This is a genomic window from Leucobacter exalbidus, from assembly GCF_017834145.1.
Taxonomy (GTDB): Bacteria; Actinomycetota; Actinomycetes; order Actinomycetales; family Microbacteriaceae; genus Leucobacter; species Leucobacter exalbidus.
Map to the genome: position 1 here is coordinate 170,736 of NZ_JAFIDA010000001.1, position 57,671 is coordinate 228,406.

Annotated in this window: 48 protein-coding genes and 4 rRNA genes (2 of these 52 cut by a window edge); 36 read left to right on the plus strand and 16 right to left on the minus strand. The window is 63.0% G+C overall.

From position 1 onward, the window contains the following. The 10 genes from leuC to rrf (JOF28_RS00875) all read left to right on the plus strand — a co-directional run. Positions 1-979, plus strand: the 3' portion of a protein-coding gene (leuC, locus tag JOF28_RS00830; protein ID WP_209704037.1) for a 3-isopropylmalate dehydratase large subunit. It extends 539 nt beyond the left edge of the window; 979 of the gene's 1,518 nt are visible here — the last part of the coding sequence; the start codon falls outside the window, past its left edge; the stop codon is at positions 977-979. Between the two features lie 4 nt (positions 980-983). Next, on the plus strand, positions 984-1,586 hold the full coding sequence (gene leuD / locus JOF28_RS00835; RefSeq protein WP_209704038.1) for a 3-isopropylmalate dehydratase small subunit: 603 nt from the start codon (positions 984-986) through the stop codon (positions 1,584-1,586). A 53-nt stretch (positions 1,587-1,639) separates the two neighbouring features. Then, on the plus strand, positions 1,640-2,968 hold the full coding sequence (murA, locus tag JOF28_RS00840; RefSeq protein WP_209706655.1) for a UDP-N-acetylglucosamine 1-carboxyvinyltransferase: 1,329 nt from the start codon (positions 1,640-1,642) through the stop codon (positions 2,966-2,968). A 62-nt stretch (positions 2,969-3,030) separates the two neighbouring features. Then, positions 3,031-3,804, plus strand: a complete 774-nt coding sequence (locus JOF28_RS00845; protein ID WP_209704039.1) for a lysophospholipid acyltransferase family protein — start codon at positions 3,031-3,033, stop codon at positions 3,802-3,804. Further along, a complete protein-coding gene (locus JOF28_RS00850) occupies positions 3,801-4,922 on the plus strand; it encodes an NAD(P)H-dependent glycerol-3-phosphate dehydrogenase (protein ID WP_245189816.1) in 1,122 nt (373 codons plus the stop codon). Before JOF28_RS00845 ends, JOF28_RS00850 begins: the two co-directional genes overlap by 4 nt. Then, entirely contained in the window at positions 4,919-6,049 is a 1,131-nt protein-coding gene (locus JOF28_RS00855) for a D-alanine--D-alanine ligase family protein (protein WP_209704040.1), read from the plus strand. Before JOF28_RS00850 ends, JOF28_RS00855 begins: the two co-directional genes overlap by 4 nt. A 516-nt stretch (positions 6,050-6,565) precedes the next feature. Then, positions 6,566-8,092: ribosomal RNA gene (locus JOF28_RS00860) — 16S ribosomal RNA — on the plus strand. A 418-nt stretch (positions 8,093-8,510) separates the two neighbouring features. After that, a 23S ribosomal RNA gene (locus JOF28_RS00865) occupies positions 8,511-11,621 on the plus strand. A gap of 139 nt (positions 11,622-11,760) precedes the next feature. Beyond that, a 5S ribosomal RNA gene (gene rrf / locus JOF28_RS00870) occupies positions 11,761-11,877 on the plus strand. Between the two features lie 351 nt (positions 11,878-12,228). Further along, positions 12,229-12,345: ribosomal RNA gene (rrf, locus tag JOF28_RS00875) — 5S ribosomal RNA — on the plus strand. Together the 16S, 23S and 5S rRNA genes form the textbook arrangement of a ribosomal RNA operon. A 148-nt stretch (positions 12,346-12,493) precedes the next feature. On the opposite strand, the gene JOF28_RS00880 is transcribed toward rrf (JOF28_RS00875), so the two are convergent. Next, complete coding sequence (locus JOF28_RS00880; RefSeq protein ID WP_209704041.1) at positions 12,494-12,979, minus strand: DUF3515 family protein; 486 nt, start codon at positions 12,977-12,979, stop codon at positions 12,494-12,496. A 59-nt stretch (positions 12,980-13,038) separates the two neighbouring features. On the opposite strand from JOF28_RS00880, the gene thiL reads away from it, so the two are divergent. Next, positions 13,039-14,073 carry a thiamine-phosphate kinase gene (gene thiL, locus JOF28_RS00885; RefSeq protein WP_209704042.1) on the plus strand — a complete coding sequence of 345 codons (1,035 nt, stop codon included), beginning with the start codon at positions 13,039-13,041 and terminating at the stop codon, positions 14,071-14,073. Here thiL and JOF28_RS00890 read toward each other — a convergent pair. Continuing rightward, positions 14,057-15,631 carry a PucR family transcriptional regulator gene (locus JOF28_RS00890; RefSeq protein WP_209704043.1) on the minus strand — a complete coding sequence of 525 codons (1,575 nt, stop codon included), beginning with the start codon at positions 15,629-15,631 and terminating at the stop codon, positions 14,057-14,059. The genes thiL and JOF28_RS00890 overlap by 17 nt on opposite strands. 173 nt (positions 15,632-15,804) lie before the next feature. Between JOF28_RS00890 and gabT the strand changes: the two genes are divergently transcribed. Together gabT and JOF28_RS00900 are read left to right on the plus strand one after the other, a co-directional pair. Next, entirely contained in the window at positions 15,805-17,142 is a 1,338-nt protein-coding gene (gene gabT / locus JOF28_RS00895; protein ID WP_209704044.1) for a 4-aminobutyrate--2-oxoglutarate transaminase, read from the plus strand. 215 nt (positions 17,143-17,357) lie between these two features. Next, on the plus strand, positions 17,358-18,827 hold the full coding sequence (locus JOF28_RS00900; RefSeq protein ID WP_209704045.1) for an NAD-dependent succinate-semialdehyde dehydrogenase: 1,470 nt from the start codon (positions 17,358-17,360) through the stop codon (positions 18,825-18,827). Positions 18,828-18,915: 88 nt separating this feature from the next. Here the strand turns inward: JOF28_RS00900 and JOF28_RS00905 are convergent, their stop codons facing one another. Together JOF28_RS00905 and JOF28_RS00910 are read right to left on the minus strand one after the other, a co-directional pair. Then, a complete protein-coding gene (locus tag JOF28_RS00905; protein WP_209704046.1) occupies positions 18,916-20,259 on the minus strand; it encodes a HipA domain-containing protein in 1,344 nt (447 codons plus the stop codon). After that, positions 20,252-20,533, minus strand: a complete 282-nt coding sequence (locus JOF28_RS00910) for a helix-turn-helix domain-containing protein (RefSeq protein WP_209704047.1) — start codon at positions 20,531-20,533, stop codon at positions 20,252-20,254. Before JOF28_RS00910 ends, JOF28_RS00905 begins: the two co-directional genes overlap by 8 nt. A 246-nt stretch (positions 20,534-20,779) precedes the next feature. Between JOF28_RS00910 and JOF28_RS00915 the strand changes: the two genes are divergently transcribed. Next, complete coding sequence (locus JOF28_RS00915; protein ID WP_209704048.1) at positions 20,780-23,614, plus strand: variant leucine-rich repeat-containing protein; 2,835 nt, start codon at positions 20,780-20,782, stop codon at positions 23,612-23,614. Positions 23,615-23,636: 22 nt separating this feature from the next. On the opposite strand, the gene rsmD is transcribed toward JOF28_RS00915, so the two are convergent. Continuing rightward, positions 23,637-24,227 (minus strand): 16S rRNA (guanine(966)-N(2))-methyltransferase RsmD, encoded by a 591-nt coding sequence (rsmD, locus tag JOF28_RS00920; RefSeq protein ID WP_209704049.1) that lies wholly within the window; start codon positions 24,225-24,227, stop codon positions 23,637-23,639. A gap of 75 nt (positions 24,228-24,302) precedes the next feature. On the opposite strand from rsmD, the gene JOF28_RS00925 reads away from it, so the two are divergent. From JOF28_RS00925 to mutM, 10 genes are all read left to right on the plus strand, one after another. Beyond that, positions 24,303-26,513 (plus strand): ATP-dependent DNA helicase RecG, encoded by a 2,211-nt coding sequence (locus JOF28_RS00925; protein WP_209704050.1) that lies wholly within the window; start codon positions 24,303-24,305, stop codon positions 26,511-26,513. A gap of 188 nt (positions 26,514-26,701) precedes the next feature. Then, positions 26,702-27,622, plus strand: a complete 921-nt coding sequence (locus tag JOF28_RS00930; protein ID WP_209704051.1) for an ABC transporter ATP-binding protein — start codon at positions 26,702-26,704, stop codon at positions 27,620-27,622. Positions 27,623-27,681: 59 nt separating this feature from the next. Beyond that, a complete protein-coding gene (locus JOF28_RS00935) occupies positions 27,682-28,578 on the plus strand; it encodes an ABC transporter permease (RefSeq protein WP_209704052.1) in 897 nt (298 codons plus the stop codon). Between the two features lie 65 nt (positions 28,579-28,643). Beyond that, complete coding sequence (locus JOF28_RS00940; protein WP_209704053.1) at positions 28,644-29,978, plus strand: sensor histidine kinase; 1,335 nt, start codon at positions 28,644-28,646, stop codon at positions 29,976-29,978. Between the two features lie 82 nt (positions 29,979-30,060). Beyond that, a complete protein-coding gene (locus tag JOF28_RS00945) occupies positions 30,061-30,750 on the plus strand; it encodes a response regulator (protein WP_209704054.1) in 690 nt (229 codons plus the stop codon). 57 nt (positions 30,751-30,807) lie between these two features. Further along, positions 30,808-31,302 carry a pantetheine-phosphate adenylyltransferase gene (coaD, locus tag JOF28_RS00950; RefSeq protein WP_209704055.1) on the plus strand — a complete coding sequence of 165 codons (495 nt, stop codon included), beginning with the start codon at positions 30,808-30,810 and terminating at the stop codon, positions 31,300-31,302. After that, entirely contained in the window at positions 31,302-31,871 is a 570-nt protein-coding gene (locus JOF28_RS00955) for a YceD family protein (protein ID WP_209704056.1), read from the plus strand. Before coaD ends, JOF28_RS00955 begins: the two co-directional genes overlap by 1 nt. Before the next feature lie 13 nt (positions 31,872-31,884). After that, positions 31,885-32,088, plus strand: coding sequence for a 50S ribosomal protein L32 (gene rpmF / locus JOF28_RS00960; RefSeq protein ID WP_209704057.1), 204 nt, complete (start codon positions 31,885-31,887; stop codon positions 32,086-32,088). Between the two features lie 10 nt (positions 32,089-32,098). Further along, on the plus strand, positions 32,099-32,845 hold the full coding sequence (rnc, locus tag JOF28_RS00965; protein ID WP_209704058.1) for a ribonuclease III: 747 nt from the start codon (positions 32,099-32,101) through the stop codon (positions 32,843-32,845). 11 nt (positions 32,846-32,856) lie between these two features. Further along, a complete protein-coding gene (gene mutM, locus JOF28_RS00970; protein ID WP_209704059.1) occupies positions 32,857-33,810 on the plus strand; it encodes a bifunctional DNA-formamidopyrimidine glycosylase/DNA-(apurinic or apyrimidinic site) lyase in 954 nt (317 codons plus the stop codon). Positions 33,811-33,859: 49 nt separating this feature from the next. Here the strand turns inward: mutM and JOF28_RS00975 are convergent, their stop codons facing one another. Further along, positions 33,860-34,831, minus strand: coding sequence for an ankyrin repeat domain-containing protein (locus tag JOF28_RS00975; RefSeq protein WP_342452039.1), 972 nt, complete (start codon positions 34,829-34,831; stop codon positions 33,860-33,862). 19 nt (positions 34,832-34,850) lie between these two features. After that, positions 34,851-35,648: a hypothetical protein gene (locus JOF28_RS00980; protein ID WP_209704061.1), complete on the minus strand. Its 798-nt coding sequence runs from the start codon at positions 35,646-35,648 to the stop codon at positions 34,851-34,853. Between the two features lie 620 nt (positions 35,649-36,268). On the opposite strand from JOF28_RS00980, the gene JOF28_RS00985 reads away from it, so the two are divergent. Both JOF28_RS00985 and JOF28_RS00990 read left to right on the plus strand, forming a co-directional pair. Further along, on the plus strand, positions 36,269-38,158 hold the full coding sequence (locus JOF28_RS00985; protein WP_209704062.1) for a heavy metal translocating P-type ATPase: 1,890 nt from the start codon (positions 36,269-36,271) through the stop codon (positions 38,156-38,158). Positions 38,159-38,343: 185 nt separating this feature from the next. Beyond that, the gene (locus JOF28_RS00990) at positions 38,344-39,426 is read left to right on the plus strand and encodes an alkene reductase (RefSeq protein WP_209704063.1); all 1,083 of its coding nucleotides are present in this window, start codon (positions 38,344-38,346) and stop codon (positions 39,424-39,426) included. Positions 39,427-39,507: 81 nt separating this feature from the next. Here JOF28_RS00990 and JOF28_RS00995 read toward each other — a convergent pair whose 3' ends face one another. Further along, positions 39,508-40,056 carry a hypothetical protein gene (locus JOF28_RS00995; protein WP_209704064.1) on the minus strand — a complete coding sequence of 183 codons (549 nt, stop codon included), beginning with the start codon at positions 40,054-40,056 and terminating at the stop codon, positions 39,508-39,510. Then, on the minus strand, positions 40,056-40,892 hold the full coding sequence (locus JOF28_RS01000) for a helix-turn-helix transcriptional regulator (protein WP_245189817.1): 837 nt from the start codon (positions 40,890-40,892) through the stop codon (positions 40,056-40,058). Before JOF28_RS01000 ends, JOF28_RS00995 begins: the two co-directional genes overlap by 1 nt. Before the next feature lie 109 nt (positions 40,893-41,001). On the opposite strand from JOF28_RS01000, the gene JOF28_RS01005 reads away from it, so the two are divergent. The 5 genes from JOF28_RS01005 to JOF28_RS01025 all read left to right on the plus strand — a co-directional run bounded on the left by JOF28_RS01005 (position 41,002) and on the right by JOF28_RS01025 (position 48,221). Beyond that, on the plus strand, positions 41,002-42,978 hold the full coding sequence (locus JOF28_RS01005; protein ID WP_209704065.1) for an AMP-binding protein: 1,977 nt from the start codon (positions 41,002-41,004) through the stop codon (positions 42,976-42,978). Positions 42,979-43,060: 82 nt separating this feature from the next. After that, on the plus strand, positions 43,061-43,438 hold the full coding sequence (locus JOF28_RS01010) for a DUF485 domain-containing protein (protein WP_209704066.1): 378 nt from the start codon (positions 43,061-43,063) through the stop codon (positions 43,436-43,438). Further along, positions 43,435-45,054 (plus strand): solute symporter family protein, encoded by a 1,620-nt coding sequence (locus tag JOF28_RS01015; RefSeq protein ID WP_209704067.1) that lies wholly within the window; start codon positions 43,435-43,437, stop codon positions 45,052-45,054. The genes JOF28_RS01010 and JOF28_RS01015 overlap by 4 nt, the downstream gene beginning before the upstream one ends. Before the next feature lie 232 nt (positions 45,055-45,286). After that, a complete protein-coding gene (locus JOF28_RS01020) occupies positions 45,287-46,882 on the plus strand; it encodes an isocitrate lyase (protein WP_209704068.1) in 1,596 nt (531 codons plus the stop codon). Positions 46,883-47,126: 244 nt separating this feature from the next. Continuing rightward, complete coding sequence (locus JOF28_RS01025; protein WP_209704069.1) at positions 47,127-48,221, plus strand: linear amide C-N hydrolase; 1,095 nt, start codon at positions 47,127-47,129, stop codon at positions 48,219-48,221. A 138-nt stretch (positions 48,222-48,359) separates the two neighbouring features. Here the strand turns inward: JOF28_RS01025 and JOF28_RS01030 are convergent, their stop codons facing one another. Further along, entirely contained in the window at positions 48,360-48,806 is a 447-nt protein-coding gene (locus JOF28_RS01030; protein WP_209704070.1) for a MarR family winged helix-turn-helix transcriptional regulator, read from the minus strand. Between the two features lie 53 nt (positions 48,807-48,859). Here JOF28_RS01030 and JOF28_RS01035 point away from each other — a divergent pair, with 53 nt between their 5' ends. Then, positions 48,860-49,135: a hypothetical protein gene (locus JOF28_RS01035; RefSeq protein ID WP_209704071.1), complete on the plus strand. Its 276-nt coding sequence runs from the start codon at positions 48,860-48,862 to the stop codon at positions 49,133-49,135. A 78-nt stretch (positions 49,136-49,213) separates the two neighbouring features. Here the strand turns inward: JOF28_RS01035 and JOF28_RS01040 are convergent, their stop codons facing one another. From JOF28_RS01040 to JOF28_RS01055, 4 genes are all read right to left on the minus strand, one after another. Then, positions 49,214-49,891, minus strand: a complete 678-nt coding sequence (locus JOF28_RS01040) for a DUF305 domain-containing protein (RefSeq protein ID WP_209704072.1) — start codon at positions 49,889-49,891, stop codon at positions 49,214-49,216. Next, a complete protein-coding gene (locus JOF28_RS01045) occupies positions 49,881-50,555 on the minus strand; it encodes a thioredoxin-like domain-containing protein (protein ID WP_209704073.1) in 675 nt (224 codons plus the stop codon). Before JOF28_RS01045 ends, JOF28_RS01040 begins: the two co-directional genes overlap by 11 nt. Positions 50,556-50,715: 160 nt before the next feature. After that, complete coding sequence (locus tag JOF28_RS01050) at positions 50,716-51,186, minus strand: MarR family winged helix-turn-helix transcriptional regulator (protein WP_245189820.1); 471 nt, start codon at positions 51,184-51,186, stop codon at positions 50,716-50,718. 37 nt (positions 51,187-51,223) lie between these two features. After that, entirely contained in the window at positions 51,224-51,706 is a 483-nt protein-coding gene (locus JOF28_RS01055; protein WP_209704074.1) for a GNAT family acetyltransferase, read from the minus strand. Between the two features lie 111 nt (positions 51,707-51,817). Here JOF28_RS01055 and JOF28_RS01060 point away from each other — a divergent pair, with 111 nt between their 5' ends. Beyond that, the gene (locus tag JOF28_RS01060; RefSeq protein WP_209704075.1) at positions 51,818-52,306 is read left to right on the plus strand and encodes an aminoacyl-tRNA deacylase; all 489 of its coding nucleotides are present in this window, start codon (positions 51,818-51,820) and stop codon (positions 52,304-52,306) included. Positions 52,307-52,355: 49 nt separating this feature from the next. Here JOF28_RS01060 and aqpZ read toward each other — a convergent pair whose 3' ends face one another. Both aqpZ and JOF28_RS01070 read right to left on the minus strand, forming a co-directional pair. Beyond that, a complete protein-coding gene (aqpZ, locus tag JOF28_RS01065) occupies positions 52,356-53,123 on the minus strand; it encodes an aquaporin Z (protein WP_280909304.1) in 768 nt (255 codons plus the stop codon). Positions 53,124-53,321: 198 nt separating this feature from the next. Continuing rightward, a complete protein-coding gene (locus JOF28_RS01070; RefSeq protein ID WP_209704076.1) occupies positions 53,322-54,323 on the minus strand; it encodes an FUSC family protein in 1,002 nt (333 codons plus the stop codon). Positions 54,324-54,545: 222 nt separating this feature from the next. On the opposite strand from JOF28_RS01070, the gene JOF28_RS01075 reads away from it, so the two are divergent. The 3 genes from JOF28_RS01075 to JOF28_RS01085 all read left to right on the plus strand — a co-directional run. Then, positions 54,546-55,508, plus strand: a complete 963-nt coding sequence (locus tag JOF28_RS01075; RefSeq protein ID WP_209704077.1) for an alpha/beta hydrolase — start codon at positions 54,546-54,548, stop codon at positions 55,506-55,508. A gap of 104 nt (positions 55,509-55,612) precedes the next feature. Next, the gene (locus JOF28_RS01080) at positions 55,613-56,263 is read left to right on the plus strand and encodes an SDR family oxidoreductase (RefSeq protein ID WP_209704078.1); all 651 of its coding nucleotides are present in this window, start codon (positions 55,613-55,615) and stop codon (positions 56,261-56,263) included. Positions 56,264-56,331: 68 nt separating this feature from the next. Then, positions 56,332-57,671 carry the 5' portion of a long-chain-fatty-acid--CoA ligase gene (locus tag JOF28_RS01085; RefSeq protein ID WP_209704079.1) on the plus strand. It continues 379 nt past the right edge of the window, so only the first 1,340 of its 1,719 coding nucleotides appear in the window; the start codon lies at positions 56,332-56,334; its stop codon lies beyond the right edge, outside the window.

The following is a 57,671-nucleotide window of genomic DNA, read 5'->3' on the forward strand; positions in this document are numbered from 1 at the left end:
GGCGATCAACGTCGAGGGCGAACTGCGCCCCGGCGTCACCGCGAAGGACATCATCCTCGCCGTGATCGCCAAGATCGGCACCGGCGGCGGGCAGGGCTACGTGCTCGAGTACCGCGGCTCGGCCATCCGTGCGCTGTCCATGGACGGCCGCATGACGATGTGCAACATGTCGATCGAGGCTGGCGCCCGCGCCGGCATGGTCGCCCCCGACGAGACGACGTTTGAATACGTTAAGGGCCGCCCCCACGCACCGCAGGGTGCCGACTGGGATGAGGCTGTTGCGTACTGGCGCACGCTTCCCTCAGACGAGGGCGCCGTCTTTGACAAGGAAATCTTCATCGATGCGGCCGAGCTCGAGCCGTTCGTGACCTGGGGCACGAACCCGGGCCAGGGCGTACTGCTGAGTGAGAATGTGCCCGATCCGGCGCAGATTGCCGATGCCAACGAGCGCGCCGCAGCTGAGCGTGCGCTCGAATACATGGATCTCGCCGCGGGCACCCCGATGAAGGAGATTCCGGTTGACGCGGTCTTCATGGGCTCATGTACCAACAGCCGCCTCGACGACCTGCGCACCTTCGCCGACATCATCAAGGGCAAGCAGAAAGCTGACGGCGTGCGCCTGATGGTCGTGCCCGGTTCGGCGCGCGTGCGCCTCGAGGCCGAAGCCGAGGGGATCGACAAGATCGTTGAGGCATTCGGCGGCGAGTGGCGCTTCGCCGGCTGCTCAATGTGCCTCGGCATGAACCCTGATCAGCTCGAGCCGGGGGAGCGTTGCGCGTCAACGTCGAACCGTAACTTCGAGGGTCGCCAGGGCAAGGGCGGGCGCACGCACCTCGTGTCGCCGCTCGTGGCAGCGGCCACCGCGATTCGCGGCACGCTGTCAAGTCCGTGGGATCTCAGCGATGATGCCGCCAAGGGCATCACCCACGATGCCATTTCAGACAGCACCGCAGCATCCTCCGAGAAGATTGGGGCGTAACGCCATGGAGAAATTCACCACGCGCACCGGCGTCGCGCTGCCGCTGAAGCGGTCGAACGTCGACACCGACCAGATCATCCCCGCCGTCTTTTTGAAGCGCGTCACCAAGACCGGCTTCGATGACGCCCTGTTCTACCACTGGCGCCAGGATGAGAACTTCATTCTCAACCAGCCCCAGTTTGCTGGCGCCGAGATTCTCGTCGCCGGCGCCGATTTTGGCACCGGATCCTCACGCGAGCACGCCGTCTGGGCGCTGCGCGATTACGGCTTCAACGTCGTCATCTCGCCCCGCTTCGCCGACATCTTTCGCGGTAACGCCGGCAAGCAGGGCTTGCTGGCGGCAGAGGTGACCGAGGCCGATGTTGAAAAGCTGTGGGCCGTGATCGATGCCGATCCCGGGACAAAACTTACCGTGAGTCTTGAAGACTGCACGGTGACGGCCGGAGATCTCACCGTGCCGTTCCAGGTTGACGAGTACACCCGCTGGCGTTTGCTAGAGGGACTCGACGACATTTCTCTGACGCTTCGGGACGAGGGTGTAATCTCAGAATTTGAGAAGCGCCGTCCGTCTTGGATGCCGACGACAACCCCGGTGGAGGCCGCGTGACTGAGAACGAATCCGAAGGCCTGAAGCTCGACGCTCAGAAAGCGGGCGCGCGCGTGGGACTCACCTCTGATGAAATCATCATCAACGGTGGGCACCCTTTGAAGGGCCGTATTGAGGTGCGTGGCGCAAAGAACCTTGCCCCCAAGGCAATGGTTGCTGCGCTCCTCGGCAAAACCACGAGCGTGCTGCGCAACGTGCCCAATGTCTCTGACATTCGGGTGGTTGCTGGCCTGCTCGCGCTGCACGGCGTGCAGATCACTCGGGGCACCGACCCCGGTGAGTGGCGCCTTGACCCCTCAAACGTTGAGCAGGCGCACCACGCAGACATCGATGCCCACGCGGGTTCCTCGCGTATCCCCATCTTGTTCTGTGGCCCGCTGCTGCACCGTTTGGGCGAAGCATTCATCCCTGATTTGGGCGGGTGCCGCATCGGCGACCGCCCGATCGACTTCCACCTCGAGGCGCTGCGCAAGTTTGGCGCAGTCGTTGAGAAGCTGCCCAGCGGCATCAGCCTGACGGCCCCCAATGGCCTGCACGGCGCCAACATTGAGCTGCCGTACCCGTCGGTCGGCGCGACCGAGCAGGTGCTGCTCACCAGTGTGCTCGCAAAGGGTCAGACTGAGCTGCGTAACGCGGCCATCGAGCCTGAGATCATTGACCTCATCTGCATTCTGCAGAAGATGGGCGCGATCATCACGGTTGAGCCCAACCGCGTCATCTTCATTGAGGGCGTCGAAGAGCTGCGCGGGTACGACCACCGTGCATTGTTCGACCGCAACGAGGCCGCAAGCTGGGCTTCGGCAGCGCTTGCGACCCGCGGCGACGTGTTCGTCGGCGGCGCTCAGCAGGAAGAGATGATGACCTTCCTGAACGTCTTCCGCAAGGTTGGCGGCGACTTCGAGGTGCACGACGACGGCATTCGTTTCTGGCACCCGGGCGGCGATTTGAAGCCCGTGACCATCGAAACCGATGTGCACCCCGGCTTCATGACCGACTGGCAGCAGCCGCTCGTCGTCGCGCTCACGCAGGCCGTGGGCGAGTCAACGATTCACGAAACCGTGTACGAGAACCGTTTCGGTTTCACCGATGCCCTCAACCAGATGGGCGCGAACATTCACGTCTACAAGGATGGGCTGCAAGATGACGCGCGCCGCGTGAAGCGTCGCGAGTTCGAGCAGGCCGCCGTGATCTCTGGTTCGACGGCCCTTACGGGCGCCGAAATCAAGGTGCCTGATCTGCGCGGTGGCTTCAGCTACCTCATCGCAGGCCTCACCGCCGAGGGTCAGACGAAAGTCACCAACCTCGGCATCATCTCTCGTGGATACGAGAACTTCATTGAGAAATTGCGCCAGCTGGGCGCAGATTTCGTCTACGAAGGTTAGCCGCGACGCGCGCACCGGGGTTGCATGCCTCCCCGGTGCGCGCGATTCGGGATAATTGAACTATGACTGACACGGTGAAGCTGCGCAGCAAGCCCTCGGCAGAGAAGCGTAAGCCCTCAACTTTCTGGGTGCTCGCGGGCGTCACGCTGCCGATATGGTCGCTGATGGCGAAGTATCGGTTCACGCCGAACTCGCGTCTGCCCGAGAAGGGCCCGTTCATTCTGGCCCCCAACCACTACAGCGAGATCGATCCGATCGCGATGGGCGCCGCTGTGTGGCACCTGGGGCGTCTGCCCCGCTTCATGGCGAAGGCCAGCCTGTTTCGCGTGCCCGTGCTGGGCAAGCTGATGCACGCCTCGGGTCAGATTCCCGTGGAGCGCGAGGGTGCTTCGCGTGCGATTGGGCAGGGCGGCGCGCTGGGCGCTGCCGGCCAGCTCATCGAGAACAACTCGGGCGTCATCGTGTACCCCGAGGGTACGCTCACCCGTGACCCTGATCTGTGGCCGATGCGCGGCAAAAGCGGCGCGGTACGCCTCGCGCTCGAATCGGGCATCCCCCTGATTCCCGCGGCGCACTGGGGCACGCAGAAGCTGATGCCGCGCTACGGCAAAAAGATTCACCCGTTTCCCCGCAAGATGATCGAGATCGCCATCGGCGAGCCCCTCGATCTGAGCAAATACTTGGCCAAACCGATCGACCAGCGAGCCGTCAACGCGGCCACCGCCGATCTGATGGCCGCCATTACCGAGCTTCTGGCGGGCCTGCGCGGCGAAACACCGCCCACTGACCGCTGGGATCCGAACAAGCATCAGCAGAGCGAGACGGGGCGATTTTGACCACGAAACCGAATCCAGTGGTGGCCGAGCGGGCCGCGCGTAACCGCGGCCGCAAGGTGGCAGTGATCGGTTCGGGGAGCTGGGGCACCACCTTTGCGAAGGTGCTCAGCGACGCCGGCTGCGAGGTGACCATGTGGGCCAGGCGCCCCGAGATCGCCAACGAAATTCAGGTCGCCAAGCGCAACAGCCAGTACCTGCCCGGCATCAACCTGCCGAAGTCGCTCAACGCGACGAGCGACATGGCCGAGGCGCTTGCGGGCGCGAGCCTCGTGTTCCTCGCGGTGCCGAGCCAGACGCTGCGCCAAAACCTGCTCGACCTCGAACCCCACCTGGGCGAGCGCAGCGTGCTCGTGAGCCTGGTGAAGGGCGTCGAGAAGACCACGACAATGCGTATGTCGCAGGTCATCAGCGACACGCTTGATCTTGATCCGGATCGCATCGCCGTCGTATCGGGCCCGAATATTGCGCTCGAGATCGCGAAAGAGCAGCCCACGGGCGCCGTCGCCTCGTGCTCAAGCCTCGCAGTCGCGCAGGAGATCGCGACCGCGGCCTCGGCCCCGTACTTTCGCACCTACGTCAACACCGACGTGGTGGGCACCGAGCTGGGCGGCGTGCTCAAGAACCTCATCGCGCTCGCCATCGGCATCGTCGACGGTGTTGGCTACGGCGAGAACACTAAGGCCGCCATCATCACGCGCGGCCTCGCCGAAATGACCGAGTTTGCGATCGCATCGGGCGGCGAAACCGCCACGATGTCGGGCCTCGCCGGTCTCGGCGACCTCATCGCAACCTGCCAGTCGCCGCTGTCACGCAATAACACCGCGGGCCGGCTCATCGGCCAGGGCTACTCACAAGAGGAGACCCGCGAGCAGATGCAGCAGGTCGCCGAGGGCATCACCTCGGTCGCCCCGGTGCTCGAACTCGCTCGCGAACGCGGCATCGTGATGCCGATCGTCGAGCAGGTGCAGATGGTGCTCGAGGGCACCATGGCGCCGAAGAATCTTGGCCCGCACCTCGCCACTGAGGACAGCGTGCCGCAACCCGAGCTCAGCATCGCGGGGCAGGCGCCCAGCCGCTGGCGACGGTTGGTCAACCGGATGAAGGGATCCCAGCAGTGAATGACTCGACCCTTACGCAGGCGGGCACGAAGCGCACCGTAGTGCTGTTGTTCGGCGGCCGTTCGAGCGAGCACGGCATCAGCTGCGTCACCGCCGCCGGTGTGCTGCGCGCCATTGACCGCGAACAGTTCAACGTGATTTTGGTGGGGCTCACCAAGCGCGGCGCGACCGTGCTGATGAGCGAAGCCGACCTGAGCGGTTACGAACTCAAGGCCGGCGACCTGCCCGAGGTGACCGATAACGGCACCCGCGTGCTGTGGCCCGCCTCGCTCGATACCCGCGAGATCTCGGCGATCTCTGCCGAAGGAACGCTCACCACGCTCGGCCACGTCGACGCGGTGCTGCCGATGCTGCACGGCCCCTACGGCGAAGACGGCACGGTGCAGGGCATGCTCGACCTCGTCGATCTGCCGTACGTCGGCAGCGGAGTGCTCGGCTCGGCGCTGTGCATGGATAAGCACGCCGTGAAGACCGTGCTCGCCGCCGCGGGCATTCCGGTCGCCCCCTGGCGCACCATCACGAGCGACGAACTCGCGCAGAACCCCGGCCTCGCTGACTCACTCGACGAGGGCCTCAGCTACCCGCTGTTCGTGAAGCCTGCGCGCGCCGGATCCTCAGTGGGCGTCAGCAAAGTGAACGAACCCTCGCAGATTGCTCAGGCACTCGAGGTCGCGTTCGCCGAAGACCGCACCGTGCTCATCGAATCGGGAGTCACCGGCCGCGAGGTCGAGATCGCCGTACTCGAGGGCCGTGGGGGAGCGCGCCCCCGCACCAGCTCAGTGATCGGTGAGATCGTGTTCACCGGTCGCGAGTTCTACGACTTCGAGGCCAAGTACCTGGGCGCTGCGGGTATTGAGCTTGAACTGCCGGCGAAGGTCACCGACGCCGAGTACGCCTCGATTCGCGACGCCGCCGTGCGCTCGTTTGAAGTGGCACAGTGCGCCGGCCTGTCTCGCATCGACTTCTTCCTCACCGAAGATGGCCCCGTGCTCAACGAGATCAACACACTGCCCGGCTTCACCCCGGTATCGATGTACCCCAGGCTTTGGGAAGAGTCAGGCCTCGGCTACACCGAACTGATCACCGAGCTCATTGAGCTCGCGATCGAAAAGCGTCCCGCGTACTAATCAGTTCTTGGTTTATGCCGCGTTACTTCAGCTCCCATCGCCCTCTCGGGCGGTGGGAGCTGTTTGCGTTCGGAGGCTGCGACGAGTGTTTCAGTCGTGAACCGGCGTGAAAGTGGGTGTATTGCAGGTAAACAGTGGCGACACGCCACGTAACTAGCCATAGTTGCCTTCACCCTGGCATCTGCGTATTGTTATCTCTTGTCGCTGCAACGCTGCCGGGCCGGAACAACAGTCCGGCTCATTAGCTTGCGCAAATACTTACTTGAAGTTGTGGTAAGTTAGACAGGTTGCTCTTCGGAAGGCCTTTGGCTGGTACGGGGAGTGTCTGGTCCTTGAGAACTCAATAGTGTGCACTTAAATTGTCAAATGCCAATTTATTTAAACCCTTCCCGATCTTCGGATTGGTGGGGTTGTTTTGGACAAATTATATGAACGTCAGTAATGATGTTCGTTTTTGTCAGGTTGAACTCGTTCTGCTGGGAAGCTTTTTCCGTTTTCTGGTGGGGCATGTAATTTTTTACGGAGAGTTTGATCCTGGCTCAGGACGAACGCTGGCGGCGTGCTTAACACATGCAAGTCGAACGCTGAAGCCCTAGCTTGCTGGGGTGGATGAGTGGCGAACGGGTGAGTAACACGTGAGTAACCTGCCCATCACTCTGGGATAAGCACTGGAAACGGTGTCTAATACTGGATATGCACAGCGGCCGCATGGTCAGTTGTGGGAAAGATTTATCGGTGATGGATGGACTCGCGGCCTATCAGCTTGTTGGTGAGGTAATGGCTCACCAAGGCGACGACGGGTAGCCGGCCTGAGAGGGTGATCGGCCACACTGGGACTGAGACACGGCCCAGACTCCTACGGGAGGCAGCAGTGGGGAATATTGCACAATGGGCGCAAGCCTGATGCAGCAACGCCGCGTGAGGGATGAAGGCCTTCGGGTTGTAAACCTCTTTTAGTAGGGAAGAAGCGAAAGTGACGGTACCTGCAGAAAAAGCACCGGCTAACTACGTGCCAGCAGCCGCGGTAATACGTAGGGTGCAAGCGTTGTCCGGAATTATTGGGCGTAAAGAGCTCGTAGGCGGCTTGTCGCGTCTGCTGTGAAAACCCGAGGCTCAACCTCGGGCTTGCAGTGGGTACGGGCAGGCTAGAGTGCGGTAGGGGAGATTGGAATTCCTGGTGTAGCGGTGGAATGCGCAGATATCAGGAGGAACACCGATGGCGAAGGCAGATCTCTGGGCCGCTACTGACGCTGAGGAGCGAAAGCATGGGGAGCGAACAGGATTAGATACCCTGGTAGTCCATGCCGTAAACGTTGGGAACTAGATGTAGGGCCTGTTCCACGGGTTCTGTGTCGTAGCTAACGCATTAAGTTCCCCGCCTGGGGAGTACGGCCGCAAGGCTAAAACTCAAAGGAATTGACGGGGGCCCGCACAAGCGGCGGAGCATGCGGATTAATTCGATGCAACGCGAAGAACCTTACCAAGGCTTGACATGTAGAAGAACGGGCGAGAGATCGTCAACTCTTTGGACACTTCTATACAGGTGGTGCATGGTTGTCGTCAGCTCGTGTCGTGAGATGTTCGGTTAAGTCCGGCAACGAGCGCAACCCTCGTCCTATGTTGCCAGCACGTAATGGTGGGAACTCATGGGATACTGCCGTGGTCAACACGGAGGAAGGTGGGGATGACGTCAAATCATCATGCCCCTTATGTCTTGGGCTTCACGCATGCTACAATGGCCGGTACAATGGGCTGCGATACCGCGAGGTGGAGCGAATCCCAAAAAGCCGGTCTCAGTTCGGATTGGGGTCTGCAACTCGACCCCATGAAGTCGGAGTCGCTAGTAATCGCAGATCAGCAACGCTGCGGTGAATACGTTCCCGGGCCTTGTACACACCGCCCGTCAAGTCATGAAAGTCGGTAACACCCGAAGCCGGTGGCCTAACCCCTTGTGGGAGGGAGCTGTCGAAGGTGGGACTGGTGATTAGGACTAAGTCGTAACAAGGTAGCCGTACCGGAAGGTGCGGCTGGATCACCTCCTTTCTAAGGAGCACTCAACAACATTGTTGTTGCAGAATGTTCAGAACATCACCGTTCGTGTGGTGCTGAACGCTCATGGGTGGAACATTTGATAAGACAAGTTGCTAGATCGTCGCAGTAAGTACATCGAGTCCGTTTACGGGTTTGGTTGGAACAGTGGGGCGTGATGGTGGGTTGTTACTAGGTGCATACTATTGGGTCCTGAAGGCCCAGCCGGCCACACTCCTTTTGGGGGTGTGGGTGTTTGGTTTCTTCGGGCCCGCCTTTGTCGCACTTGTTGGTGGCGTGGGTGGGATCGACCGTACGTTGAGAACTACACAGTGGACGCGAGCATCTAACAACAACCTACGGGTTGTTGTTGATACTAAATTTTTTTCATTGGTCGCATTATTTATAATGTGATTTTCTGATACTTATGTGATTTCAAATCTTTAAGAGCAAACGGTGGATGCCTTGGCATCTGGAGCCGAAGAAGGACGTAGTAATCTGCGATAAGCCTCGGGGAGCCGATAAACGGGCTGTGATTCGAGGATTTCCGAATGGGGAAACCCCGCCAGGGCACTTGTGTACCTGGTGACTCCCGCCTGAATATATAGGGCGGGTAGAGGGAACGGGGGGAAGTGAAACATCTCAGTACCCCCAGGAAGAGAAAACAACAGTGATTCCGGTAGTAGTGGCGAGCGAACCCGGATGAGGCTAAACCGGTCATGTGTGATACCCGGCAGGGGTTGCATGGTCGGGGTTGTGGGACTTGTTGGATGGGTCTGCCGGCCTGTCAACGTGAGAGTGAAGCTATAGGAGAACGACTTGGAATGGTCGACCGGAGTGGGTGAGAGTCCCGTATCCGAAATGGTTTTACCGCGTGATGAGTATCCCAAGTAGCACGGGGCCCGAGAAATCCCGTGTGAATCTGTCAGGACCACCTGATAAGCCTAAATACTTCCAGATGACCGATAGCGGACTAGTACCGTGAGGGAAAGGTGAAAAGTACCCCGGGAGGGGAGTGAAATAGTACCTGAAACCGTTTGCTTACAATCCGTCGGAGCTAGCTTGTTCTAGTGACGGCGTGCCTTTTGAAGAATGAGCCTGCGAGTTAGCGATATGTGGCGAGGTTAACCCGTGTGGGGTAGCCGTAGCGAAAGCGAGTCTGAATAGGGCGATTCAGTCGCATGTCCTAGACCCGAAGCGAAGTGATCTATCCATGGCCAGGTTGAAGCGCGTGTAAGAGCGCGTGGAGGACCGAACCCACTTAGGTTGAAAACTGAGGGGATGAGCTGTGGATAGGGGTGAAAGGCCAATCAAACTTCGTGATAGCTGGTTCTCTCCGAAATGCATTTAGGTGCAGCGTTGCGTGTTTCTTGCCGGAGGTAGAGCTACTGGATGGCCGATGGGCCCGAAAAGGTTACTGACGTCAGCTAAACTCCGAATGCCGGTAAGTGAGAGCGCAGCAGTGAGACTGTGGGGGATAAGCTTCATAGTCGAGAGGGAAACAACCCAGATCACCATCTAAGGTCCCAAAGCGCGTGCTAAGTGGAAAAGGATGTGGAGTTGCTGTGACAACCAGGAGGTTGGCTTAGAAGCAGCCACCCTTGAAAGAGTGCGTAATAGCTCACTGGTCAAGTGATTCCGCGCCGACAATGTAACGGGGCTCAAGCACGCCACCGAAGTTGTGGCATTTAACGTATAGACAAGCCTTTTGTGGTTCAGTCCGTTGGATGGGTAGGAGAGCGTCGTGTGGCCATTGAAGCGGCGGTGTGAACCAGCCGTGGAGGCTACACGAGTGAGAATGCAGGCATGAGTAGCGAAAGACGGGTGAGAAACCCGTCCTCCGGAAGACCAAGGGTTCCAGGGTCAAGCTAATCTTCCCTGGGTAAGTCGGGACCTAAGGCGAGGCCGACAGGCGTAGTCGATGGACAACGGGTTGATATTCCCGTACCGGCGGTAAACCGTCAAAGGCCTAACGAGTAGTGCTAAGCAAACCTAAGCTTGCATGGATCCTTCGGGTGATGTGTGGGTGGTGGCTGCGAACCCAAAGCTCGGGTGGTGAGCGTGAGGTGTGACGCAGGAAGGTAGCCTGTGCCGGGCGATGGTTGTCCCGGTGTAAGTATGTAGCCTGTTCCTTATTAATAGTTTGGGACATGAAGGGTGAGATACGATGCGGACCCTTTGGGGGAAGCAGGTGATCCTATGCTGCCTAGAAAAGCATCGACGTGAGGTTTGCTGTTGCCCGTACCCCAAACCGACTCAGGTGGTCAGGTAGAGAATACTCAGGAGATCGAGATAATCATGGTGAAGGAACTCGGCAAAATGCCCCCGTAACTTCGGGAGAAGGGGGGCCATCCGCTTATTAGACTTTACGTTGAAAGGGTGTGGTGGCCGCAGAGACCAGTGGGGAACGACTGTTTACTAAAAACACAGGTCCGTGCTAACACGCAAGTGGATGTATACGGACTGACGCCTGCCCGGTGCTGGAAGGTTAAGAGGAGAGGTTAGGACTTTCGGGTTCGAAGCTTTGAATTTAAGCCCCAGTAAACGGCGGTGGTAACTATAACCATCCTAAGGTAGCGAAATTCCTTGTCGGGTAAGTTCCGACCTGCACGAATGGCGTAACGATTCCCCAGCTGTCTCCACCGTGAACTCGGCGAAATTGCAATACGAGTAAAGATGCTCGTTACGCGCAGAAGGACGGAAAGACCCCGTGACCTTTACTACAGCTTGGTATTGGTGTTCGGTGTGGCCTGTGTAGGATAGGTGGGAGACTGTGAAGCTGTGACGCTAGTTATGGTGGAGTCGTTGTTGAAATACCACTCTGGTCATATTGGATATCTAACTATGGACCCTGATCGGGTTCTGGGACAGTGCCTGGTGGGTAGTTTAACTGGGGCGGTTGCCTCCTAAAGAGTAACGGAGGCGCCCAAAGGTTCCCTCAGCCTGGTTGGTAATCAGGTGGCGAGTGTAAGTGCACAAGGGAGCTTGACTGTGAGACTGACAGGTCGAGCAGGGACGAAAGTCGGGACTAGTGATCCGGCAGTGGCTTGTGGAAGCGCTGTCGCTCAACGGATAAAAGGTACCTCGGGGATAACAGGCTGATCTTGCCCAAGAGTCCATATCGACGGCATGGTTTGGCACCTCGATGTCGGCTCGTCGCATCCTGGGGCTGGAGTTGGTCCCAAGGGTTGGGCTGTTCGCCCATTAAAGCGGTACGCGAGCTGGGTTTAGAACGTCGTGAGACAGTTCGGTCCCTATCCTCTGCGCGCGTTGGAAATTTGAGAGGATCTGACCCTAGTACGAGAGGACCGGGTTGGACAGACCTCTGGTGTGCCAGTTGTTCTGCCAAGGGCATGGCTGGTTGGCTACGTTTGGGATGGATAACCGCTGAAAGCATCTAAGCGGGAAGCCGGCCTCGAGATGAGATTTCCGTACACCATTTGGTGTGTGAGGCTCCCAGTAGATTACTGGGTTGATAGGCCAGATGTGGAAGCCCGGTAACGGGTGGAGCTGACTGGTACTAATAAGCCGATGGTTTGATTTCTTCCCACTTGTTGGGCATAAGATTTTTAGTGTAACGATTGTTCGCGTCTACTTTGTGGTTCCCAACGGACGGCCACACCCCCAAATCAAGGGCACTTTTTGGTGTCAGGGTTTGGGTGTGGTTTGTGTGTTGATAGAGTTACGGTGGTTATAGCATCAGGGAAACGCCCGGTTACATTCCGAACCCGGAAGCTAAGACTGATTGCGCCGATGGTACTGCACTCGGGAGGGTGTGGGAGAGTAGGTCACCGCCGGACACCTTTTCATGGAGGGGTCGTTAGGATGTTCACGATTGAGTGAGCGTGTCCTGACGGCCCCTTTGTTTTACCCACTACCACCATAGACAGTACAATAGCGTTTCGGTTGCGCAACGCTCTGCGGTGGGGAAGTGGCGCATGGCGCGCCTCCAGGGCGCCCGCGGGTATCCCAGGCTGGCTCTGAGTGGTCCCGAGTGGCTCTGGGTGGCTCTGAGTTCCTCCGGGTCGCCGCTCGAGCTCGAGATTGCATCCGCCTTGCGGCACAACCGGGCGCCGGCGGCAGCTTGCCACTCCCGGGAAGTGGCGCCTTTTCGCGTGTGTAGCGATCGTGTGGTTATATATAAACAACGTTACGGTGGTTATAGCGTCAGGGAAACGCCCGGTCACATTCCGAACCCGGAAGCTAAGACTGACTGCGCCGATGGTACTGCACTCGGGAGGGTGTGGGAGAGTAGGTCACCGCCGGACACCTTTTTAGAAGGGGTCGTGGGGGTTGTCGCATTTTATGTGATGACATCCACGGCCCCTTTGCTTTTCCCCACGGCCACGATGCGCGAGGATGCGCAAAAAGGGCGAGGCCGCCGAAGCTGCCCCGCCCTTATATACGCGTCAGTAGTTACTTCAGGTCGAAGCTGTCGGCCACCGACGTGCACTGCCTGGTCTGGGGGAGCTGGCGCGCCACCGCACCGAGATCGAGCACCGCATCGGTGCCACTGACGACCTCTGAGTCGATGTACACGGCCAAGCCGGGCTCGCGGCCATACGCCTCGAAACGGTAAATGGGGGCCGCCGACTCGTCGATGATCCAGTCGACACCATTCACAGTCGCGCAGGTGTCGGTTGTCGGGCCGCTCGGCTCGATGCCGCACACCAGCTGCACCGCAGCAGTGTCGCCCCACGCCCCAGTCGCCTGCGCGTTGGTGTGGCGCTTATCGAGGCCCGCCACCTGTTCGGGCAACCGCACCGTCACCTCGGCGCACGCCGGATTATTGGCTTCGGGGGCTGGGTCGAGCGGAACATCACCCGCACACGCGGTCAGCAGCGCGGTGGCTGCAGCGACCGCTGAGGCGGCGGAGATGATCCTGAAGACTGATCGTTTCACCCGTTCAGCTTATCGACGCGCACCGGCGCCTGGCTGGGAGCGTGCGATAGGTTGAGAGCGTGAACAAGACGGCAGGCACAGTAACGGTCGGGCAACTCGGGGAGCGCGGCGTACTCGCCCGCATCCTCGCCCAACTCACGGCGGCACACGCGGCCACACTCGGCCCGGGTGATGACTGTGCCGTGATCGGTGATCGGCCGGGGTTCGACACCGTCATCACCACCGACACCATGATCGAGGGGCCCGACTTCAGGCTGCCCTGGCACGCAGGCTTTGAGCTGGGATGGAAGCTGGCGGCCACGAACCTGTCAGACGTCGCGGCGATGGGGGCGACCCCCACGGCGCTCACCCTCTCGCTCGCGGTGCCACAGGGCACCGAGGTCGCCTTCCTCGAGCAGATCGCTGAGGGGCTCGACGCGGCCTGCCGCACCCTCGCCCCCGGGTGCGGGGTAGTCGGGGGCGACCTGGGCACCGCGCCCGTCATCATGGCGGCCGTCACCGCGCTCGGCCAGGTCGCGCACGAGACGGCGGTGACCCGGTCGGGCGCCTCGGAAGGCGACATCGTGGCCTACGCCGGCGAGCTGGGCCTCGCGGGCCTCGGTCTCTCGCTACTCTTCTCGCATGCCGCAGATGACGGGGTGGCCCACTCCCGCACACTGAATGAGCTGTGGGCCGAACACCCCGAGCTGCTGTCGGCTCAGCTCGCGCCAGCCCCGCCCATTCCGCTCGGCCCGATCGCGGCGGCCGCGGGCGCCACCGCAATGATGGATGTGTCAGACGGCCTCGCGCTCGACGGGGCCAGGCTCGCGCGTGCGAGCGACGTCGCCCTGCACCTTGACGGCGCAGCGCTCACCACCCACTTCGGCACCCAGTACGGGCTCGAGGTGCCCGTCACTGCCATGCTCGAGGGCGGCGAAGATCACGGCCTGCTCACAACGTTCCCGGCAGCCACCGCGCTGCCGGTCGGGTTTCACCAGATCGGACGGGTCGGGCACCGGGCGGCGGGGGATCCGGAGCTGCTGCTCAATGGCACCCCATATGCGGCCCGGGGCTGGGATCCGTTCGCGCCTATCGCGCTTAATCGCCGGGGCTGAGCCGCAGCGCCGCCCACAGTTCGGCCCGCGCATCGGGTGAATCGAGGTCGCGCTGCAGCAGGTTCGCTGCGGTCGCAATGCGCGATTTGAGCGTGTGCCGGTGCACCCCGAGCTCGGTGGCCGCGGCGCTGAACTGGCCGTGGTGCGCAAGCCACACGGTCAGGCCGCGCTCAATCTGGTCGAGGTGCTTCGTGTCGTGCTCGCGCACCGGCGCGAGCAGGCTCAGCGCACGCTCGCGAGCCTCGGGGTCGCGACCCAACAGGTGCAGCACCCCATCGTGCACGGCGGGGCGGTAATCAACCGGGCCCGCGGCGTCATTCGAGGTCGCGTGTTCGTAGGCGCGCTCGGCCTGCTCGGCGAGCTTCGCCGCTTCCTCGATCGCGCCGCGCTGCGAGATGCCGGCGGGCACCCCGTGGGCCGCGAACACCCGCCGCAGCTGGGCGAGGTGCCGCGTCTCGGTGAGAATCACCGGCCGCGCCGAGGTTTCGGCGCGCACGAACCCGCGGCTGCCGGCATCGAACGATCGCAGGTCTTGATCGAACTCCGGATCAGTGGCGGGCGCCGCGTCGTACCTCACCACCGCAATCGGGTTCTCGGGCAGCTGCAGCGGGGTGTGCTGGGTGAGCTGCTGGGCGAGCGCGAGATCGCCGGCAAAAATAACCTGGGTGACGGCCTCGCGAATGGCCGCCTGCGCCTCGTCGGCGCCGCCGCGCAGCTCGAGCTGCACCGTCGCGAGCGCAGCGACCAGGGAAAACAGGGTGCGCTCGGCGCTGTCGGGGGAGCCGTGCTCCTCAACCACCAGCACGCCCAGCACCTCACCGCGCCGGCCCAGGGTCTGCAGCCGCATGCCAACGCCATCGCGTTCACCGATGCGGCCGGCGCTCACGCCGCGCGCCAGCAGCCGGGTCGCCTCGGCCCTGATGCGCTCCACGCGCTCGGGGTTGTGTGCCGAAGCAGGGGCCAACTCGATCAGCCGGCCGAAGCGGTCGGTGATCGACACCCAGCGACCTAGCCGCGCCGTAGCCTCGCGCACCGCGGCCGCCAAGCCATCGCGGTGCAGCGACGCCGCCACTACCGCGCGCTGAGAGTCGAGCGCCCACAGGTCGCGTTCGCGGGTCTGCGCATCGAGCAATCGCACCGCGGTCTGCGAGATCGTAATAAAGGCGGTGTCGTAGGGCACGCGAAAGAGCGGAAAGTCGAGGGCGTCGCACGCGTCGACGATTGCGGTGGGCACGCGATCCCAGTGCAGGCCGACCGCGACGCCGAGCGCCGTGGTGCGCGAGTCGACCAGGCGCTGCACATAGGCCATTGCATCGGCTGGTTCGGTCACCGCATCGAAGCGTGCGCCGGTGGTGAGGAGCACCGTGTGCGGGGTGAGAAACGGGGTCGGATCTTCGAGCTCGCTGACGTGCACCCACTGCACCGGAAGTGACGTGGTGTGCTCGGTGACCCCTGCGATTAACACCAGTCCCAGCTGGTATTCGTGGAGCAGTTCACCCAGCTCAATGAGGGGGTGGCCGGGGGTGGCATGAGCGACCCCTGTGGTTGAATTCTGCACCGAAAAAGCCGCCCCGTCTGGTTCTGCCAAGCTGTCGAAAGATTAGCCATACGTTCACCATTCTGGCACGTTTTGTTGCGGGGTGCAGGGGCTAGTCTGAAGTCAATCGGTTTCATTCCGCGCAAATGGGTGCGCGGTTGACCGGGCCATTACTTTTAAGGAGATACAGCACCATGGTCGACATCATCGGCGGTCCCTCGCTTCCTCAGGAGCGCAAGCTCGTCACCAGCATTCCCGGCCCGAAGTCGCAGGAGCTGCTCGCCCGCAAGAACGCCGCTGTAGCCTCAGGCGTTGGCGTGGCCCTTCCCGTTTCGATCGTTGCAGCTGGCGGTGGCGTCATGGTTGACGTTGACGGCAACTCGCTCATCGACCTCGGCTCAGGCATCGCCGTGACCGGCGTGGGCAACTCGTCGCCCGCCGTCGTTGAAGCCGTCATCAACCAGGTGCAGCAGTTCACGCACACCTGCTTCACGGTTACCCCCTACGAGGGCTACGTTGCTGTAGCTGAGAAGCTCAACGAGCTCGTTCCCGGTGACTTCGAGAAGCGCTCGGCACTGTTCAACTCGGGCGCTGAAGCCGTCGAGAACGCGATCAAGATCGCTCGCCACTTCACCAAGAAGCCTGCAGTGGTCGTCTTCGATCACTCGTACCACGGCCGCACCAACCTCACCATGGGCATGACCGCTAAGAACATGCCCTACAAGGATGGCTTTGGCCCCTTCGCTCCCGAGGTCTACCGCGTACCGGCTTCGTACCCGTACCGCGATGGCTTGACCGGCGCAGAGGCTGCCTCACAGGCAATCTCGCAGATCGAGAAGCAGGTCGGCGCGGGTAACCTCGCAGCGATCATCATCGAGCCCATCCAGGGCGAGGGTGGCTTCATTGCTCCCGCTGAGGGCTTCCTCCCCGCGATCCAGAAGTGGTCGACAGAGAACAACGTCGTGTTCATCCTCGACGAGGTGCAGACCGGCTTCGCTCGCACGGGCGATCTCTTCGCGGCAAACCACGAGGGCGTTGTCGCTGACATTGTCACCACCGCAAAGGGCATCGCTGGCGGCCTGCCGCTGTCGGCTGTCACCGGTCGCGCTGACATCATGGATTCGGCTCACTCGGGTGGCCTCGGCGGCACCTACGCCGGTAGCCCCATCTCGTGTGCAGCTGCGCTCGCAACGATCGACACGTACGAGAAGGAAAACCTCGCAGAGCGCGCCCGCGAAATCGGCGCAATCATCACCGAGTTCTTCACTGAGCTGCAGAAGACCGACGACCGCATCGGCGACATCCGTGGCCGCGGCGCCATGATGGCTGTCGAGTTCGTTGAGTCGGGCTCGAAGAAGGCAAACGCTGCCCTCACCGGCGCGATCGCCTCGCACGCTGCAAACGAAGCAGTCATTCTGCTCACCTGCGGCACCTACGGCAACGTCGTGCGCTTCCTCCCGCCGCTGTCGATCTCTGACGAGCTGCTGCGCGAGGGCCTGCAGGTCATCGCAGACGCACTGGCCGCCAACTAACACTGGCGTGGGTGACGTGGAGGGCTGCTCAGCATCCCTCCACGTCACCCGTTATTATGGGGGCGCGGGTCTACCGCGGTTGCCCCACCCTGTGGTCGACCGCGCACCCGCAGTCGCCCGTCATCTTGCGCTCGCGCGCAAGACCCATTCACGTTTCAGCTAGTTTCTGGCCTGCGTTGCGGGGCAGAAGGCAACTAGAAATTTAAGGACACATCATGGCATTGAAGCCCAACGAGCAGGCACTGCTCGACAGCGTTCAGAATGGCCTCGGCATCGGCGGCACCTGGGAGCCCTCGACCTCGGGCGCTACGTTTGACGTGCAGGATCCGGCCACAGGCGAAACCATCAAGTCGATTGCCGACGCAACGGTCGAAGATGCCGTACGCGCCCTTGACGCTGCTGTCGGTGCACAGGCCGCATGGGCAGGTACCTCGAGCCGCGAGCGCTCGAACATTTTGCGCCGCGCTTACGACCTGTTGATGGAGCGCAAGGAAGACTTCGCGCTGCTCATGAGCATGGAGATGGGTAAGCCCATCGCTGAAGCCCGCGGTGAAGTAAACTATGGTGGCGAGTTCCTGCGTTGGTTCTCTGAAGAAGCCGTGCGCGTTCCCGGTGACTTCCGCCAGAACCCCGAGGGCACCGGTAACATTTTGGTGTCGCAGATTCCCGTGGGTCCCTGTTACTTCATCACTCCCTGGAATTTCCCCCTCGCGATGGCGACCCGCAAGATCGCTCCGGCGCTTGCTGCCGGTTGCACCGTTGTGATCAAGCCCGCAGCGCTCACCCCGCTGACGACCATCTTCTTCGCGCAGCTGCTCGAAGAAGCTGGCCTGCCCGCCGGCGTCGTGAACGTGGTCGCGACGTCGAAGTCGAGCGCACAGTCGAGCGCCCTGCTCTCTGACAAGCGCCTGCGCAAGCTCAGCTTCACCGGCTCGACCCCCGTGGGTGTCAAGCTGCTCGAGGCTGCGGCACAGAACGTGCTGCGCACCTCGATGGAGCTCGGCGGCAACGCCCCGCTCATCGTGTTCGAAGATGCAGATCTCGACCGCGCAGTTGAGGGCGCCATGCTGGCGAAGTTCCGCAATGTCGGCCAGGCCTGCACCGCCGCCAACCGCGTCATCGTGCACGAGTCGGTCGCTGATGAGTTCGCGGCACGCATCGCGGCTCGCGTCAACGAGTTCACGGTGGGCCGCGGCGCTGAAGAGGGCTTTGACATCGGCGCGCTCGTTGACGGCAAGGCTGTCGTCAACACGGCACGTCTCGTCGAAGACGCTGTTGCTACCGGCGCGACCATCGTCACCGGTGGCGAAGCGATCGAGGGCGTGGGCAACTTCTTCCAGCCCACCGTCGTTGATCACCTGACCCCGCAGTCAGCGATCATGCGCGAAGAGATCTTCGGGCCGCTGCTGGGCATCATCCGCTTCTCGACCGAGGACGAGGCTGTCGAGATCGCGAACAACACCGAGTACGGTCTCGTGAGCTACGTCTTCACCGAGAACATTCACCGCGGTCAGCGCATGATCGAGAAGCTCGAGAGCGGCATGATGGGCCTGAACACCGGCCTCGTGTCGAACGCTGCGGCACCGTTTGGTGGCCTGAAGCAGTCGGGTCTCGGTCGCGAGGGCGGCTTCGAAGGTATCCACGAGTTCCTCTCGTCGAAGTACACCCTGCTGCCGCGTTCATAACTGACGCTGCACGATAGCCGCGGGCGTCGCGCCTCCCGAAAGGGAAGCGCGGCGCCCGCGGTTTACCTTGCCACATACGGGGCAGGGGCTAATCCAGGAGATCCAAGCCGAGGTCGAGCTCGAGCCCAAGGTCTCGCGTGCTCAGCGGTGTTGCTGACTCATGGTCGCCTCTGCGCAGCGCGACCGGCTTGGGAGATAGCGCCATGTCTATCGTGGCGGGCTGCTGAACGCTGAGATGGCGAGTGGTTGATGCCACCAAGCGGTCCCACTGCGCCAGCATGCGTCCGCTCACGCCTGCGGCTCGGAAGATGTCATGCCCTTGATCTGCGACGGTGGTATAGGTGCTGCGGGCGAGCGCAACGATACGGTCTTCGTCGAGCATGTTTGCCCGGGCCAGTTTTGCCCAGTGTGCTGCCTGCACCTCAGGTGACCGCTCAGCCCCGCCAATTTTCATTGCGAGCTTATCTTCGTCGTACTTCGGCCAGATGGTGGTAGGTATCGCGTCGTACAGGGGCGCAACGCGAACACCGCCATCCAAGAAGACGGAATAGTTTTTGCCGTGCGCATCAGAATTACCGATAGCGGTGTTGAAGATCAGCATGTGTGCGAGCTGGTATTGGCTCTCTTCATCAGAGTGTTCTCGCAGCGTGCTGAAGAGATGCGCCGCGCTCATGCCGTATTTCTGCCCGGGATCGCGGCCCGCGGCTTGAGCAAAATCTTCGGTGTGGATCCTGGTGACCACTCCGTCGGTGATGCGTCGGTCGAAGCGCTCCACCACGTAGGTGTGCTGCCCCAGGATGTGCACGCCCGAAGCTTTGGGGGCACTGATCCCGGCGGCTCGAGCGAGGGCCAGGGAGCCTGCTTCGAACTCCGGGGCGCTCTCCACATCGTGGAAAGCCGGCTTGAAGATGTGGGTGGAGGGGAGAACGGCGGAAGACCAGAACCAGGTTTCGTCTACCTGCGTGAGGGTGAACTTTCCTTGCGCACCGGCTAGGGACATGCGCACCTTGCCGATGTGTTCCGGCGCGATCCAGGCATCTCTGTCGTCCATGAGTGATGCGATGCGGTCCGCGATCTCGTCGCTGGAGGCGAGGCGCGCAGCGCTTGTCCCGAGTCCCAGGCCGGATCCCTCAGGAAGCAAGCTGAGCGCACCGGCAACGTCCTCGCCGGTGTGCTTGAGGAGATCGAATGGATGGTCTGCCGTGTTGAGATGTCGTGCCCATCGGGCGCGTACCCCGTCATTGTCAGGCAGAAGATTTCGTAGGAAGTTCTCCGCAGCGCGCTTCGTGTGAGCGCCGTGCCTGGGAAGAGACAGCGAGATTGGTGTCTCTGGGGCATCTGCGTTGTAAACGAAGTTTATGCGTCCGTCGCTTTCGCGTATGAACAGCCCAATATGTGTACCATTTTTGAAGACTTCAAGAGCTTCAGGCATGCTGCACATACTCCGGTCTGAGCGTCCCGTCGGCCGCGAATGCATCGGGGTGGGTTGCGGGCACTGCGCGCGGATTGAGTCCGAGAGCTTTGAGCGCGATCACTGCGCGTCCCACCTCGGCGCGGGGGCGGCCTGCCTCAACGTCGACGATGTAGTCAAGCGGAATGTTGGCCTTGGCGGCGAGCTGTTCCTGCGTAATTCCCGCTTCGGCGCGCGCCTCTTTCATCACGCGTGCAAGACGCGCGACGGAGTGAATAAATGGCCGCTGCTCCATGCCTGAATACTAACTCATTGGCATGTTTGACTGGATTTCACACCGGGCTTTACCGCGCGGCAACGCGCTGTTGACGGGATGAACTCACCGCGAATCTCACCCGCCGAAACGACGCCCTGCGTGATGCAGGATGCCTGTTTGACGAGCTTTTATACATTTGTGTTGAAACGTCGTAGGGCTCACATAGACTATTTGGAGACTACGAGCGGGTAAGGCCTGTTCGTTGAAGCCAACACAGGAGCCCCGATGCCGAAGCCCCCGACACCGAACCCCGCCTGGGATGCCAGTGGTGCTGGCGTTCCGACCGACGCCTCAGCTGAACAGCTTGCCGGGCTCGCCGCGAATCGACCCGATCTGTGGGCACAGATCTCTGCGCATCCCAACTGCTATGACGGGCTGCGCGACTGGATTGCCGATAACGGCGGGGCATCACAGCGCGTCGATCAGTCGTTTGATGCCACGATGACCGCCGCGAGCTATGATGAAGAGACCCGCACGGTCGCGGCCCGCGCAGACGAGCAGACGATCGTCGCGCGCGACTTTGAGGCCACAATCGTTGCCGCAGCTCCGGATCCCGACAACGCCGACGCCCCCACCGAAGTCGCGGCACCCGACCCGGTGATCCCGGCAGCTCCTCCCGCCCCCGCGATCACACTGATGGCGCCCCCTGCCGGGCTGCCCATGGCGCCGCCTTCTGGCGCTCCCATGGCACCCCCTTCGGGTACCCCGATGCCCGAGCCCCAGCTGCCCCCGCCCTCGCTGCAGATGCCGCCCCCGATGGCGGCGATGCCGCCCGCAGGAGTAATGCCCGCGGCCGAACCGCTGCCTCCGATGGGGCACCCGGCCCCGCCAGCTGGCGCTGCCGCCGAGCAGCCGAAGCGAAAGAAGCGCAAGGGCGCCGCGTGGCTCGCCGCGGGGATCTGCGCCGCCCTCGTGGCCGCGGGTGGCGTGGCACTCGCAGTGACTGGCACCTGGCCCTTTGGGCAAGACAGCGGCGGCTCAGCCGCTGCTGAGGTCGAAGACACCGGCACGATCGCCGAGGGCGACCGCTTTCTGAACGGCCTCGAAGCCAAATGGAGCATCGAGGGCGGTGACATTGGCGCCTCGGCGAGCGTGAGCGGCTACCTGCCCCGCATGCAGGGCCCGATTAACGTCGCCGAGCGCAAAGATCAGCCAGTGCAGCTTGCCACCGGTACGCTCGTGAGCTTCGTGCCCTCGGCCAATCACAGTAACAAGCCGGTGAGCTGGGCCTTTATCGATGGTGACACCGGTGCGGTGGCCTGGACCGAAGATGGCCTGGGCCGCCCCGACTCCTGTGTACTCAACGATGATCACACCGAAGGTGTGTGCGCCACCTCAGAGGCCCAGGTGGTGGGCTTTAACGCGGCCGGGCTGACCTTCCGTGTGCCCAGTGAGCTGGGGGTGGTGCAGCGATTCGGTGACGAACTGCGTGTGCTTGAGCCCGCAGCCATTGTGTCGCGCTCAATGACAGGAAAAGAGCTTGCCTCTGAGCCGGTTTCTGGCGAAGCCGGGTGGAACGTGAATAACGCCAGCAACCCCGACTGCGTGTGGCTCGCGGGCGGTGACACCGTGTCATACGCGGGCGACGGCTGCTCAGCCCCCGACGACGAAGTACTCGTCAAGTCGACCACCTTTACCTGGGATATCGCGGGCACCGACAAGCCCGTGATTCTGATCGACGATGCCCAGTCCCTGCGTGCCTTCGATGCCGAGAGTCGCAAGAAGCTGTGGACCATCGACGGTGCGCTGCCCGGCTGGTACCAGGCCCCCCAGATCGTTGAGCGTGAGTCGGGCGACGGCGTGCTGGTGTGGAAGGAAGCGGCCGCGAAGTTCGCAGTGGTTGATCTGCGCACAGGCACCGAGACGGTGGTGGACACCAATGTGTCTGACCGAAACATTGCGGTGTCTGGCGGGCAGGTGCTTGCATTCAGCGGTCCCACAGATCAGGCGCTCTCAGAGGTGGCGATCTTCGACGGTGAAACCGGCGCCGAGGTGTACACGGGCTCGTTCGCTGAAGTCACCGATGTGGCTGAGGTGATCGGCGGCCCGGCAGGGGTGATCTTCTCGCACTACTACTGCACCGACTGCTCCACAGCCGAGGGATCCCACCGGCTCGACAGCTACACATTTATGGGGGCAGTGCAGGGCGCCACAGCGGCCGGCACCGCGGCGACAGGAGCCTCACTGCCCGGCTCAATCACAGAGGAATGCCCCGCCAAAACCGACACATACGCCTGGGCCGAGTTCGTAGACGGCTGGGTGCTCGTGTGCGGGCTGTCGCAGTCTGAGCCGACGTTTATGGCCTACCAAGAGGCCGGCTCCTCAAACGTGCAGTACTCAGTAGGCGCGACCAACCCCACCAGCGCTGATGCGAAGGCTGCTGTCGACTGGGATGCCGGGCTGTCACGGTACACGGGCGAGATGGCGAACGGCGATCACATCACGCTCGACTACGAAATCGGCACGATGGTGCGGCGTGACTCGGCCAACCACAAGACTCTCGACCAGCAACGCTTCGTGCAGTACGTGTTCGTGCCCATGGGAGAGAGCGTACGTACGGTGCAAGAAACATCGCAGCAAGACGGTGCCTTCAACGTGCAGGCCCCCGAAGACACCGCCCAAGACCAGGTGCGGTACATGATCGAGGTGCTCGAAAAGGCGTACTCGGGGCGTGCCCTGTTGAAGGATGCGCTACCCAAGCTGCAGTACTGCACGGCGTCAGCGGGCGGCTATTCAGACACCGTTTCGGCGATGGAAGCTGTGCGCGATAACCGGTCTGAGCTATTGAGCGCGCTCGACGCGATGCCGGTCGACAAGATTCCTGACGGGAACGCCCTGCTCGACGACCTCTACGAGGCGATTGAGGCCTCGCACCGGGCGAACGTCGAGTACGTGGCCTGGGCCGAGGCGGCGAACGCCTCGGGTTGTGCGTCGTTGTCGAGCGCCGGTGAGGCTGCGGCGAAGGCCTCAGACGCACCTAAGGAGCGGTTTGCATCGCGCTGGAACCGCTCCGTGGCCCCCACGTATGGGGTGCGCACGTTCGACGCCTGGTACATCTAACGGCCCGGTAGAGCCCACGCAGTTACTGCGTGGGCTCTGCCCACCACAGCGCGGTTTCGCCGTGACGCTTGTCACGCACCGGCTCGAGGCCCGCGGGCCAGGTGGGCTCGGGGGAGCGGGAAGACCGCTCCACGAGCACCGCGGCATCGGCCGCGAGCATGGGGACGAGCGCGGCGAGGTTCGCTGACAGCTCGGCCTCACCCAGGTCGTAGGGCGGGTCGAGAAACACGACATCCCAGGTGGGCGCCGGATCCCGCAGGGCGCGCGCATCGAGGAACGCCTGCACCGACTGCTTCGCCACCTCGACGACGGGCGGCTGAACGCGAGCATGCGCAAACGAGGGCTTGATGGTGCGCCAGTTGCGCTCGGCCACGCCTGCGGCCTGCTGGTTCTTCTCGACGAGGGTGACCGAGGCTGCACCGCGGCTCGCCGATTCGAGGCCCAGGGCCCCTGATCCGGCGTAGAGGTCAAGCACGCGCGCGTCTTCGGTGAGGCCCCAAGATACGAGCGTAGAAAAGATGGCCTCGCGTACGCGGTCGCTCGTGGGTCGTGTGCCCGCTTGGGGGACTTCGAGCCTGAGCGATCCGGCAACTCCTGAAATGATCCTCGTCACGATTCGAGGGTACCGTGTGGCGCACGGCGCGCGCTGCGACCGCGCCGTGTCAGTGGGTGCGGGTACGCTGAGTACATGGAAAATGTCACCCTCGAGACGCCGCTTGTCGGCATCATTGGTGACCGCACGGCGACCGTGCTCGAGCGCGCGTTCGAAATGCACACGGTAGAAGATCTGCTGATGCACTTTCCGCGACGCTATTCGAAGCGCGGCGAGCTCTCGCCATTGAAAGAGCTGCCCATTGGCGAGCACATCACGGTGGTGGCCGAGGTACTTGAGGTGCGTGAGCGTCGCATGCAGCGCCGCAATGGCAGTCTGATCGAGGCCCGCATCACCGATGGTGAGGGGTTTCTCACGATCACCTTCTTTAACCAAAAATGGCGGTTGAAGGATTTGCAGGCGCGTCGCCGCGGCGTATTCAGCGGCAAGGTGAGCGAGTACCGCGGTGCGCTGCAGCTGCAGCAACCCGATTATGAGCTGTTTGAACATCGCGACGATGCGCCCGGGGGAGAAGCGCTGAGCGAGGCCGCCGCGAAGGCGTGGTCGCAGGTGCCCGTGCCGCTGTACCCCGCGACGGGGCAGGCGCAGTCGTGGGCCATTCACCGGGCGATCGGTGTCGTGCTCGACCAGCTTGATCCGGTGCCCGACCCGCTGCCGATGTACGTGGTCGCGACCGAGGGTCTGATGAGTTTTGATCAGGCGCTGCGCCTGGTGCACCAACCCGAGGTCGACGAGCACTGGCAGCAGGCCCGCCAGAGTTTGCTGTTTCGTGAGGCGTTCGAGCTGCAGCTTGCGCTGCTTGACCGCAGGCGCCGGGTGGGGCTCGCCCCCGCCATGCCCCGCGAGAAGGACGGTGAGCTGCTCACCCGATTCGACGGCACACTGCCGTTCACGCTCACGGGCGACCAGCAGCGCGCGGGCGAGACCATCGCGAACGATCTCGCCGACGTGCATCCTATGCACCGTCTGCTGCAGGGCGAAGTGGGCTCAGGTAAAACCCTCGTGGCGCTGCGGGCGATGCTGCAGGTCGCCGAAGATGGCGGGCAGAGCGCGCTGCTCTCGCCCACCGAGGTACTCGCCTCACAGCATTTCCGTTCCATCAATGAATCGCTCGGCCCAGATCTCGCGGCAGAGGTCGGCGTCGTGCTGCTGACCGGCCGCATGCCGGCGGCTGAGCGCAAGAAGGCCCTGCTTGCGCTCGCCTCGGGCGCGGCCCGCATCGCGATCGGCACGCATGCCCTGCTGGGTGACAAAGTGTCAATGTACGACCTCGGCCTCGTCGTGATCGATGAGCAGCACCGCTTTGGCGTTGACCAGCGCGAAGCCCTGCGAAAAAAGGGCAACAACCCGCACACGCTCGCCATGACCGCCACCCCCATTCCGCGCACGGTCGCCCTCACCGCGTTTGGCGACCTCGAGGTGTCCACCATTAAAGAGCTGCCCGCTGGGCGACAGGGCATCAAAACAGTGGTCGTACACGAGGAATACACGCCAGACCGCAAGACGCGCATGTGGCAGGAAGTGTTTTCGCAGCTCGAAGAGGGGCGCCAGATCTACTTCGTGTGCCCCGCGATTGACCAGACTGAACTCGACCCCGAGCTTGATGCCGAAATTGATGGGCCGGTCGCCGCGCACACCGCGGCAGACGCGAACGCCCCCGCAGCGCCGCCGAAGCCGCCCGTTGCCAACGTCACCGACACCGTCGCGCTGCTGCGTCGGTCACGCAAATACGAGGGCATTCGGGTGGAGGGCATGTACGGCAGCATGCCCACTGACGAGAAAGACCGCATCATGCAAGACTTCGCGTCGGGCGACATCGGCATTCTCGTCTCGACCACGGTGATCGAGGTCGGCGTGAACGTGCCCAACGCCTCCATGATGATCGTGCGCAACGCCGACCGCTTCGGTATTTCGCAGCTGCATCAGCTGCGGGGACGTGTGGGGCGCGGCCAGCACGCAGGTCGATGCCTGCTGTTGACGAGCGCCGAAGAGGGCACACCCGCCCTCGAGCGGCTGCTGGCGGTCGCCGCCACCACCGACGGGTTTCAGCTCGCCGAGGCCGACCTCGAGCAGCGGCGCGAGGGCGATATTTTGGGCACCCGGCAGTCGGGCGGGCGCTCGACCCTGCGCCTCTTGCGCGTCACCGAGCATGGTGAACTCATCGTGCACGCCCGCGAGGTCGCCGCAGATCTGCTCGACGGCGACCCGCTGCTTGAGCAGTATCCGCTGCTCGCGAGCCGCATCGCCGCAGAAGAATCTCACATCGAGAACCTCGCGAAGTCGTAACAGCGTCACTGGCCAGCCGTGCCAAAGCCGCGAAGCCCTCGGTCAGCCCAGGGGAGTGACCTGCCCGAACATCCCGTGGTACCGCGGTACTACGGGGTCGGTACCTTTGGTCGATGTGCTGACCCCGGGGTGCGCCATATCTTCAATAGTGAGGCCAGAAAGTCTGGCCGGAACGACGAGGATTGCTCATGATCGAAGCACGCGGGCTCACCAAACAGTACGGCGACAAGCGCGCGGTGGATGACGTTACCTTCTCCATCGCACCCGGCCAGGTGACTGGCTTTCTGGGGCCGAACGGCGCAGGCAAATCAACCACGATGCGGCTGATCCTGGGCCTCGACAAAGCCAGCTCGGGCACCGTCACGGTCAACGGCATGCGGTACAGCGAGATGGCTTCGCCACTCACCCAGGTGGGGGCGCTGCTCGACGCAAAGGGGGTGCACCCCGGCCGCACCGCACGCAGTCACCTGCGCGCCATCGCCGCCACCCACGGCATCTCAGACCGCCGCGTGAACGACGTGCTCGAGCAGACCGGCCTCGAATCGGTCGCGCACAAACGCGTCGGCGGCTACTCGCTCGGCATGGGGCAGCGGCTCGGCATCGCCGCGGCGCTGCTGGGCGACCCCGGCGTGCTGATCCTAGATGAGCCCGTGAACGGCCTCGACCCCGATGGCGTGCGCTGGATTCGCGAGCTGCTGCGCTTCCTCGCGAGCGAGGGCCGCACCGTGCTGCTGTCGAGCCACCTGATGACCGAAATGGCGCAGACCGCCGACCACATCATCGTGCTGGCGCGCGGCCAGGTGAAGGCAGATGCCCCGCTCGCCGAATTCCTCGACGTGCAGGGCAAGCGCATGGTGACCGTGCGCAGCCCAGAGTCGGCACGCCTCGCCTCGCTCATCATGCGCGAGATTCCCGGCTGCCGCCTCGACTCCTCAGGCGACGCGGGCTTCACTGCCCAGGGCATCGAAACCGCTCAGGTAGGCCGCATCGCGCTGAACGCCGGCATCGAACTGCACGAGCTTGCAAGCTCCGGATCAAACCTCGAAGACGCCTACCTGTCGCTCACGCAAGACGATGTCGAGTACACGACCGAGCGTTACGCCGCCTAATTCGGTGCGCGCCCCCACCATCGCCCCGCGCGGGCCCCTTGAATGTGAAGGAACACACCATGACCACCACCCTCGTCATTGACGGCAGCAAAGTACCCGGCGAAGCATCGCCCACCCCGCCCAGAAAAGTGACCCCGGGCACGGCCGTCATGGGTGCCAAGCTCAGCTTCGGTGGCATGCTGCGGTCAGAACGCATCAAGCTGTCGTCACTGCGCAGCGTGAAGGCAACGCTGCTGTGCACCCTCGTAGCCGGCCTCGGGCTCGGCGCCCTCATCGCCGTGCTGTGGAACGCTGAGAATGATCTTGCCGCGGCCAGCGCGAGTGACCTGAACACGTACCTGCTGCTGTCGGGCACCACCGCGGCACCCTTCCTTGGCCTGATCTTTGGCGTGCTGGGTGTGCTCGTCATGTCGAGCGAATACGCGAGTGGGCTCATCCAGTCGACGCTCGTCGCAGCGCCCCGTCGCATGCCGGTATTCCTTGCGAAGGCGGCTGTGCTCGCCGTCGGCGCAGCACTCACCGCGCTGCTTATCGTTGGCGGCAGCATGGGGGTCGCCACGCTGATTTTCCCCGGGGCTGCAGCGCAATTCATGACCCCTCAGATTATCTCGGCGGTGCTCGGCACCGTGGGCTACCTCGTACTCCTCGCACTCTTCGCCTATGGCGTTGCCACACTCACTCGCAACGCCGCGGCCTCGATCGGCATCGTCGCTGGTGTCACGTTTGTGGCCCCCATTGCGCTGTCGATCATGTCGATGACCGGCTGGGACTGGGTGTACACGGTGATGGACTACCTGCCGATGACGCTCGGTAACACGCTCGCCCAGGGCATCTTGCCCGCCGATCAGATGGGCAGCGGTCTCGACTACTGGGGCGCCCTGTGCGCCATCGCGGTGTGGGCGATCGTCACGGTCGTGCCCGGCGCGATCCTATTTACCAAGCGCGACGCACGCTAATCGCAAGACACGAATGCCGGGCCCCGCGAGACTCTCGCGGGGCCCGCAGCAGTTAGGGTGAACCTATGACGAGCGTGACCAGCACCGACGCAGTGCTGCCCAAACCGCCAGGCCTGTTTCGACAGTTTCTGGCCACGCACCCACTTGCGGTCGACGTGTTCATCGTGGTGTGGTACTTCATTGGCGCGGGCATCGGTGTCATGTTCGACTACGCCGAGTTGAGCATGTTCGCGGCCGGAGCAGACTCCACCAGCTACCTGGACTGGCCGTGGTGGCCCTTCGCGGTGCTGCGCGTGCTTGTGGTGGCCGCGGCGCTGCTGTACCGGCGCAAGTTTCCCCTCATCGGGCTCTTCGCGGTCACGATAGCGACGCTAGGACCACACGAAGTGCAGAGCGCTGCTACGTTTGTGGCCCTCTGCTTCATGCTGTACGCCGTACCGGTCTACCGCAGCGTGCGGGCCGCATGGGCGGGGTACGGGTTTGTGATGGTGGTGACGATCACACAGGCGGTGTTCGCGGTGAGCGACGAGATCTCCACAGCGGCAAGCAACGGTGTTTCACTCGACGCCTGGCATAACATACGCAGCCTGCTGTCGTATTCGTCGATGCCCGGCCTGATGTATCTGGCGATCGTGATGTTTGGCATCAACCTCGGTAACCGCCGCCGTTACGTTGAAGCGATTATTGAGCGCGCGCATCAGCTCGTCGATGAACGCGATCAGCGAGCCCGGCTCGCGGTCGCTGAAGAACGCGCCCGCATCTCACGCGAGATGCACGACATAGTGGCCCACTCGCTGTCGGTAATGATCGCCCTGTCTGAGGGAAGCGCCCGCGCGGCCGCGAACGCGCCCGAGGCCGCGAGCGACGCCATGCGCAAGAGCGCCGAGACCGGCCGCACCGCCCTCGCAGAGATGCGCCGACTACTCGGCGCCCTGCGCTCGGGCGACGATTCACCCGAGCTCGCCCCGCAACCCGGCATGGACGATCTCGCAGATCTCGCGCAGGGCTTTCGCGACACCGGGCTGCGGGTGGGGCTGCGCATCGATGGCCAACCCTCGGGTGACCGCGGCCAAGAGCTCGCCGTCTACCGGGCCGTGCAAGAAGCCCTCACCAATGTGCTGCGGTACGCCGGCCGTGGCGCCCAGGTCAACGTCACCGTGCGCAGCACCCGCGACGCCACCAGGGTGACCGTGCGTGACTTCGGTCCGGTTACCGGAGCGATTCCACTGCGCACCGGCCTCGGCGCTGGCCTCGGCCTCGCCGGGCTGAAAGAACGCGCCCGCATGCTCGGCGGCGAGGCCGCAGCCGGCCCCGCCGAAGAGGGGCCCGGCTGGGAAATGCGCGTCAGGCTGCCCGCGGCGCTTGACGCACGAGACACCGACCCCAGTACTGCGAAGTAGCGCACGACCGCGCACCACCCTAGACTGCGCCCCAGACTCTGGACGGCACCCCGCCATGACCACACGAAGAACGGACCTTTTGATGTCGACCGCCCCCATTCGCGTCATGATCGTCGATGACCAAGAACTCATTCGCACCGGGTTCTCACTCATGCTCGCTGCCGAGCCCGCGCTCGAGATCATCGCCGAAGCCAGCGATGGCCGTGCGGCCCTCGCCGTGCTCGAGCGACTCAGCGCCGAGGGCAAGGGCTGCGACATCGCACTCATGGACGTGCGCATGCCGGGCATGAACGGCATCGACGCAACCGCTGAGATCGTGCGCCGATTCCCCGACACCCGGGTGCTCGTGCTCACCACGTTCGACCTTGACGAATACGCACTCGACGCGATTCGTGCCGGCGCTGCAGGGTTCTTGCTGAAAGACGCCAAACCCGAAGACCTCGTGACCGCCATCACGCGCATTGCCGCGGGAGATGCCGCGATGGCCCCGAGTGTCACCCGCAGACTCATCGATCGAATTGGCCTCAGCACGACGCCCGCCACCGAAGAAAATGCGGGGGAGGCGGGGCTTGATCCGGAGCTGGCGCAGCTGACCGAGCGCGAACGCGAGGTGCTGCAGCTCATCGCGGCCGGGCTCAATAACGCCGAAATTAGCGCGAGCCTGTTCCTTTCTGAGTCGACCGTGAAGACCCACGTGGGGCGCGTGCTCTCGAAATTGGCGCTGCGCGATCGCGTGCACGCCGTCATTTTTGCGAAAGAACACGGGCTGTAATCTGCGGTCTGATAATTATTCGACATATCCCAGGGGCGGCACCGCTAGGGTAGAGGCATGAGTAAGATCGCCGTCGTACCCGGTTCCTTCGACCCGGTCACGTTGGGGCACCTTGACGTGATCCGACGCACCGCCAAGATCTTTGATGAGGTGCATGTGCTCGTGGTTCATAACCCGGGCAAAGATGCGATGTTGCCAATCTCGGAGCGCGTGGGATTGATTCAAAAATCAATCACCGAAGACCCCGACATTCCAGACAACGTACTCATCGCCTCTTGGTCGGTGGGTCTGCTCGTTGACTACTGCACCGAGGTGGGCGCAAATGTGCTCGTCAAGGGCATCAGGTCGCAAATCGACGTCGCCTACGAGACACCGATGGTGCTCATGAACCGCAGCCTCGCAAACGTCGAGACCGTGTTCATGCTGCCCGACCCCGCGCACGCCCACGTCTCAAGCACGCTCGTGCGCCAGGTCGCATCGCTCGGTGGCGACGTCACCCCATATGTACCGAAAGCGGTTGCCCGCTTCCTCGATAAGACAAGGCCCGCTTGATGAACGCCACGCGCGTATATGAAGAAAACATTCGCGAATTCGCGAAGCGACCGGGGGAGATGCGCGAACGCTCGCGAACCTTTGCTATCCCCGAACAGTTTGGCGAGGCTCTCGCCGTCATCCGCAAGGGTGAAGAACTTGAGCTGAACGTTCGCTTGGAATCAGTCCACGAGGGCATCCTTGCCTCCGTCGACGCACACACCACACTGCACGCAGAATGCGGTCGTTGCTTGAAAGAATTCGCCACGCCGTTTGAAGTCGAGTTCCAGGAACTTTTCGCGTATACTCCTACAGAGGCCGACGAGTATGGGGTTCACGGTGATCACGTGGATCTTGAACCCCCGCTCCGAGACGCGGTAGTGCTTGCACTTCCGTTCCAGCCAGTGTGTCGCCCGGACTGCCCGGGGCTCGATCCCGAGTCCGGTGAGCTGCGCGAGGCCGAGGCTGCAGTGTCGTCTGACGCAGATCTTGATCCGCGGTGGGCAGCACTGGCTCGCTTCACAGCGGGCACGGTCACGGCTGACCAAAAATCTGGCTCGGGGGAGTTTCCCGAGTCTAAAAGCAAGTAGGAAAGAGAACATCATGGCTGTTCCGAAACGGAAGATGTCGCGCTCGAACACCCGTCACCGCCGCTCGGCGTGGAAGGCCTCGGTTCCGACCCTGGTCAAGACTGTAGTTGACGGCAAGACCGTTTACAGCCTTCCCCACCGCGCTCGCGTAGTCGAGGACTCACAGGGCACCCCCCTGTTCCTTGAGTACAAGGGCCGCAAGGTAGCTGACGCGTAAGTCTTATCGCGTGACAGGGAACGATTCATCGATCCCGCACACCGAAGCTGCGACGCCGTCGGGAACGCCTCAGGGCGGCCCCGGCGGCGTTCTGCATTCATTCGGTGTTGCGGTAAAAGACGAGCTCTTGCAGCTCGCGCTCACGCACCGGTCGTGGGCATACGAACACGACGGCGCACCCCACAACGAGCGGCTCGAATTTTTGGGCGACTCGATCTTGGGCCAGGCCGTCACCGTCAAGCTGTACAAGGACTACCCCGAGCTGAGTGAGGGCGACCTCGCAAAGCGACGTGCGGCGCTCGTGTCGACCGTGGCACTCGCAGAGGTGGCCCGCGGGCTCGACCTCGGCGACTGGCTACGCCTGGGCAAGGGCGAAGAAGGCACCGGCGGCCGTGACAAGGCCTCCATCCTCGCTGACACGGTCGAAGCGCTCATCGGCGCGGTCTACCTGTCAACGAACGGCGAGATCGCGGCACGCTTCGTGCTCGACCTCATTGCGCCGTTGCTGGCAGACCCCACCCGGTTCACTAACTCGCTTGACCCCAAAACCACGCTGCAGGCTGAAGCCGCGAAGCTGGGGTTGCCCCACCCGCCGTATCTCACGGCTGGCACGGGCCCCGACCACGCGAAGCGCTACGCCTCAACCGTCACCCTTGACGGTGTCACCGGCTTTGGTCGCGGCAGCAGCAAGAAGGTGGCCGAGCTGGCTGCCGCACGCGATGCGGTGAAGCAGCTCAACGCTCGGAAGAACTCCTAGCGGGTTATTTGATGCCTGAGCTGCCCGAGGTCGAAGTGGTACGCGCGGGGCTTGCCCCCGCCGTCACCGGCGCCCGCATCATCGGATGCGAGGTGCTCGACTCTCGGGCGCTCAAACGGCACGTGCCGCTCACGGGCGATGACGGGCAGGGCGGTCACGGCGTGACGCTGAGCGCTCTCGCCGGCGCAGAACGCGCCACCGATTTTGAACGCCGGGTCGTGGGTCTCACCCTTGCGGCCCCGCGCCGCCGCGGCAAATTCCTCTGGATCCCCGTGTCTGAGAAGCAGGCGCTTCTGGCCCACCTCGGCATGAGCGGCCAGGTGCTGCTGCGCGCTCTTGACGCGCCAGACGACAAGCACGTGCGCATCAGACTCTGGGTCGAACACCCGCAGCACGGTGAGCTCAGGCTCGACTTCGCCGACCAACGCCTCTTTGGGTCGCTCGCGCTCGACGCGTTGACACCCGATGCACGCGGGCTGGCCGACGTGACCGCCGCCCAGCTGGCGTCGGTGCCGGCACAGGCCGCGCACATTGCGCCTGACCCGCTCGAGGAGTCCTTCGACGACGCCGAGTTTGTGCGCGCGATCCGCTCCCGCAGCCGCGGCATCAAGGTGCTGATTCTTGACCAGACGCTCATCAGCGGGGTGGGTAATATCTACGCTGACGAGGCACTGTGGCGGGCGAGGCTGCACCCCGAAACCGCCGGATCATCGCTCAGCGTGCGCAAGGCCGCTGAGCTGCTGATGCACCTGCGTGAGGTATTCTCAAAGGCCCTCGCAGAGGGCGGTACGAGCTTTGACGAGCAATACGTGAACGTCAATGGCCAGTCGGGCTACTTCGCTCATTCGCTGAATGCATATGGGCGCGGGGGAGAACCGTGCCCGCGGTGCGGCGGCGCTATTAAGCGGGTGCCGTTTGGCGGGCGCTCGTCGCACTTCTGCCCGAAGTGTCAGCGTAAGCGGTAGATGGGTTCCCACTTTCGGTACCTGATCCTTAACGGCGGAGACTGTTAGCTTACCTCGGCGTGTGAGGGATCGGTGTCGGGTTGAGGCCGACCCAACGCGTTGCGAGCTCGCGTATGCGATCGAGTTCTTCTTCATTGCCTCGGCCGCGACTGAGCGCCCGTGCGAGGGCGCGCGCCTCTGCGCGATCGGCGTCAGGGAGGGGCACGGCAGACGCAAGCATGGCGGGATACTCACTGAGCATTTCGCGGTATCGGGAGTTCCAGTTGGCACCCCCGTTGCCGCCAATCTCTGCCGCAATGCGGCCAGCCACTCTGATCACCTCGCCCTGCACCGTATTCGCGCTGCCTGCTGCTGGCACAAGGTAATCCCACAGTGCGTTGAAGCGGTCGGGCCACGCTGCGGCGTTGACCTTGATTGGTGAAACCCCATCGTGCCTCACGACGGGTGCGGCCGGCTCAACGCTGAAGAGTTTCAGCAACTGGGCAAGCGCAGCTTCTGTTCCAGGGAGTGCAGCTTCATCGAACGCTTCACGAATCTGTTCGAAGTCCTCACTGATCAGGTGGATGGCGTGCTGCAACTCCTGGGTGAGTGGTGCGCCCGCTTGAATGTGAGCCGCAGCAACTGAGGCAGCTTGTACGAGGTCTGACCCCCTCGTGCGCCTGAGGCGATACAACAGCGCCGTTTCGCCGTCGTCATTGACAGCGAGAACGTTGGCCCCGGCGTTGATCAAGGTGCGAGTGTGAGTCGAATGACTACTCGCGTCGAATAGGGGAGTGCGGCCGCTATCGTCAGTCCGTTCGAGGTCAGCCCCCAAACCGATAAGTAGCGCAGGCTGCCCATTCCATGAGCCGGAGTGATGGTGCAGCGGTGTGCGGCCTCTTTCATCGGGCGCGTGAATATCGGCTCCCTGAGCAAGTAGCCAGCGAATCAGCTCGGCCGGTACGCCGTCGTAAGACAGGGCAGGGGCTTTCCAAGTCCCGCCTCGCGCATTGACGATTGACGCCTCGAATACGGCTTGCATGGCCGCAATATCGCCAGATTCAACGCACGCGTGTACTTACGGCGACGTAGCTTTCATCACTCGGGATGTATTTCACCTCGACCGCCGAACCCGGTTGTAAACCTGGCAGGGCGATGCCCGGCACCGGCATTTCTCTGTGGGAATCGAACGTTGATCCGTCTGGGCGGGTCACCCTCAGCTTGATGCGCATGACGGCTTCATCAGCTCCGATTTCTCCGGTGGGCTGAAGCTGCATGACCACTGCCTTCGCGCTCAGTCCGAGTTTGGCCACGTGCACCTGCTGTTCGGTGAGCTTTCCCTGTCTCATGCGCGATTGGTACAGGACCTCGGCCAGTTGTTCTTCATGAGCCACAGGTGCGAAAGCGATCTTATTATTTGGTAGATACAGCACAGGAACCGTTGCGCCGGGAACAAAATCGCTGACGAGCGCGATGTTGACGTATTCCTTTATCGTCGTGCGGAAGGTGCGTCCTTCGAGCGTCTCGACGTCGACGGTGAACTTCATCTGAGGCTGATCGTTGAGAGTGCTGCCCGTGGCGTACGCGGAAACAAGTGTGCCTACGCCCACAGGAGCGCCAATGAATTCTTTGCGCTTCGCGAGGGGTGGCCTGGTGGCTTTCCACACTATTGGCAGGATGAACGCAGCGTTCACGATAAGTACGAGCGGCCCCAACCAGTTCACAATGTCGTGCGTGACAGGGGCGACCATCAACGCCTCATAACACAGGGCGATCAGCAGCGCGCCAAAGAGCGTGAATACAGAGACTCGAATGAAGATCTTGTTCCCCTGTCGCCTGCGCCCGCGCGATTGACTCACGGACTCGGTGTACAGAGCATGTCAGACGCAGGTAAACAACGCGGAAACTGGTGCTTCGCGACTTGGGCCCTGAATTTGAAACTTCGGTATTTCGCCTCTCGGCGGACCCTGAGTTTTTCTTTTCCTGTTGCTCATCCGTAAAGGGAATTCCTAGTCGGTACTTCTGGTCATTCTCGTGTCATGACAGATTAGTTGCCACCAATTCCTTCAGTAAACCTTCGGGGTCAGATGTGGGAATTAGCGACATTATGTACGTCGGACTGCGAGTGCAAGCGACGTGGCCGTGGGTGTCCACGATGTCCTGAGACATCACTCTGGAAATCGATGTGCCCCGGAGTCGGCATAGGCCAGCTCCTCTTCGAAGCAATCCCGAGATGCTCGACGTACGCTGCTTCCATGCGCACACGGCTACGGCACGTGTATAGAAGCGCCGTTGCTGCGGAAAACGGTGAATGCGTAGAGTGCGTGTCAGAATGCCAGGCCATACTGGATCATGACGGAGGTCTACCCATGGTTTGCGTCAATCGAAGCGCAAGCGAATCAAGGGCGGATAATGATCAATGATGTGACTGCGCTCAGTATACTATCCGCGGTCACACAGAAAGACTGAGGACGTAGCAATGCCAGTTCAGGCTCTCGCAGCGCAGGCGAGTGAATCGTCACGCGCGCTTTCTCCGACCGTGGAGTTTCTCCGCAACCGCAAGCTCATGATTTTCGTGCTGGTCGGTCTGACGACGGGAGTGGTGCTCTGGCTAGCTGGCGCAGAGATGCCCCTTGCGGTCACCGCGTATCTCGTGCTCGGTGTCGTGATCGTGGTCACGGCGATCGACATGTTCAAAGATTTGATGCGCGGGCATTGGGGGCTCGATATTCTCGCGGTCATCGCGATGATCGCAACCCTTGCCGTGCAGGAGTATGTGGCAGGGCTCATTATCGCGTTGATGCTCACTGGGGGAGAAGCGCTAGAAGACTTTGCCACCCGTCGCGCAAGCAAGGAACTGGACCAGCTACTCAATAGGGCCCCTGCCTTCGCGGGGAGAATTCACCCCAGCACGGGTGAGGTTGAACGTATCGCGATCGATGAGGTCAAAGCCGGCGATGAATTGCTGGTGCGCTCGTCAGAGATTCTTCCCGTTGATGGGGTGCTGATTTCGGATCACGCCACGATTGATGAGTCATCAGTGACCGGTGAACCGATCCCGGTGAGCTATCGCGCGGGCGATCAGCTTTTGTCTGGCACAGTCAACAGCACAACCAGCTTTTCGATGCGTGCGCAAAAGATTGCGTCTGAATCGAATTATGCCTCGATCGTGCGACTGGTGGAAGAGGCCGTTGACTCGCGGGCGCCGATGGTGCGTCTCGCCGACCGGTATGCAGTGCCGTTCACGATTGTTGCTTTGCTCATCGCAGGCCTTGCCTGGTTCTTCAGTGGAGATCCGGTGCGATTCGCCGAAGTGCTCGTGGTCGCGACGCCATGCCCGCTGCTCATTGCCACGCCGATCGCATTCATGGGAGGCATGAGTTCAGCGGCAAAGCTGAACGTCATCATTAAGGACGGAAGCGTCTTAGAGGTGCTCGCCCGGGTGCGTTCGGCCGCGTTCGATAAGACCGGCACCCTGACCGAGGGCAAAGCTGACGTCGTCGATATCCGACCAGCATCTCACTCAGCGGTCGAGACGCTTCGGCTCGCGGCTACCGCCGAGCAGTACTCCGTGCACGTCTTCGCCGACCCGATCGTCGCAGCAGCGCGAGCGCAGCAGCTCGAATTATTAGAAGTTACGACGGCTGACGAAGTGGCTACGAACGGCGTGCACGCCGCGCTGGTCGGGGGAGCTGAGGTGCGAGTCGGGAAGCCCGCGTTCATCGAGGAAGTGGCCGGGCCGATCACCCGCCCTGTACTCGGCGCTGGAGAAGCTGCCGTGTACGTGTCCGTCGGCGACGAACTCGCGGGCATCATCATTCTGTCCGACCCGATTCGTCCGCGCGCAGCCGAAACCGTGTCTCGCCTGCGCGAAGCTGGTGTGACAGAGATCGCGCTGGTGACCGGCGACGCCCGCTCAACCGCTGAATCTGTGGCGCACACCGTTGGTATTCGCACGGTTCATGCTGAAACCACGCCCCAGACCAAGGTCGAGATCGTGCAGGCGATGCGGTCGCGTCCCGTGCTGATGGTTGGCGATGGAATCAACGATGCCCCCGTGCTGGCTGCCGCCGAGGTGGGCATCGCGATGGCGGGCCGCGGGGCTACGGTCGCGAGTGAATCTGCTGCGGCGGTGATCACCTCGAACGACATTGCGCGTGTGGCAGATGTCGCATATGTTTCGCGTCGTACCGTCAAGATCGCATTGCAGTCGATCTGGATGGGCATCATCATCTCGGTTGCTCTGATGCTCGTTGCCGCCTTCGGTTATTTGCCCGCGGTCGTGGGTGCGCTCCTGCAAGAGATCGTTGATCTCGTTGCCATCCTGTCGGCACTCCGAGCGCTCCGAACATATAAAAGTGTGCAGTAGTTAGACCGCGTAGCTCGTGAGGGGCCTCGAGCCTCGAGAGTAGTTCAGCGATTCGACGGAACGGGCGGAATAGCCAAGCTCCTCTGCCTGTTACGGTCGGGGAGTGCTCACCGTGATTCGTTTACTGATCGAGCCGAGAATGTCCTGTGGTGCCTGCCGTGCGCCGTGAGTGAAGGAGTACCCGCGTGTCCCATCTGATGAGCCCGCTCGATCTTGGCGCCATTTCGATCCCGAACCGAATCGTGATGTCACCGCTGACCCGGGCGCGAACCGGTGACCAGCGCGTCCCCGATGGCCTCACAGCCGAGTACTATGCGCAGCGAACCGGAGCGGGGCTGATCATCAGTGAGGCGACCTCCGTCAGCCCGCAGGGAGTCGGCTACCACGGCACGCCTGGTATTTGGAATGATGACCAGGTCGCCGGGTGGCAACAGGTCACGCAGGCGGTGCACGCCGCCGGTGGGCGCATCGTCCTGCAGCTGTGGCACGTCGGGCGAATCTCTGATCCCGAGCTCCTCGGCGGCGAACTTCCCGTGGCCCCGAGCGCCGTTGTCCCTGCTGGGCGCGTGATGCGCTTGCGCCCCAAGCGGGCGTACACTCAGCCGCGCGCGCTTGACCTTGGGGAGATTCCCGGCATCGTCGAGGATTTTCGCCGCGGGGCAGAGAACGCCCAGCGCGCCGGCTTCGACGGCGTGGAGATCCACGCGGCCAACGGGTATCTGATCGACCAGTTTCTACAAGACAGCACGAACCGCCGCTCCGACCGGTACGGGGGCACGATCGAGAACCGCGCCCGGTTCTTGCTCGAGATCACCGACGCCGTGACTGAAATGTGGGGCCCCGATCGCGTGGGCGTGCATTTGCGCCCGCGCGGCGAAGAGCACGATATGGGCGACAGCAATCCCCGCGCCCTGTTCGGTTACGTCGCTGAGCAATTGGGAAAGCGCCGGATCGCCTTCCTATTCGTGCGTGAGATCGAAGGCTCTGACAGCCTCGTGGGTGAACTTCGTCGCCTGTTTGGCGGGCCGGTGATCACGAACGAAGAGATGACTGCCGCCGACGGCTCTCGTCACATTGAGAACGGAAATGCTGACGCGGTGGCGTTCGGTCGTGACTACATCGCCACCCCAGATCTCGCGGAGCGCATCGCTCTGGGCGCTGCCCTGAATACGCCGAATCCTTCGACGTTCTACCCAGACACCGATGAAGATCTCGCCGTCGGTTACACCGATTACCCCACGATGTCTGAGCTGTCAGTGACGCGCTGACGTTCAGGCTGGTCATGCCCCCACAATATCGGCTGGGGCGCGCGGCTATTGCTGCTGCAGCGAAAGAGGCGGCAGAGCAAGCTAGCGGCGTATGATTTCGGCAATGCGTTGCGCGGTCGCAAGATCGCGCACCACGAGTTGCACGCGGCGCCCATCGCCGCCGGTGACCGTGACAGATGCGCTGCCGCCGAAGTTAATGCGTGTGCGCGTGTGGTTGTCGTGGCGGGTAATGAACCAGCTCACGCTGCCCTCGGGTAACCCATCATCGGGGGCGGCCACGACCTCGGTGATATCGGTTCGTTGCAGCGTGCGTGAGTAGAACGGTGCACGAAACCTCACCTCGTGCGCATCGATGCGCACGCTGGCCCGAGCGAGCACCAACAGGCACAGCAGGCCGAGAAGCAGCACGCCGCTGGGTACGAACGCCCAGACAGATTTCGTACCGAGTGCGATGACGATACTCGCGGCCCAGGCGATTCCGACGGCCACGAGCACGCCGGCCAGTTGCGCGCCTCGCAGTCGATCGGTGCGCACCACAACGGGTGGCTGGGGGCCGCCCAAGGACTCGTCGGTATCGATGGTTGTGCTTCCTTCCGCGATGCTTGCTTTACGGCCCGAGTATACGGGCACTACCGAATCAACCCGGCCTGGCGGGCCGCCGCCACTGCCGAGTGCCGCGTCGACGCATCAAACTTCGACATGGCGGTTTTCAGGTAGCTCTTCACGGTGCTCTCGGTGAGCCCGAGGCTGCGGCCGATCTCGACGTTGGTGGCGCCCAGCGCCGCGTGCGCGAGCACATCGATTTCACGCGGCGTGAGATGTACCTCGAGCTTCGACGGTGAGGGCGGGGCTCCCAGCTGGGTGAGTTTTTGTTCGAGTGCGGTGAGCCGTGCGCGAATGGACTCGTCTTGCACATCGGCGGCGATGCGGCGCAGCTCGGCATGCCCCTCGCGCAGCGACTCGATCATCGCGCCCGAGAGCCTGGGCGCCTCGAGCTGGCGCTGGGCAACCCGGCGTACGACCTCATCTTCGACGCGAATCTCGCGGGCCAGTGAGCTGCAAATCTCGGCGGCCGCGGGAGCGAACGAGCTACCGGGGGAGGCGCCGCGTGTGCCGCCATACAGCACCGCGCGCACGCGACCGTCGACTAGCACCGGCACCGCAAACAGGGCGACGATGCCCTCGGCCGAGATCTCGGCGTCGTAGTGGTGGGTGATCAGTGCAGACTTGCGGTAATCGCCCGTGAGCCTGGGCCGCCCCTCGGCGAGGGCCTTGCCGCCGAGCCCACGGTCGGCCTCCACGCGCAGCCCGTGCAGGCTCATCGAACGGTGCCCGGCGAGGGCGGTGATGGTGGCGCTGCCGGCGGCCTCGAGGCCGCCGAAGGCGAGCGGAAACCCGGTGGTGCGAGAGAACTCTGACACAGCGTCTTGCAAAATGCGCTGCACGTTGTCGGTGGGGTTCATCATTGGACTACCAACTTTCGGGGGTACCCCATGCTAACGCCCCTTTTTATGATCGACCACAACTCCTGCAATGAAGCAGCGAGCGTCAGCGATTTCGAAGGAGAAACACGTGATGACACCCGAACATGTTGCATCCCCGGGCGGCTACGCGGCGACACGAGAGCGCAGCCTGTCTGATCGCGAGGGGTTTTGGCTTGAGGCCGCCGAACAGGTCGCCTGGAGCACCGCACCCGCCCAAGCGCTCGAAGAGCGCGCGGCAGACGATTGGAGCTGGTTCAGCGGCGGCGAACTGAATGTGTGTGCGAACGCGCTCGACCGCCACGTTGAGGCGGGGCGCGGCGACCAGGCCGCCATCATCTACGATTCGGCGGTCACCGATTCGGTGCGGCGCCTCACCTACCGCCAGCTGCGCGACCGGGTGGCCAGGTTCGCAGGCGTGCTGCGCGACCAGGGCGTCGTCGCCGGCGACCGCGTGCTCGTGTACTGCCCGATGGTGCCCGAGGCCGCGGTCGCGATGCTGGCCTGCGCACGCATCGGCGCGATCCACTCGGTCGTGTTTGGCGGGTTTGCGGCAAACGAACTCGCGGTGCGCATCGGCGACGCGCGGCCCAAGGTGATCGTCACCTCATCGGGCGGCATCGAACCCAACCGCGTCGTGGAGTACCTGCCGCTCGTGCGCCGCGCGCTCGAAATCTGCGACGACGCCGCCTCGGGGGTGCAAGCGGTGATTGTGCACAATCGGGCGCAAGTTCCCGGCTCCGCCGCAGATTATTCCGGATCAACGGAAAGCATTGCGTGGATCGACTGGCTCACCGCTGAAAGCGAGGCAACGCCCGCTGATCCGGTGCCGCTTGCTGCAGATCACCCGCTGTACATTCTGTACACCTCGGGCACGACGGGCAGCCCCAAGGGCATCGTGCGCGATAGCGGCGGCTACACCGTGGCGCTCACCTGGGCGATGCGGCACATCTTCGACGTGGGGCCGGGCGAGACGATCTTCACCGCCTCAGACGTGGGCTGGGTGGTGGGCCACTCGTTCATCGTGTACGGGCCGCTGCTCGCGGGCGCCACGACCGTGATCTACGAGGGCAAGCCCGTGGGCACCCCAGACCCTGGCGCATTCTGGCGCGTGATCGATGACTATGAGGCCAAGGTGCTGTTCACCGCTCCCACGGCGCTGCGTGCGATCAGGCGCGAAGACCCCGAGCTCAGCCAGTTGCGCACGCACGATACCTCGTCGCTGCGCGCGCTGTTCGTCGCGGGGGAGCGCATGGACCCCGAGACCTGGCACTGGGCCCGCGATGGGCTGCAGGTGCCGGTCATCGACAATTGGTGGCAGACCGAGACCGGGTGGCCGATCTGCGCCAACCCGCTCGGCATTGAGCAGCTCGAAATGAAACCCGGATCAACCGCCGTGCCCATGCCCGGTTTCGATGTGCGCATTCTCGACGGCGCCGGCAACGACGTCACAGAACCCGGCGTCGAGGGCAACATTGCGCTCAAATTGCCGCTGCCACCGGGCGCGCTGCTTGAAGTGTGGGGGAGCCGACAGCGCTTCATCGACTCGTACCTCACCGCGTTCCCTGGCTACTACGCCACCGGCGACGCCGGGTTCTTCGACGACGACGGCTACCTCACGGTGCTCGGCCGCACCGATGACGTCATCAACGTGGCCGGCCACCGGCTCTCCACCGGCTCCCTCGAGGAGGTGCTCACCCAGCACCACGCGGTCGCCGAGTGTGCCGTGATCGGTGTCGCCGACCCGTTGAAGGGGCAGCGCGCCGCGGGCTTCATCACGCTGAAGCACGGCAGCCTCGATGCGCACGAGCACGTCGCGGCCGATCTTGTGCGGCTCGTGCGCGAGCAGATTGGGCCGGTGGCTTCGTTTCGTGACGTCACCATTGTTGAGCGGCTTCCCAAGACGCGCTCGGGCAAAATTTTGCGTAAAACAATGCGCCAGATCGTCGATGGTGAGTCTTACACTGTTCCTGCCACGATCGAGGATCCGGCTGTGATTGACGCCCTCATCGCCGCACTGTCCACCACCTTTAGCGCACCCACCACGTCAGTGTTGACGCTGCCGCGCTAGCCACGCTTGATCCTCGCACCAACCTACGATTCACCCCAGGGGTGGCAATGATGCCACCCCATCCATGCGGCAAGGAGGCCACATGTCACACGAATCACCCGCCCCCGAAACGGGGCAACCAATCGACTACGAGGCGTTTCAAGCGTCCCCCGAGTTTCAAGCCATGAAGCGACGCTTTCGCAGCTTCGTGTTTCCGCTCGCGATCGCCTTTATGCTCTGGTTCTTGCTCTACGTCGTGCTCGCCGCATTCGCGCACGAGTTCATGGCCCAGCCCCTGTGGGGCATGAACGTGGGCCTGTGGTTTGGGCTGGCCCAGTTCGTCACCACGTTCGCGATCACCATGTGGTACGTCTCATTCGCCAATAAACGACTCGATCCCGTCACGACCGCGCTGCGCGCAGAACTTGAAACGCTTGAAGCCGGCGGCGCTGTCGCGGGTGCCGAAGGGGGCGTGCGATGAACGGCATGATGCTGCACCTCGAAGACGCCGCGGGTAAACAAAACCCGGTGCTCAATATCTCGATCTTCCTCGCGTTCGTCGCCGTCACGCTCGTGATCGTGATCAGGGCGAGCCGCAACAATAAGAGCGCCGCCGATTTCTACGCCGGTGGTCGATCCTTCACCGGCCGCCAAAACGGTCTCGCCATCGCCGGCGACTACCTCTCGGCCGCCTCGTTCTTGGGAATTTGCGGCGCCATCGCCATTAACGGCTATGACGGCTTCATGTACTCGATCGGGTTTCTCGTCGCCTGGCTGGTCGCACTGCTGCTCGTCGCCGAACTGATGCGCAACACCGCCAAGTTCACCATGGCCGATGTGTTGTCGTTCAGGCTGCAGCAGCGCCCCGTGCGCATGGCCGCGGCGCTCACCACCCTCGCTGTGTCGTTCTTCTACCTGCTGGCACAGATGGCCGGCGCGGGCGGTCTCGTCTCGCTGCTGCTCGGCGTCGACGACAAGCTCGGGCAGTCGCTCGTCATCGCCGTCGTCGGTGTGGTGATGATCATGTACGTGCTCATCGGCGGCATGAAGGGTACCACCTGGGTGCAAATCATCAAGGCATTCCTGCTCATTCTGGGCGCCGCCGCGATGACGATCTGGGTGCTCGCCATCAACAAGTTCAGCTTTGTGGCGCTGCTTGAATCAGCCGTCAACAACCCCGAGAACGTGAACGGTGCAGCGATTTTGTCGCCGGGCCTGCAGTACGGTGCGAACCCCATTGACTTCGTTTCGCTCGCCCTCGCCCTCGTGCTGGGCACCGCCGGCCTGCCCCACGTGCTGATGCGGTTCTACACCGTGCCGACCGCGAAGGAAGCCCGACGCTCGGTCGTGTGGGCGATCTGGCTGATCGGTATTTTCTACCTCTTCACCCTCGTGCTGGGCTTCGGTGCGGCCGCCCTCGTCGGCCCCGAAACGATCGCGAACGCCCCCGGTGGTCAGAACTCTGCTGCGCCGCTGCTCGCACTGCACCTGGGCGGACCGCTGCTGCTCGGCTTCATTTCGGCCGTCGCATTCGCCACGATCCTCGCCGTGGTGGCCGGGCTCACCATCACCGCCTCGGCCTCGTTCTCGCATGACGTCTACAACAGCGTGTTGAAGAAGGGCAAGGCCACGGCGAAACAAGAGGTGCGGGTCGCAAAGATCACAACGCTCGTGATCGGCGCCCTCGCCATCATCGGTGGTATCGGTGTGCAGGGGCAAAACATCGCCTTCCTCGTAGCGCTCGCCTTCGCGGTGGCGGCATCGGCCAACCTGCCCACGATTTTGTACTCACTGTTCTGGAAAAACTTCACCACCCGCGGTGCCGTCTGGTCAATGATCGGCGGCCTGCTCTCGGCCGTGCTGCTGATCGCCTTCTCGCCCGTGGTGTCGGGCGACGAAGCCTCGATGCTCGGCGCCGGGGTCGATTTTGCTATCTTCCCGCTGAAGAACCCGGGCATCATCTCGATTCCGCTGGGCTTCTTGCTCGGTTGGATCGGATCGCTCACCGATCCGCGACGTGAATCGAAGAAACTGGCCGCCGAGATGGAGGTGCGCGCGCTCACCGGTTACGGCGCAGAACCGGCGGTCGAGCACTAACGAGAGGCGCTTCAAGGTTGCGGGGACGGTGCTCAGGCACCGTCCCCGCCGTCGTGTGCGGGCGACGTTTTGGGTGCCTCGCAGCCGCCACTATTTCTAATCAGTAGAAATACTGCCAATCTTCACCCCTGAAAGCGGGGTGTTGATGGGCATTGTGCGGGCAGAGTGAGAAGTAGCCCAAAGGATCACAACGAACGTGATCCGGTAGCCGCCACACGAACGAGGAGTCATCATGACTGCATTCCAAAACGACATCGAAGCCGTGAAAGCACTCATTGAGCAGAACGGTTCCAGCTGGGACAAGATCAACCCCGAGTACGTCGCCCGCATGCGCGCACAGAACCGGTTTAAGACCGGCCTCGAGATTGCCCAGTACACCGCCGACATCATGCGCCGCGATATGGTCGCGTACGATGACGACTCTTCGGTCTACACCCAGTCGCTCGGTGTGTGGCACGGCTTCATCGGTCAGCAGAAGCTGATCTCGATCAAGAAGCACCTGAAGACCACCAACAAGCGGTACCTGTACCTCTCGGGCTGGATGGTCGCCGCCCTGCGCTCAGAGTTCGGCCCGCTGCCCGACCAGTCGATGCACGAAAAGACCGCGGTGCCCGCGCTCGTGGAAGAGATCTACACCTTCCTGCGCCAGGCAGACGCCCGCGAACTCGACCTCCTCTTCACGCAGCTCGACGAGGGGCGCCGTGCCGGCGACGAGGTGGCGGTTGAGCTCACACAGTCGCAGATCGACAACTACGAAACCCATATCGTGCCGATCATCGCCGACATCGATGCCGGGTTCGGTAACCCCGAAGCCACCTACCTGCTAGCTAAGAAGATGATCGAGGCGGGCGCCTGCGCCATTCAGATCGAGAACCAGGTCTCTGACGAGAAGCAGTGTGGCCACCAAGACGGCAAGGTCACCGTGCCCCACGAAGACTTCATCGCGAAGATCAACGCCGTGCGCTATGCGTTCCTCGATCTGGGCATCGACAACGGCATCATCGTGGCGCGCACCGACTCGCTCGGCGCCGGCCTCACCCAGAAGCTCGCGGTCACTAACACCCCGGGCGACCTGGGCGATCAGTACAACTCCTTCCTCGACGTTGAAGAGATCTCGGCCGACGAACTGGGCAACGGCGACGTCATCATCAAGCGCGACGGCAAGCTGCTGCGCCCGAAGCGCCTGGCCAGCAACCTATTCCAGTTCAAGGCGGGCACCGGCGAAGACCGTTGCGTGCTCGACTGCATCACTTCGCTACAGAACGGCGCCGACCTGCTGTGGATCGAAACCGAGAAGCCGCACGTTGAACAGATCGCCGGCATGGTGGATCGCATTCGCGAGGCCGTGCCGAACGCAAAGCTTGTCTACAACAACAGCCCCTCGTTCAACTGGACCTTGAGCTTCCGTCAGCAGGCATTCGACGAGCTGCTCGAACAGGGCAAGGACGTCTCGGCGTACAAGCGCGAGAACCTGATGAGCGTTGAGTACGACAGCACCGAGCTCGCACAGCTCGCCGATGAGCGCATTCGCACGTTCCAGCGTGACGGGTCGGCTCGCGCCGGCATCTTCCACCACCTGATCACGCTGCCGACCTACCACACGGCGGCACTGTCCACCGATAATCTCGCCAAGGGCTACTTCGGTGACGAAGGCATGCTCACCTATGTGCGCGACGTGCAGCGCCGCGAGATTCGCGAGGGTATCGCCACGGTGAAGCACCAGAACATGGCCGGCAGCGATCTCGGCGATAACCACAAGGAATACTTTGCGGGTGACGCAGCGCTGAAAGCCGGCGGTAAGGACAACACCATGAACCAGTTCAACTAGGTTCTGTGCAGCGCAGTGGGCTCGGCTTCGGCCGGGCCCTTTGTGCTGCCCGGGCCGGTTTTGCGGCTCGGGCGCCCGGCGCGGCGTAACTTCCCGTACTTATTTTGACCCGACACATGTCAATTAAGTAGCCAATGTGGGCGTGAAATTTCACACCGGGTGATAGAGAGGATGATTCACAAACGAGAAATGCTCCACTACTGTGCCAGATGACCCGAGTCATGACGAAGTGAGAGGTAACTTTATGTGCACCAGAGTTGTTTGGCCCGACGCAAATGGGGCAGTCATTGTTGGACGAAACATGGACTTTCACATGGATCTGTTGACGAACCTGTGGAAGCTGCCCCGCGGGGTAGAGCGCCACGACGGCGTCGAAGGAAAGCTCAAGTGGACCGCGAAGTACGGCAGCGTGATTGCCACGGCGTTCGACCTCATCGCCTGTGACGGCATGAACGAAGAAGGCTTCGCTGGGCACATTCTGTGGCTCGCCGAGTCTGAGTACGGCAAGCCCGGTGCTGACGACGTGCAGCTGAGCCAGGCGATCTGGTTGCAGTACTACCTCGATAACTTCGCTACGGTCGCCGAGGCGGTCGCGTGGACGAAGGAATCCAACGTCGGCGTGGTGCAGCTGGTCGATCCCACGAATCACATCGTGCCCGCACTGCACCTCGCGATCAACGACGCCACGGGTGACTCGGCCATCATCGAGTACATCGACGGCAAGGTGCAGGTGCACCACGGCCGTGACTACAAGGTCATGACGAACTCGCCGACCTTCGACAAGCAGATTGAGCTCGTCAAGGAGTACGACGGTCTCGGCGGCGACAAGCCCCTGCCCGGTTCGACGCTCGCCTCTGACCGGTTTGCTCGCGCTTCCTACTATGTTGAGCACCAGGAGACGCCCAAGACGCAGACCGCGGCAATGGCGGCGATGTTCAGCATCATCCGCAATGCTGCCCAGCCGTTCCGCACCCCCGACAAGGGCAAGCCCGATGCGTCGCAGACCATCTGGCAGGTCGTGCTTGACGCCACGAACAAGCGTTACGCATTTGAGTCGACCACTCGACCTAACGTCGTGTGGGTGGACTTCCACAAGCTGAGCTTTGCTGAGGGCTCGAAGGAGCTCAAGCTTGATCTCATCAGCCAGCTGGCGCTTGAGGGCGGCCTTGCGGGCGACGTGAGCCACCACTTCAAGGCGGTGGATGAACTGACGCTGAACATCCTCGATGCCGGTCTCAACGCGCTTGAGCTGATTGCGGCGAAGCAAGACGAGTTTGCGAAGGTCGAGAAGCTCGTGCAGCAGGGCGTCAAGGCACTGAAGGGTGCAGTGAAGGCCTAACTGAGATACACGCGGCGATGCCAGCTGGCTGAACCGCGCGGCTCCAAGCGGTGGGTGAGGCGCGGTATCTGGCCTCACCCACCGTTCTCGTTGTGCTCTGTGCGCAGCGGTGACACGGGTCGAGCCGCGAGCGCTCGGTTATGCCGAGCGCTCGACGGACTCGATGACGGCGTGCAACTCGTCGCGCAGCGCCATGAGGCGTTCGACGGGCAAACCCAGTCGCTGAATAACCGCGGGTGGCACTAAGAGCGCCTGTTCACGCAGCTCCAGCCCCGCCTGCGTCGGCGCGACGCTGAACGTGCGTTCATCGCCGGCCACGGGCGTGCGCTCGATCAGCCCCGACTGCTCGAGGCGCTTAATGATGGGGGAGAGCGTCGCCGGATCAAGCCGCAGCACCGTCGCGATCTCGCCGAAGCGCAGCGGGGCATCGTCCCACAGCGCAAGCATCACGAGATATTGCGGGTGGGTGAGCCCGAGCGGCTCCAAGATTGGGCGGTACGCGCCGATCACACTGCGGCTGGCGACTGCGAGCGCAAAACACACCTGCTGATCGAGTTCGAGGGCTTCGCTCGAGAGTGGCTCCATGGCAGCCACTCTATCTTCGTTTGTGTACGAACGAAACATGTTAGTGTTTGTTTGTGCGCGAACGAAAAAGACGGCTCTGGCATGCCAGCCCCTACGACGGCCAGCCCGGTATCTGGGCGGCATTTCGACGACTGCTCTACCAGTTTGAGGGAGCAGCGCAGCTGGGCGACCCCAACGAACCCGCGGGTGTGACGCCGGCGAACCCGACGTGCCCCGTGTGCCACGCACTCATGGCTGATCACCAGATCGTGCGCGGCGGCCCGGGCAAGCCCACCCACCTGAACTGCCCGCCGCCGGTCTCACAAGCGCCGGCTGCCGCAGCCGAGTAACTCGGCCCAGCGGCTGACGCATTCTTCTCAGCGGCTTTCCAATCCCGGCGAGCTCGCGGCTATCTGGCCGCGAGCTCATTAAGCGGGCTGGCGCTCGGCAAGTAGATCCCGCATCAGCTGAATCTCGCTTTGCTGTGCCTTCATCATGCTGCCCGCAAGGTCGGTCACGGTGGGGTTCGAACTGCGCTTCACGATCGCATCGGCCATGTCGACGCCGCCCTCGTGGTGCGCAATCATTAGCTCAAGGAAGAGTCTGTCGGCCGCGACGCCCGTCGCGGCGCGCAGCTCCTCGACCTGCTCATAGCTTGCGAGCCCGGGCATAACCTCGGGTGGCGTAGTCGACTGCGCAGCAGATGCTGCACCCTGCGTGTGCGCCGCGTGCGCGCCACCCTCACCGGGGATCGGCCGATGCATCCAGGTCATCGCCGGTTCGGGCGACGCCTGGGGCAGCCCCCACAGCGCGAGCCAGCCAAACATCTGACCGGCCTGCTGTGCCTGCGAAGTGGCGATGTCGTAGGCGAGTAGCCTGATCGCCGGGTCGCTCGAGTTCTCGCGCACAATGAACGACATCTCGACCGCCTGGTTGTGGTGGGTCTGCATGTCGCGGGCAAACCCTGCTTCGGCGCTGCGCGTCGACGGAAAGACCTCGGGGTGCGCTGAGACGCGTCCGATGATCAGCGATCCGGCCACGAGCACCAGCGCAATCACCGTCGCGATGAAGACGCTGAGGCCCGTGCCGATGCGATTAGATGACACGCCCTGGGCCCTCGTTGGCGCCCATGCATGAAGCGCCCGGCTCGGGGGCCGAGGCCGACTTCCAGTAGCGGTCTACGAACTGACCGAGCCGTTCGTCATCGGGGGAGTCCATCGTGATCTGTGCACCCCAGGCCGAAACGGCAAAGGGCGTTTCGAGGCCCGGGTACGGGGAAATGATGGAGTACTGATCGGGCACCTTCGAGCGCAGCTCATCGAGTTGCGCGTCGGTGACGGTCTCGGGGTTGTAGGTCACCCACACGGCACCGTGCTCGAGCGAGTGTACGGCGCTCTCGTTTTGCTGCGGCTCGCTGTAGACGCCACAGTTCAACCACGCCTGAAAGTGGTCGCCGCCCGCAGGCGGCTGCATGCCGTAGTTGCCCTCGTAGTCGACCGGGTCTGGGCCCACGTGGGTGGCAGGGAGATTCGTGAACTCCTCGAGCCCCGCGATCGCGATGTCTTGGGGGCGCTTGGCGGGTTCAGCCGAGGTGGCAATGAAGGTGACCGCGAGGGCGAGCACTGCCGCACCACCGACCGAGCCGCTGATGATGCCGATGCGGCGCTTGCGCTGCTGCGCGCGACGCTCTTGCTGGTACGCCTCTACCTTTTGTGCACGCTGCTGCGCGCGCTGCTGCTTTACCGATTTCTGCCCAGCGGATTCGCTCAACACAACTCCCAGATCGAACTTTACTTGTCCCTACAATCATTTTCTGGGCGCCTGGGAGAAGGCTTGGATCGGGGGAGGATCCGGATCAAGAATGCCGGGGTGCGGTCGTGCCGCGCCCACACACCGAATTCACTGGCAGTGCAGCGAATCGTTACGGTGCTTAGCCTGCGCGATGGTCGGCGATGCGTGCGCCGATGGTTTCTGAGATATTGGCGAGAGCCTCGATCTGCGACGGCGAAAGCGCATCGATCACGAGCTTGCGGGCGAGCTCGATGTGCGCGGGAATCGCGCGAATGAAGTCGCGGCGACCGTTCGGCGTGAGTTGGACGTTCGTGGCACGCCGGTCAGTCGGGCACGAAGTTCGATCGACCAAGCCCCGCTTCTCCATCTTCGTGCACACGTGCGACAACCGCGGCAGCGTCGCCGCGGTGCTCGCCGCAAGCTCGGTCATGCGCAGGGTCGACTCGGGCGCCGTGTACAGATTCGAGAGCACCGAGAACTCAAAGTGAGTCATCTCGGAGTCGCGCTGCAGCTGCCCATCGAGTGTGTGGGGGAGCAACTGCACGAGGGTGATTAAGCCGAGCCACGCCCGCGACTCAGCATCGGTCATGCGCGGAGCTTTGGGGGTCATGCCTCTATTCCATCACCTCGACGCGCGAGCCGCGTAATTAGGCGGGTGTTTCGTCCTCAATGAGCCGCTTACCCAGCACCAAAACGTCACTCACGTCGTAGCCGAGCGCCCGATAGAAGCCCACGGCCTGCGCGTTATCAGCGCGCACCAGAAGCTGAGCTTTGGGGCACCCGCGGGCCTCGAGGCGCGTCTCGATCTCGGCGACGAGGGCGCGTGCGATGCCCCGCCCGCGATGCGAAGGTGCGGTGGCGAGATAAAACATCCAGCCGCGGTGTCCGTCGTACCCCGCCATCACCGAACCGACTATGCGTGGGGTTGCCTGCGCGCTGGCGCCTGCGGCCGGGCCCGCGTCTTCGGCCACGAGAAAGAGCTCGGGCTGCGTGGTGAGCTTGCGCGCAATGTCTGCGCGAGGATCGTTCCAGGGGCGAATTAGCTCGCAGGCCTCCCACAGTGCCACGGTCTGCTCGGTGTCGGCCTCGCGAAACTCTCGGATCGTGAAGGTGTCGGCGTGACTGTGCATGGGGAAATGCTATCGCGTGGAACGCCCCGAGGTGTGCGGGAAATAACTCACTCGGCACGCACGTTACACCGGGCAGTGCAGCATGATCCCAATGATTGGAAGCTCATCGATATGTCAGAGTCACCCGCACGGGAAGCGCAGGTCGCGCCCGCCTCAATCCACCCCGAGCGCGCCCGCGCTGATGCTGCGACGCGGCGGCTGGCGGTCGAGTTTCTCATTCGCGAGAGCGTGGGCCGCCCGACTAGCTCTGACTTTGCTGGGGCGGCCATCGTGAAAACCATTGTGGTGCAGCGGGGCGACTCGTTTCTGCTCGTGGTGGCCCCGCTCGAAGCGCAATTCAACTGGGCCAAACTGCGCGCGCACCTCGGCGTGAACAAGCTCTCACTACCCGATGCCGATGCCGCGTTCGCAGCAACGGGGTATGAGCGCGGCACCATCACGCCCCTTGGTGCCGAGACCGCGTGGCCCGTGATCGTGGATGACAGTCTTGTCGGCCGCACGATCGTCATTGGCACTGGCGTGCACGGCATCGCGGCACGGGTCGCCGCAAATGATCTCATTCGGGCCTACGGCGCCGCGGTGGTCGACCTCAAGAAGTAGCGGCGCCGTGATGGGTCTTTACATACTGTAATGAATGCCCGTGGGCGGGTTAGGGCTTGCGTCCCTCGAAGAGCGGGCGGTAGGCGACGCCAGCGATCAGTGCACCGACCAGCGGAGCGAGGATGAAGAGCCACACCTGAGCGAGCACGTCGGGTCCGCCGTAGATTGCTGCGGCGATGGAGCGCGCGGGGTTGACCGAGGTGTTGCTGATCGGAATTGAGATCAGGTGGATCAGGGTGAGCGTTAGCCCGATCGCGAGGCCGGCGAATCCTGCGGGTGCGCGGTTCGACGTTGCCCCCAAGATGACGAACAGGAACACCGCGGTCAATACGATCTCAGCGATCAGCACCGAGACCAGGCTGAACCCGCCAGGTGAGTGTTCACCGAAACCGTTCGAGGCGAAACCGCCCGCCACTGCGTTTGTGGCGAAGCCATCGGGCCCACCCACAGCGATGACGTAGACCACGGTAGAGCCGAGTACGCCGCCGATGATCTGGGCGACCCAGTAGCTGGGGGCGTCCTTCCAGGGGATGCGGCCGGCAACGGCGGCACCGAGGGTGACGGCGGGGTTGAAGTGGCCACCTGAAATGTGCCCGACGGCGTAGATGCCCACGAGCACGGTGAGCCCGAATGCGAGCGCGACGCCCACGAACCCGACGCCCAGGCTGTTGTTTTCGGCGTCAGGGAAGTTGGCGGCAAAGACCGCGGTGCCGACGCCGCCCAATACGAGTAGAAACGTACCGAACACCTCGGCGGCGAGCTTGCGCCCCATCGTTGGCGGAGGGGGTGCGCTGGGTGCGGAACTCTTTGCAGACATACGAAACTCCTTCTCTCGCGAATCGGAGTTGGGGGATCCACGCCGATCCGGCGCCGCCTGGCGTCTGCTTCAGCGTAGCCGCGGCGTGCGTAGGGAGCGAGGGCTGTGCATGATTTGTTACATATGCACACGAGTGTCGGGTATGTGGGTTGGAGCCCCAGCGTGCGTGCGCGCGAATGGCTCGCGCGGCCGGTCGCGTTACTGAGCTCTGCCGAGACGGCGCTGTATCTTGTGCGCCACCGCCGAGAGCGCGACAACGAGGAGCGCGGCGAGCACGGTAAACAGCACCCGCTCGAGATCGCCGTGCAGCACGCGGCCGACGGGAGTCACCAGGAAGACCAGGGCCATCGTGAGTGTCATTGAGAACACCCAGTAGGGGGCCTTGATGTAGGTCACGGCGCTGGCGATGGCGGCCAGCAGGCCGAGCGTACTGATGAGCTGTGGATTGTTGATGAAGATGACGGCCAGGGCTGCGAGGCCGCCACCCACGATGGTGCCGCCAGACCGTTCAAGGGCACGGCGCATCGTGTGCTGATGACCAGGCTCGAGCACCACAAGCGCGGTGAGGAGCACCCACCAGCCATTGCTCGTGGACGAGTAAGTCATGATCAGCACGGTGCCCACACCCAGCATGAGGCAGAGGATTACCGCGAAGACGCGTAGCTCACTGGAAGTGGGTGATTCCTTCGGGTGCTTCGGGAGGTCAGGTAGCAAGAAGTAGCCTGCGATCGCCACCCAGAGCCCGCCGAAGAGCACGAAGCCTGCGACCACGGCTGCAGAGACCACCGGTGAAACCGTGACCTCGTTGAGGATTTTGGCGTGCGGTGCCGAGACGGCGGCGAGTGCACCCTGAGAGGCCACGTACGTAGCGGCAGCCTGCCAACCACGTTGGTAAGACCAGGCAACACCGAGCCCGAGCAGCACCATGAATGCGGCCGCGGCCCAGGGGTTGGTGCTGAGGAGGAGGCCGATGAAGACTGCTGCGCCGGTACTTGCGGCTGTCGCGAGGGCGACCCGTGGGCTAATGGTGAGTGCGACAATCGCCGGCAGCATGCCGATGTAGACCAGGGCGGTGTCGGCTCGGGCGGGGCTGAGGAAGATTGCGACGAGGGGCAAAAGGCAAGCAATGGCACCACAAATCCAGCGTTGCATCTGATGTGGGGGCTTGACGATCATCGTCGTCTGCGGTGACGAGGCCATAAAAGGAGACTATCGGGCTCACCGCAAGTGAGTGAACACCCTTCTGCGAGTTACAGCCTGTCACTGCGTGCTTCGGTGCCGCATCGTGCTTCGGCGCGTCTCATCTTGCCTCAGCGTGTCGTTGGGCAAAAACGAATATTTGTTACCTGCCCAGGTGGAGTCCTTGCCAATATGTAATGAAGCGCCGCAACGTCGCGGCCTTCACCACCATTGGAGAGTCGCATGCATGTGAACCCTGCTCCGCCGTTCGACCCCGAGCTCAACGCCGCACTCGGCCAGCTTTCTGAAAGCATTCCCTGCACCATTACGCCCCACATGATCCCGCTGCTTCGTGAGCGACCAGTGGATCCGGCGCTCGAAGAATTGGTCACAAGCCTCGGGGCCTCCCACGAAGAAAGAACCATTGCAGGCTACGAAGGCGGCGAGATTATCGTCTCGATTTACCGTCGCCCCGGCCAAACCACGGCTGGCCCGGGCATCTTCCATATTCACGGCGGCGGCATGGTGTTCGGCGATCGGTTCACCGGAGTGCAAGCCTTTCTGCCCTACATTGCCAGCCACGGCGCCGTAGTCGTGAGCATCGAATACCGGTTGGCCCCCGACTTCCCAGACCCCGTGCCCGTTGAAGACTGCTACGCCGGGCTGCTGTGGCTCGCCGAACACGCCGCCGACCTCGGCATCGATGCCGAACGCCTGGTGGTCGCCGGCGCCTCAGCCGGCGGCGGGCTCGCCGCCGGAGTCACCCTGCTCGCTCGCGATCGCAAGGGCCCGGCCCTGCGGGCCTCGCTGCTGATTTATCCCATGCTCGACGACCGCAACGAAACGATCTCGTCGCACCAGATCCAAGGCATTGGGGTGTGGGATCGCACCAGCAATTTCACCGGATGGGACGCCCTGTTGGGCTCGCGCCGAGGCACCGCTGACGTGTCAATCTACGCGGCTCCCGCCCGGGCCGAAGACCTCTCGGGGTTGCCGCCGACCTTCATTGACGTCGGCAGCGCTGAAGTCTTTCGTGATGAAGATGTGGCCTACGCCTCACGCATCTGGGCTGCCGGGGGTATCGCAGAGCTGCACGTGTGGCCCGGCGGGTTTCACGGGTTCGACGGCTTTGCCCCGCACTCGCAGCTCTCGCGCGCCATGATCAAGACACGCAATGAATGGCTGTCGCGGTTGCTTGAGTTCTAACCAGGCTGTTCGAATCCAGTTCACCGCACACCGAGTTTGCTTGAGCACACTACTCAAACAGTCACAAACGGCCGTTTCAGAACCTTACGGGCTAGCCTGGGGCCATGACGAGCACTTTGATTTTTGGTGGACACGGCAAGATCGCGCTGCTCACGGAGCCCCTCCTTGTAGGGCGGGGTGACACCGTTACCGCTGTGATTCGCAACTCCGATCACATCGACGAGGTCACCGCGACGGGCGCCACCGCGGTAGTTGCCGACATCGAGCAGCTCGACACCGAGCAGCTTGCGCAGCTCATCGCCGGCCATGACGCCGTCGTGTGGTCTGCCGGAGCCGGTGGCGGCAACGCCGCACGCACCCGCGCGGTCGATCACGAAGCCGCCGTGCGTTCCATGGACGCCGCTGCCCTCGCCGGGGTGCGCCGCTACGTGATGGTGTCGTACTTCAACGCCGCACGCGACCACGGCATCGACCCCGAGTCATCGTTCTGGCACTACGCCGAAGCCAAGATCGCCGCCGATGAGCACCTGCGCGCCAGCGACCTCGACTGGACCGTGCTCGGCCCGAGCGCGCTCACCCTCGAGCCCTTCGCCGGGGGCATCGATGTGCGCGCTGAAACCTCGACCACCGTTTCACGAGCGGCCGTCGCCGAAGTGATCGCCGCGACCCTCGCTGACCCGTCAACGATCGGCCGCACCATTAGCTTTAACGACGGTGCGACGCCCGTGGCTGAGGCTTTGCGCGAAGCTCACTAACTTCGCCCAGCAAAGATGTAGCGTGGCAGAAGCCACAGTTGAGGCGTTTCGCTTCTATCCTTAGAAGTATGCACATGAACGATACTCGCGCCTGGAACAAGTTTTACGCTCCGGGCACCCCTGTCGATATTGAGACGGTGACCGGATCTCTCGTTGATCTGCTCGACGAACGCGTCACGCAGTGGAGCGACCGTGACGCCGTCAGCTTCTTCGGTGCGACCATCACCTACCGTGAATTGGGCGACCGCGTCGCTCGCGTGGCACACGGGCTGCACAAGCTCGGGGTGAAGGCGGGGGACCGCGTCGGCCTGATCATGCCCAATGCCCCGCAGCACATCATCGCGTTCTACGCCGTGCTGCGCCTCGGCGCGGTCGTCGTTGAGCACAACCCGCTCTACACGCGCGACGAACTCGAGGTGCAGTTTCGTGACCACGGCGCCCAGGTCGTCATCGCCTGGGACAAGGTGGCGCCCACGATTCAGTCACTCCCCGCAGAGCTGGGGATCCGCAGCGTCATCGCCGTCGATATCACCCGCGCCATGCCCTTCGGCACCCGGTTGGCGCTGAAGCTGCCGATCCAGAAGGCGCGCGAGTCGCGCGAGAAGCTGACGGCGCCCGCCCCGGGCACCGTCGCATTCGCGTCGCTCGAGCGCTCGGCGGCCCTGCCCGCATCGCACCCGCGGCCCACGCTCGATGACGTTGCCTGCCTGCAGTACACCTCGGGCACCACCGGCACCCCCAAGGGCGCCATGATCACGCACAAGAACCTGTGGGCGAACGCCCGCCAGGGCGCGGCGTGGATGCCCGATTTCGTGCGCGGTGAGGGCAACATCTATGGCCTGCTGCCCATGTTCCATTCATTTGGCCTGCTGCTCTCGGTGATTTATTCCGTCGAGACCGGATCGCGGGCCGTGCTGTTTCCGACCTTTGATCCCGAGCTGGTCTCTGCGGCCGCCAAGCGGTTCCCGCCGACCTTCGTGCCCGCGGTGCCGCCGATGTTCGACCGGCTCTCACGCGTGGCCCGCGACGGCAAGCTCGACCTGAGCGGTGTCGTCTACGCCATCTCGGGCGCGATGACGCTGACGCCCGCGATCGTGAAGCGCTGGGAAGACCTTGCCGGCAGCATGCTCAATGAGGGCTACGGCATGACCGAAACCAGCCCCGTGGCGCTGGCGAACCCCTTCAACGAATCGCGCAAGATCGGTGCGATCGGGCTGCCGTTCCCGTCGACCGATATTCGCGTCGTTGACCAAAACGAACCGACCCGCGAACTCGCGCTCGGCGAAGTGGGCGAGCTGCTCATTCGCGGCCCGCAGGTGTTTCAGGGGTACTGGAACCGGCCCGAGGACACCGCGGCGACGCTGCTCGAGGGCGGCTGGCTGCGCACCGGCGACCTCGTAATGCAAGA

What these genes read in the sequence shown, in the direction of transcription:
- leuD (WP_209704038.1), top strand. Translation starts at nt 984, where the DNA reads ATGGAGAAATTCACCACGCGCACCGGCGTCGCGCTGCCGCTGAAGCGG.
- JOF28_RS00845 (WP_209704039.1), top strand. Translation starts at nt 3,031, where the DNA reads ATGACTGACACGGTGAAGCTGCGCAGCAAGCCCTCGGCAGAGAAGCGT.
- gabT (WP_209704044.1), top strand. Translation starts at nt 15,805, where the DNA reads ATGGTCGACATCATCGGCGGTCCCTCGCTTCCTCAGGAGCGCAAGCTC.
- JOF28_RS00900 (WP_209704045.1), top strand. Translation starts at nt 17,358, where the DNA reads ATGGCATTGAAGCCCAACGAGCAGGCACTGCTCGACAGCGTTCAGAAT.
- JOF28_RS00905 (WP_209704046.1), bottom strand. Translation starts at nt 20,259, where the DNA reads ATGCCTGAAGCTCTTGAAGTCTTCAAAAATGGTACACATATTGGGCTG.
- JOF28_RS00910 (WP_209704047.1), bottom strand. Translation starts at nt 20,533, where the DNA reads ATGGAGCAGCGGCCATTTATTCACTCCGTCGCGCGTCTTGCACGCGTG.
- JOF28_RS00915 (WP_209704048.1), top strand. Translation starts at nt 20,780, where the DNA reads ATGCCGAAGCCCCCGACACCGAACCCCGCCTGGGATGCCAGTGGTGCT.
- JOF28_RS00925 (WP_209704050.1), top strand. Translation starts at nt 24,303, where the DNA reads ATGGAAAATGTCACCCTCGAGACGCCGCTTGTCGGCATCATTGGTGAC.
- JOF28_RS00930 (WP_209704051.1), top strand. Translation starts at nt 26,702, where the DNA reads ATGATCGAAGCACGCGGGCTCACCAAACAGTACGGCGACAAGCGCGCG.
- JOF28_RS00935 (WP_209704052.1), top strand. Translation starts at nt 27,682, where the DNA reads ATGACCACCACCCTCGTCATTGACGGCAGCAAAGTACCCGGCGAAGCA.
- JOF28_RS00940 (WP_209704053.1), top strand. Translation starts at nt 28,644, where the DNA reads ATGACGAGCGTGACCAGCACCGACGCAGTGCTGCCCAAACCGCCAGGC.
- JOF28_RS00945 (WP_209704054.1), top strand. Translation starts at nt 30,061, where the DNA reads ATGTCGACCGCCCCCATTCGCGTCATGATCGTCGATGACCAAGAACTC.
- coaD (WP_209704055.1), top strand. Translation starts at nt 30,808, where the DNA reads ATGAGTAAGATCGCCGTCGTACCCGGTTCCTTCGACCCGGTCACGTTG.
- JOF28_RS00955 (WP_209704056.1), top strand. Translation starts at nt 31,302, where the DNA reads ATGAACGCCACGCGCGTATATGAAGAAAACATTCGCGAATTCGCGAAG.
- rpmF (WP_209704057.1), top strand. Translation starts at nt 31,885, where the DNA reads ATGGCTGTTCCGAAACGGAAGATGTCGCGCTCGAACACCCGTCACCGC.
- mutM (WP_209704059.1), top strand. Translation starts at nt 32,857, where the DNA reads ATGCCTGAGCTGCCCGAGGTCGAAGTGGTACGCGCGGGGCTTGCCCCC.
- JOF28_RS00975 (WP_342452039.1), bottom strand. Translation starts at nt 34,831, where the DNA reads ATGCAAGCCGTATTCGAGGCGTCAATCGTCAATGCGCGAGGCGGGACT.
- JOF28_RS00985 (WP_209704062.1), top strand. Translation starts at nt 36,269, where the DNA reads ATGCCAGTTCAGGCTCTCGCAGCGCAGGCGAGTGAATCGTCACGCGCG.
- JOF28_RS01000 (WP_245189817.1), bottom strand. Translation starts at nt 40,892, where the DNA reads ATGATGAACCCCACCGACAACGTGCAGCGCATTTTGCAAGACGCTGTG.
- JOF28_RS01005 (WP_209704065.1), top strand. Translation starts at nt 41,002, where the DNA reads ATGACACCCGAACATGTTGCATCCCCGGGCGGCTACGCGGCGACACGA.
- JOF28_RS01010 (WP_209704066.1), top strand. Translation starts at nt 43,061, where the DNA reads ATGTCACACGAATCACCCGCCCCCGAAACGGGGCAACCAATCGACTAC.
- JOF28_RS01015 (WP_209704067.1), top strand. Translation starts at nt 43,435, where the DNA reads ATGAACGGCATGATGCTGCACCTCGAAGACGCCGCGGGTAAACAAAAC.
- JOF28_RS01020 (WP_209704068.1), top strand. Translation starts at nt 45,287, where the DNA reads ATGACTGCATTCCAAAACGACATCGAAGCCGTGAAAGCACTCATTGAG.
- JOF28_RS01025 (WP_209704069.1), top strand. Translation starts at nt 47,127, where the DNA reads ATGTGCACCAGAGTTGTTTGGCCCGACGCAAATGGGGCAGTCATTGTT.
- JOF28_RS01030 (WP_209704070.1), bottom strand. Translation starts at nt 48,806, where the DNA reads ATGGAGCCACTCTCGAGCGAAGCCCTCGAACTCGATCAGCAGGTGTGT.
- JOF28_RS01050 (WP_245189820.1), bottom strand. Translation starts at nt 51,186, where the DNA reads ATGACCCCCAAAGCTCCGCGCATGACCGATGCTGAGTCGCGGGCGTGG.
- JOF28_RS01055 (WP_209704074.1), bottom strand. Translation starts at nt 51,706, where the DNA reads ATGCACAGTCACGCCGACACCTTCACGATCCGAGAGTTTCGCGAGGCC.
- JOF28_RS01060 (WP_209704075.1), top strand. Translation starts at nt 51,818, where the DNA reads ATGTCAGAGTCACCCGCACGGGAAGCGCAGGTCGCGCCCGCCTCAATC.
- aqpZ (WP_280909304.1), bottom strand. Translation starts at nt 53,123, where the DNA reads ATGTCTGCAAAGAGTTCCGCACCCAGCGCACCCCCTCCGCCAACGATG.
- JOF28_RS01070 (WP_209704076.1), bottom strand. Translation starts at nt 54,323, where the DNA reads ATGGCCTCGTCACCGCAGACGACGATGATCGTCAAGCCCCCACATCAG.
- JOF28_RS01075 (WP_209704077.1), top strand. Translation starts at nt 54,546, where the DNA reads ATGCATGTGAACCCTGCTCCGCCGTTCGACCCCGAGCTCAACGCCGCA.
- JOF28_RS01080 (WP_209704078.1), top strand. Translation starts at nt 55,613, where the DNA reads ATGACGAGCACTTTGATTTTTGGTGGACACGGCAAGATCGCGCTGCTC.